Annotated in this window: 48 protein-coding genes (1 of these 48 cut by a window edge); 25 read left to right on the forward strand and 23 right to left on the reverse strand. The window is 45.1% G+C overall.

The annotated features are described in order from the left end of the window. Nucleotides 1-147 precede the first annotated feature (147 nt). From AC23P2_RS15800 to AC23P2_RS15815, 4 genes are all read left to right on the forward strand, one after another. Nucleotides 148-810 (forward strand): ABC transporter ATP-binding protein, encoded by a 663-nt coding sequence (locus AC23P2_RS15800; protein WP_028523520.1) that lies wholly within the window; start codon nucleotides 148-150, stop codon nucleotides 808-810. Nucleotides 811-840: 30 nt separating this feature from the next. Beyond that, nucleotides 841-2,157, forward strand: a complete 1,317-nt coding sequence (locus AC23P2_RS15805; protein WP_487774105.1) for a TolC family protein — start codon at nucleotides 841-843, stop codon at nucleotides 2,155-2,157. A 203-nt stretch (nucleotides 2,158-2,360) separates the two neighbouring features. Next, a complete protein-coding gene (gene lgt, locus AC23P2_RS15810; protein WP_183977203.1) occupies nucleotides 2,361-3,206 on the forward strand; it encodes a prolipoprotein diacylglyceryl transferase in 846 nt (281 codons plus the stop codon). Nucleotides 3,207-3,333: 127 nt separating this feature from the next. After that, nucleotides 3,334-3,942: a transposase gene (locus AC23P2_RS15815; RefSeq protein WP_487774106.1), complete on the forward strand. Its 609-nt coding sequence runs from the start codon at nucleotides 3,334-3,336 to the stop codon at nucleotides 3,940-3,942. Nucleotides 3,943-4,003: 61 nt separating this feature from the next. Here AC23P2_RS15815 and kynU read toward each other — a convergent pair whose 3' ends face one another. Continuing rightward, nucleotides 4,004-5,290, reverse strand: a complete 1,287-nt coding sequence (kynU, locus tag AC23P2_RS15820) for a kynureninase (protein ID WP_487774107.1) — start codon at nucleotides 5,288-5,290, stop codon at nucleotides 4,004-4,006. Nucleotides 5,291-5,446: 156 nt separating this feature from the next. Between kynU and AC23P2_RS15825 the strand changes: the two genes are divergently transcribed. Then, nucleotides 5,447-7,072: an ABC-F family ATP-binding cassette domain-containing protein gene (locus AC23P2_RS15825; RefSeq protein ID WP_183977208.1), complete on the forward strand. Its 1,626-nt coding sequence runs from the start codon at nucleotides 5,447-5,449 to the stop codon at nucleotides 7,070-7,072. A gap of 85 nt (nucleotides 7,073-7,157) precedes the next feature. On the opposite strand, the gene AC23P2_RS15830 is transcribed toward AC23P2_RS15825, so the two are convergent. The 5 genes from AC23P2_RS15830 to AC23P2_RS15850 form a co-directional block, all read right to left on the reverse strand. Then, nucleotides 7,158-7,532, reverse strand: coding sequence for a type II toxin-antitoxin system VapC family toxin (locus AC23P2_RS15830; protein ID WP_487774108.1), 375 nt, complete (start codon nucleotides 7,530-7,532; stop codon nucleotides 7,158-7,160). Continuing rightward, nucleotides 7,532-7,741, reverse strand: a complete 210-nt coding sequence (vapB, locus tag AC23P2_RS15835; RefSeq protein ID WP_487774109.1) for a type II toxin-antitoxin system VapB family antitoxin — start codon at nucleotides 7,739-7,741, stop codon at nucleotides 7,532-7,534. The genes AC23P2_RS15830 and vapB overlap by 1 nt, the downstream gene beginning before the upstream one ends. A 111-nt stretch (nucleotides 7,742-7,852) precedes the next feature. Then, the gene (locus AC23P2_RS15840; RefSeq protein ID WP_487774110.1) at nucleotides 7,853-8,536 is read right to left on the reverse strand and encodes a LytR/AlgR family response regulator transcription factor; all 684 of its coding nucleotides are present in this window, start codon (nucleotides 8,534-8,536) and stop codon (nucleotides 7,853-7,855) included. Between the two features lie 3 nt (nucleotides 8,537-8,539). Then, a complete protein-coding gene (locus AC23P2_RS15845) occupies nucleotides 8,540-9,211 on the reverse strand; it encodes a sensor histidine kinase (RefSeq protein ID WP_487774111.1) in 672 nt (223 codons plus the stop codon). A 218-nt stretch (nucleotides 9,212-9,429) separates the two neighbouring features. Next, nucleotides 9,430-9,693 carry a hypothetical protein gene (locus tag AC23P2_RS15850; RefSeq protein WP_487774112.1) on the reverse strand — a complete coding sequence of 88 codons (264 nt, stop codon included), beginning with the start codon at nucleotides 9,691-9,693 and terminating at the stop codon, nucleotides 9,430-9,432. 232 nt (nucleotides 9,694-9,925) lie between these two features. On the opposite strand from AC23P2_RS15850, the gene AC23P2_RS15855 reads away from it, so the two are divergent. Genes AC23P2_RS15855 through AC23P2_RS15870 form a run of 4 tightly spaced genes read left to right on the forward strand, consistent with a single transcriptional unit; the run spans nucleotide 9,926 to nucleotide 16,902 of the window. Further along, entirely contained in the window at nucleotides 9,926-15,409 is a 5,484-nt protein-coding gene (locus tag AC23P2_RS15855) for an alpha-2-macroglobulin family protein (protein WP_487774113.1), read from the forward strand. Nucleotides 15,410-15,457: 48 nt separating this feature from the next. Continuing rightward, complete coding sequence (locus tag AC23P2_RS15860) at nucleotides 15,458-15,907, forward strand: diacylglycerol kinase family protein (protein WP_487774114.1); 450 nt, start codon at nucleotides 15,458-15,460, stop codon at nucleotides 15,905-15,907. Nucleotides 15,908-15,925: 18 nt separating this feature from the next. After that, on the forward strand, nucleotides 15,926-16,561 hold the full coding sequence (locus tag AC23P2_RS15865; RefSeq protein ID WP_487774115.1) for a hypothetical protein: 636 nt from the start codon (nucleotides 15,926-15,928) through the stop codon (nucleotides 16,559-16,561). Nucleotides 16,562-16,599: 38 nt separating this feature from the next. Next, complete coding sequence (locus tag AC23P2_RS15870; protein WP_487774116.1) at nucleotides 16,600-16,902, forward strand: winged helix-turn-helix domain-containing protein; 303 nt, start codon at nucleotides 16,600-16,602, stop codon at nucleotides 16,900-16,902. Here the strand turns inward: AC23P2_RS15870 and AC23P2_RS15875 are convergent. The 4 genes from AC23P2_RS15875 to AC23P2_RS15890 form a co-directional block, all read right to left on the reverse strand. Next, entirely contained in the window at nucleotides 16,899-17,783 is an 885-nt protein-coding gene (locus AC23P2_RS15875) for a porin family protein (RefSeq protein WP_487774117.1), read from the reverse strand. The two genes, AC23P2_RS15870 and AC23P2_RS15875, sit on opposite strands and share 4 nt — an antisense overlap. Nucleotides 17,784-17,966: 183 nt before the next feature. Beyond that, on the reverse strand, nucleotides 17,967-19,181 hold the full coding sequence (mraY, locus tag AC23P2_RS15880) for a phospho-N-acetylmuramoyl-pentapeptide-transferase (protein WP_487774118.1): 1,215 nt from the start codon (nucleotides 19,179-19,181) through the stop codon (nucleotides 17,967-17,969). 91 nt (nucleotides 19,182-19,272) lie between these two features. Then, a complete protein-coding gene (locus AC23P2_RS15885) occupies nucleotides 19,273-19,788 on the reverse strand; it encodes a hypothetical protein (protein WP_487774119.1) in 516 nt (171 codons plus the stop codon). Nucleotides 19,789-19,883: 95 nt separating this feature from the next. Beyond that, nucleotides 19,884-21,941: a ComEA family DNA-binding protein gene (locus tag AC23P2_RS15890; RefSeq protein ID WP_487774120.1), complete on the reverse strand. Its 2,058-nt coding sequence runs from the start codon at nucleotides 21,939-21,941 to the stop codon at nucleotides 19,884-19,886. 215 nt (nucleotides 21,942-22,156) lie between these two features. Here AC23P2_RS15890 and AC23P2_RS15895 point away from each other — a divergent pair, with 215 nt between their 5' ends. Then, on the forward strand, nucleotides 22,157-24,730 hold the full coding sequence (locus AC23P2_RS15895) for a phosphoenolpyruvate carboxylase (RefSeq protein WP_487774121.1): 2,574 nt from the start codon (nucleotides 22,157-22,159) through the stop codon (nucleotides 24,728-24,730). A gap of 297 nt (nucleotides 24,731-25,027) precedes the next feature. Here AC23P2_RS15895 and AC23P2_RS15900 read toward each other — a convergent pair whose 3' ends face one another. From AC23P2_RS15900 to asnS, 8 genes are all read right to left on the reverse strand, one after another. Then, a complete protein-coding gene (locus AC23P2_RS15900; RefSeq protein WP_487774122.1) occupies nucleotides 25,028-25,648 on the reverse strand; it encodes a putative polyvalent protein kinase domain-containing protein in 621 nt (206 codons plus the stop codon). Nucleotides 25,649-25,705: 57 nt separating this feature from the next. Beyond that, nucleotides 25,706-27,493, reverse strand: a complete 1,788-nt coding sequence (locus AC23P2_RS15905; protein WP_487774123.1) for a family 43 glycosylhydrolase — start codon at nucleotides 27,491-27,493, stop codon at nucleotides 25,706-25,708. 24 nt (nucleotides 27,494-27,517) lie between these two features. Then, a complete protein-coding gene (locus AC23P2_RS15910) occupies nucleotides 27,518-28,438 on the reverse strand; it encodes an aspartate carbamoyltransferase catalytic subunit (protein ID WP_487774124.1) in 921 nt (306 codons plus the stop codon). Between the two features lie 87 nt (nucleotides 28,439-28,525). Then, nucleotides 28,526-29,389 carry a bestrophin family protein gene (locus AC23P2_RS15915; protein ID WP_487774125.1) on the reverse strand — a complete coding sequence of 288 codons (864 nt, stop codon included), beginning with the start codon at nucleotides 29,387-29,389 and terminating at the stop codon, nucleotides 28,526-28,528. Between the two features lie 121 nt (nucleotides 29,390-29,510). Beyond that, complete coding sequence (locus AC23P2_RS15920; RefSeq protein WP_028523542.1) at nucleotides 29,511-29,834, reverse strand: DUF3467 domain-containing protein; 324 nt, start codon at nucleotides 29,832-29,834, stop codon at nucleotides 29,511-29,513. 25 nt (nucleotides 29,835-29,859) lie between these two features. Beyond that, entirely contained in the window at nucleotides 29,860-30,372 is a 513-nt protein-coding gene (locus AC23P2_RS15925) for a hypothetical protein (RefSeq protein WP_487774126.1), read from the reverse strand. Continuing rightward, nucleotides 30,365-31,684 carry an AAA family ATPase gene (locus AC23P2_RS15930; RefSeq protein ID WP_487774127.1) on the reverse strand — a complete coding sequence of 440 codons (1,320 nt, stop codon included), beginning with the start codon at nucleotides 31,682-31,684 and terminating at the stop codon, nucleotides 30,365-30,367. The genes AC23P2_RS15925 and AC23P2_RS15930 overlap by 8 nt, the downstream gene beginning before the upstream one ends. A gap of 124 nt (nucleotides 31,685-31,808) precedes the next feature. Then, complete coding sequence (asnS, locus tag AC23P2_RS15935; protein ID WP_487774128.1) at nucleotides 31,809-33,260, reverse strand: asparagine--tRNA ligase; 1,452 nt, start codon at nucleotides 33,258-33,260, stop codon at nucleotides 31,809-31,811. Nucleotides 33,261-33,422: 162 nt separating this feature from the next. On the opposite strand from asnS, the gene AC23P2_RS15940 reads away from it, so the two are divergent. Next, nucleotides 33,423-34,070 (forward strand): response regulator, encoded by a 648-nt coding sequence (locus tag AC23P2_RS15940; protein ID WP_487774129.1) that lies wholly within the window; start codon nucleotides 33,423-33,425, stop codon nucleotides 34,068-34,070. Here AC23P2_RS15940 and AC23P2_RS15945 read toward each other — a convergent pair. Then, nucleotides 34,067-35,884, reverse strand: a complete 1,818-nt coding sequence (locus AC23P2_RS15945; RefSeq protein WP_487774130.1) for a tetratricopeptide repeat-containing sensor histidine kinase — start codon at nucleotides 35,882-35,884, stop codon at nucleotides 34,067-34,069. The two genes, AC23P2_RS15940 and AC23P2_RS15945, sit on opposite strands and share 4 nt — an antisense overlap. Nucleotides 35,885-35,896: 12 nt before the next feature. Continuing rightward, the gene (locus AC23P2_RS15950) at nucleotides 35,897-37,936 is read right to left on the reverse strand and encodes an ATP-binding protein (protein WP_487774131.1); all 2,040 of its coding nucleotides are present in this window, start codon (nucleotides 37,934-37,936) and stop codon (nucleotides 35,897-35,899) included. Between the two features lie 174 nt (nucleotides 37,937-38,110). On the opposite strand from AC23P2_RS15950, the gene AC23P2_RS15955 reads away from it, so the two are divergent. The 8 genes from AC23P2_RS15955 to AC23P2_RS15990 all read left to right on the forward strand — a co-directional run bounded on the left by AC23P2_RS15955 (nucleotide 38,111) and on the right by AC23P2_RS15990 (nucleotide 49,059). After that, a complete protein-coding gene (locus AC23P2_RS15955) occupies nucleotides 38,111-39,430 on the forward strand; it encodes a hypothetical protein (protein ID WP_487774132.1) in 1,320 nt (439 codons plus the stop codon). Between the two features lie 5 nt (nucleotides 39,431-39,435). Further along, the gene (locus AC23P2_RS15960; RefSeq protein ID WP_487774133.1) at nucleotides 39,436-41,220 is read left to right on the forward strand and encodes an ABC transporter ATP-binding protein; all 1,785 of its coding nucleotides are present in this window, start codon (nucleotides 39,436-39,438) and stop codon (nucleotides 41,218-41,220) included. Nucleotides 41,221-41,882: 662 nt separating this feature from the next. After that, the gene (locus AC23P2_RS15965; RefSeq protein ID WP_487774134.1) at nucleotides 41,883-43,559 is read left to right on the forward strand and encodes a trypsin-like peptidase domain-containing protein; all 1,677 of its coding nucleotides are present in this window, start codon (nucleotides 41,883-41,885) and stop codon (nucleotides 43,557-43,559) included. 6 nt (nucleotides 43,560-43,565) lie between these two features. Further along, nucleotides 43,566-44,456 (forward strand): serine/threonine protein kinase, encoded by an 891-nt coding sequence (locus AC23P2_RS15970; protein ID WP_487774135.1) that lies wholly within the window; start codon nucleotides 43,566-43,568, stop codon nucleotides 44,454-44,456. A gap of 14 nt (nucleotides 44,457-44,470) precedes the next feature. Next, nucleotides 44,471-45,319: a Stp1/IreP family PP2C-type Ser/Thr phosphatase gene (locus AC23P2_RS15975; protein WP_487774136.1), complete on the forward strand. Its 849-nt coding sequence runs from the start codon at nucleotides 44,471-44,473 to the stop codon at nucleotides 45,317-45,319. Nucleotides 45,320-45,343: 24 nt separating this feature from the next. Further along, entirely contained in the window at nucleotides 45,344-47,122 is a 1,779-nt protein-coding gene (locus AC23P2_RS15980; RefSeq protein ID WP_487774137.1) for a serine/threonine protein kinase, read from the forward strand. 19 nt (nucleotides 47,123-47,141) lie between these two features. Continuing rightward, complete coding sequence (locus tag AC23P2_RS15985; RefSeq protein WP_487774138.1) at nucleotides 47,142-47,756, forward strand: outer membrane beta-barrel protein; 615 nt, start codon at nucleotides 47,142-47,144, stop codon at nucleotides 47,754-47,756. Between the two features lie 193 nt (nucleotides 47,757-47,949). Next, nucleotides 47,950-49,059 carry a hypothetical protein gene (locus AC23P2_RS15990; RefSeq protein WP_487774139.1) on the forward strand — a complete coding sequence of 370 codons (1,110 nt, stop codon included), beginning with the start codon at nucleotides 47,950-47,952 and terminating at the stop codon, nucleotides 49,057-49,059. A 17-nt stretch (nucleotides 49,060-49,076) separates the two neighbouring features. On the opposite strand, the gene AC23P2_RS15995 is transcribed toward AC23P2_RS15990, so the two are convergent. Beyond that, entirely contained in the window at nucleotides 49,077-49,769 is a 693-nt protein-coding gene (locus AC23P2_RS15995; RefSeq protein WP_487774140.1) for an SGNH/GDSL hydrolase family protein, read from the reverse strand. A gap of 62 nt (nucleotides 49,770-49,831) precedes the next feature. On the opposite strand from AC23P2_RS15995, the gene aat reads away from it, so the two are divergent. The 3 genes from aat to AC23P2_RS16010 all read left to right on the forward strand — a co-directional run bounded on the left by aat (nucleotide 49,832) and on the right by AC23P2_RS16010 (nucleotide 53,266). Continuing rightward, nucleotides 49,832-50,452: a leucyl/phenylalanyl-tRNA--protein transferase gene (gene aat, locus AC23P2_RS16000; protein WP_028523552.1), complete on the forward strand. Its 621-nt coding sequence runs from the start codon at nucleotides 49,832-49,834 to the stop codon at nucleotides 50,450-50,452. A 142-nt stretch (nucleotides 50,453-50,594) separates the two neighbouring features. Then, the gene (locus tag AC23P2_RS16005) at nucleotides 50,595-51,086 is read left to right on the forward strand and encodes a (2Fe-2S)-binding protein (RefSeq protein ID WP_487774141.1); all 492 of its coding nucleotides are present in this window, start codon (nucleotides 50,595-50,597) and stop codon (nucleotides 51,084-51,086) included. Between the two features lie 26 nt (nucleotides 51,087-51,112). Then, the gene (locus AC23P2_RS16010; protein ID WP_487774142.1) at nucleotides 51,113-53,266 is read left to right on the forward strand and encodes a xanthine dehydrogenase family protein molybdopterin-binding subunit; all 2,154 of its coding nucleotides are present in this window, start codon (nucleotides 51,113-51,115) and stop codon (nucleotides 53,264-53,266) included. Between the two features lie 56 nt (nucleotides 53,267-53,322). Here AC23P2_RS16010 and AC23P2_RS16015 read toward each other — a convergent pair whose 3' ends face one another. Then, the gene (locus AC23P2_RS16015; RefSeq protein WP_487774143.1) at nucleotides 53,323-54,315 is read right to left on the reverse strand and encodes a glycoside hydrolase family 43 protein; all 993 of its coding nucleotides are present in this window, start codon (nucleotides 54,313-54,315) and stop codon (nucleotides 53,323-53,325) included. A 258-nt stretch (nucleotides 54,316-54,573) separates the two neighbouring features. Between AC23P2_RS16015 and AC23P2_RS16020 the strand changes: the two genes are divergently transcribed. The 3 genes from AC23P2_RS16020 (at nucleotide 54,574) to AC23P2_RS16030 (ending at nucleotide 57,487) form a co-directional block, all read left to right on the forward strand. Then, the gene (locus AC23P2_RS16020; protein WP_487774144.1) at nucleotides 54,574-56,367 is read left to right on the forward strand and encodes an acyl-CoA dehydrogenase; all 1,794 of its coding nucleotides are present in this window, start codon (nucleotides 54,574-54,576) and stop codon (nucleotides 56,365-56,367) included. 112 nt (nucleotides 56,368-56,479) lie between these two features. Further along, nucleotides 56,480-56,995, forward strand: a complete 516-nt coding sequence (locus tag AC23P2_RS16025) for a uridine kinase family protein (RefSeq protein WP_487774145.1) — start codon at nucleotides 56,480-56,482, stop codon at nucleotides 56,993-56,995. An 87-nt stretch (nucleotides 56,996-57,082) separates the two neighbouring features. Continuing rightward, nucleotides 57,083-57,487: an Hsp20/alpha crystallin family protein gene (locus AC23P2_RS16030; RefSeq protein WP_487774146.1), complete on the forward strand. Its 405-nt coding sequence runs from the start codon at nucleotides 57,083-57,085 to the stop codon at nucleotides 57,485-57,487. An 86-nt stretch (nucleotides 57,488-57,573) separates the two neighbouring features. Here the strand turns inward: AC23P2_RS16030 and AC23P2_RS16035 are convergent, their stop codons facing one another. Beyond that, nucleotides 57,574-57,671, reverse strand: the 3' end of a protein-coding gene (locus tag AC23P2_RS16035) for an OmpA family protein (RefSeq protein ID WP_487774147.1). It continues 1,462 nt past the right edge of the window; only the last 98 of its 1,560 coding nucleotides appear in the window; its start codon lies beyond the right edge, outside the window; it ends in the stop codon at nucleotides 57,574-57,576.

Below are 57,671 nucleotides of genomic sequence, written 5' to 3' on the forward strand. Positions count from 1 at the left end.
TCTTCGTCCGAAGACGTACAAATGTTGTCCGTTTTCGGACGTTTTTTATTTTTGTGGTATGGCTTTAGGTTTGATAATCAGCAGAATAGCATACTGGCACAACTCGTGTAATTACTACAAACTATACATTATACAACAGCACAATTCATGATTCAGCTCAAAGGTATTTCTAAGTATTATCCCGCAGGGTTTGGGAAAACGTACGTACTACGAAACATCAATTTAGACATAAATGAAGGGGAGTTTGTGTCCATCATGGGCCCGTCAGGCTCAGGGAAGTCCACCCTTTTACACATTTTAGGATTGTTGGAAGAACCATCCGAAGGCGAATATTTCTTCTTTGACGAACGCGTGGACAAACTCAGCGAGAAAAAACGCACCGAATTACACCGCCACCGCATTGGGTTTGTTTTTCAAGCTTACCATTTGATTGATGAGCTAACGGTTTATGAAAACATCGAGACGCCGTTGTTGTACAAAGGAACGTCGTCGGCAGAACGAAAAAGCAGGGTTGCCGAATTACTCGACCGTTTCAACATGGTGGCTAAAAAAGATTTATTCCCAAGTCAACTTTCGGGAGGGCAGCAGCAGTTGGTCGGTATTGCACGTGCGATTGTTCACGAACCAAGCATCATTTTTGCCGACGAACCGACGGGAAATTTACATTCCGAACAAGCCCAGCAAATCATGGAGCTGTTCAAAGAACTCAACGAAAAAGACAAGGTGTCTATCGTACAAGTAACTCACTCAGAAGTTAATGCCACCTATGGAAATCGGGTGATACGATTGAAAGACGGCTGGGTTTCGTAAGGAGAGATTCATATTATTTGTAGAAATTCGATGAAAACAATTCAATTGGTGATAGCCATAGGAGCGTTGGCGTTTTCAACCTCGGTAATGGCACAAAAAACGGTATCGCTCAAAGAGTGCGTAAGCATTCTTGAAAAAAATAACCTTACCTACCGCGAGAGCCAACTACAAGCGCGGGGAGCGTCGGCCCAATTGCAGCAAAACAAATCGCAGCAGCTGCCGCAAATTGGTTTTAATGCGGGTCAAAACCTGAACTTCGGGCGAAGTATCGACCGTTTTACCAACGGGTACATCGACCAAGTATATAACACCAACTACGTAGGGGTTGGTTTTCAGATGCCTCTTTTTCAAGGTTTCCAGATTCAGCACCAAATTCAGCAGGGGATAGCCCTGCGTGATGCCGCCCTTAAAAACCAAGAAGCGACCCTCAACCAGCAAATCATTCGACTGTTGCAAGCTTATGTACAAGTTTTGGCGACCGAAGCCTTGCACAAAGCTGCCCAAGAGCAAGTGGCGTCTTCGCAGCAGCAAGTAGAGCGGGTAGAGCGCCAAGTATCGGCAGGAACGGTAGGTCAAAATACTTTATACGAAATCAAAGCACAGTTGGCAAATGATAAATTTGACGAAGTAACCGCCCGTAACAATGAGCAGTTGGCTCGTTTAAGCGTTTTTCAATTACTCAATTTACCACCCGATGGTACAGTAACTTTTGCACCTGTTGAATCGAGAGATGTAGCGGCAACGACATTGAGCGCCGAGAGTATCTATGAAGATGCAGTAAAAATGTTGCCAGAAATCAAAAGCAGCGAATTGCGTTTGGGAAGCTTTGCGAGTCAAATCAAGGCCGTTAAAGCCAATAACTTGCCCTCGTTGAGTTTATCGGGGAATTTTGGTGCTTTTTATGCGTCATCAAACGCCGAACGTAGCTATTTCAAACAATTAGACGCTACCCGAAACGGCTCGTTGAGTTTGGGCTTAAACGTACCCATCATGGGCCGTTGGCAGATACGCCCCCGCGTCGAAACGGTAAAAGTGCAGCAACAGTTGGCGGAAAACCAAGTGAGTACGGTCAAACAACAACTTCGTCAAGCGATTGAACAAGGAACGCAATTGCTGGCCGCGACCATCGACCGCTACGCAGCAGCGCAAAGCCAAGTGGAGTCGTTAAGGGCTAATTTTGGCGCCGCCGAGAGCCGATTAACCGCTGGAACGGCCAGTGTGTTTGAATATACCCTCGCTAAAGCTAACTTGGCCCGCGCCGAAGCCAATGCCATTCGTTCCAACTACGAATTGACGCTTCAACGTCAAATCATGGACTTTTACCAAAAAGGGAAGTGGGAATTTTAATGAGTCGGAGGTTGTAAGCAACCTCCGATCTGAACTTGTTTTTTAACGGTATATATTTAACTCGCTTATAGTCAGTATTTTGTTGGTAAAATAGGTGCTAATTTCAACATTTCGAGCCAAAGCATTATGTACTTCTAATAATCTTTGTTGATTTTTGTAGAGGTTTTAGTATCATTGATACCTTTATTCAAAATCAGTCATTTATGTTTGGCTACATCATCTGGGACGTTAATCCCGAAATTTTTAGCATTGGTAGTTTTTCGATTCGCTGGTATGGGTTGCTATTTGCGTCAGGTTTTTTGGTCGGCCAGCGCATCATGTCCCACATTTTTCGCAAGGAAGGCTTAAAAGAAACGTTACTGGACTCGCTCTTATTGACAATGGTGATTACGACCGTTATAGGAGCACGATTTGGCCATTTCTTGTTTTACGAACCCGAGGTTCTGCTTAAAAATCCTCTTCAAGTTATCACACCTCCGTTTGCGGGTTTGGCAAGTCACGGAGCAGCCATAGGTATTTTGTTGGGCTTGTTTATTTATTCTCGTTCCAAAAAAATCAACTTTTTGTGGGTGGTTGACCGTATTGTGATTACCGTTGCCTTGGCAGGCTGTTTTATCCGTATGGGTAACCTAATGAACTCAGAGATTGTAGGGAAAGTAACGACCATGCCTTGGGGGTTTGTTTTTACGCACAACTTTGAATTTACGCAGTACCCGCGCCACCCAGCCCAATTATACGAAGCCATTGCATGCCTAGTATTGTGTCTTCTTTTGTTCTGGATTTGGAACAAACGCAAAGCACAAACTCCGCAGGGCTTATTGTTAGGTATCTTCCTAATTTGGGTTTTTGGGCTTCGTTTTGTTATTGAGTTTTTCAAAGAGAACCAAGTGGCTTTTGAAAACGAACTCACCTTTAATATGGGACAAATTTTGAGCGTTCCTGCGGTATTATTAGGCGTATTTTTCTTGGTATATGCCCTCAAGAACAAAGACAAAGAGCAAAAAATATTTACTGATGCCTCGGTAGAAGAAGCCAACCGCATTGGGTGAAATACCAGATAGCTGTAACCGAATACTAATTTTAAAAAGTGATATACAGTCTAGTGCTGAAAAAAAAGGTAATTTAGGGGGGACATAAAGTTCCCCTTTTTTTATTAACAAAAATCATCCTGAACTCATGAAAAAGATTTCGTTGTTAGCCCTACTGTTATCATTATCGGTTGTATTATGGAACTGTGCTGGGAAATCGGAAGAGGAAAAAGCCAAAGAAGAGCCTAAAAATGGTTTAGAAGCCTTGCAAAAAATAGCGGACGAAGCTGAGAAAATGTCGAAAGAAGGCCCTAAAGAGACCATTGACCCTAAATTGCTGAAAGCATTGCTACCTGCGGATGCCGATGGATTAAAACGCAAAGAAGCATCGAGTGAAAAAACGGCGGCGATGGGATTCGGCGTATCTACCGCCAAGGCCGATTATAGCGACGACAATGGACAAAGTATTGATGTCGAAATTGTGGACGTAGCAGGTACGGGCGTAGCGCTTATGGGAATGGCAGCGTGGTCGATGGCGTCGGTGGATAAGGAAACTGAACACGGTTACGAAAAAACAACCGAATACGACGGCCACAAAGCGTTTGAAAAATACAATTCTGACTCAAAAGACGGTGAAATTTCGGTGCTGGTAGCCAATCGTTACATTGTGAACGTGCGCGGGAACGGTGTGGGTATCGACAAAATAAAGTCGGTACTTGGCGATATTGATTTGGATAAATTGGCGGATTTGAAATAAATGATTGAGACTTTCCAAGACACACCTTCCCGAAAGTTCAAAACTTTCGGGAAGGTGTGTCTTAAATCACCGCCCGTAAAATTTCTCCTGTTCTCCACACTTCTTCAAAGGTATTATAAAGCGGGGCGGGAGTAAGGCGGATACAATTTGGTTCGCGCCAATCGCCAATCACACCGTTTTCGACCAAATAATCAAAAGCTACTTTCCCTTTTCCCTCAACCAACAGCGAAATCTGACTTCCCCGTTGCGAGGGTTCGGTGGGTGTCATCACTTCAATTTTAGCCCTTGATTCTTTCAATCGACGGATAATTTCCGCCAATAATCCTGTCAGCGCCTCACTTTTTTGTCGAATAAGAGACATGGTTGCTTCTTCAAAAATAGCCAACGAAGCGCGATGAACTGCCAAGGCCATGATGTTGGGGGTACTCAACTGCCATCCAGCGGCGCCTTCCATGGGTACAAAACCTTTGGTCATCTCAAAACGACGATTTTCTTCGTAACCCCACCAGCCTGCCAAGCGCACAAGGTTGGAAGAATGATGTTTCTGGTGAACAAACACGCCCGATACCCCGCCTGGGCCAGAATTTAGGTATTTGTACGAACACCAAACGGCAAAGTCCACGCCCCAATCGTGCAGTTGCATCGGAATGTTTCCAGTAGCATGGGCTAAGTCAAACCCGACGTTGATGCCGAATGAATGGGCTTTGTCGGTAATGGTTTTCATGTCGAATACCTGCCCCGTGTAGTAGTTGAGTCCACTCATGCAAACCAAGGCAAGCTCGTTGGCGTGGGTTTCGATGGCTTCGAGGAGGTCTTCTAGTCGAATGGTATATTCACCGCTGCGCGGAGCTACTTCAATGAGGGCATCGGCGGGGTCATATCCACGGAATTTTAGATGGGTTTCAAGGGCATATTGGTCCGACGGAAAGTCGCCTGCGATGGTCAAAATCTTGTATCGTTGGGGAGTAGGTTGGTAAAATGAAACCAGCATCAGGTGAAGGTTCACCGTAAGGTGGTTCATCGGACAAACTTCCTCGGTCAAAGCTCCCACGACCTGCCCAAGCGCTTGTTGGCAATACCGATGATAGCCTAGCCAAGGTTTTTCTCCTTCAAACCACCCTTCCACGCCGTGTTGCTGCCAAGTCGTAAGTTCTTGTTCAACCGCCGTTCGGGCTGTTTTAGGCTGTAAACCAAGCGAATTGCCGCAGAAATAAGTCAAAGGAGTGCCGTTTCGTTCAGGAATGAGAAACTGAGAACGAAACTTGCGAAGTGGGTCGGTGGCATCTTGTTGCAAAGCCCAAGCATGAAGTTCATCTGCCGAAAGCGAGCGTAGGTCTAGCGTCTTCAATGGAATGTCGTTTGTTGATCTACAAACCTACACAAAGCCTAAATTTGAAACAATCCCCTCCAAGAAACTCTTCAAACAGTGTAGGGATAAGTACCTACATTCACCCGAAAAATTCGTAATTTTGTACCATCTTTCACAGAAAATTTCAATACATTAATGGTAACGGTTTCAAATGTGTCGTTGCGCTACGGTAAACGAGTGCTTTTCGACGAAGTAAATATTAAATTTAACCCAGGAAACTGCTACGGGGTGATTGGAGCCAACGGAGCAGGTAAGTCAACGTTCTTAAAAATTCTTTCAGGTGAAATCGACCCACAAACAGGAAGCGTAGCGATTACGCCAGGTCAGCGGATGGCGGTTTTGAAACAAAACCAGTTTGAGTTTGACGAATACCAAGTCTTACAAACGGTGATGATGGGCTACAAGCGTTTGTACGAAATCATGCTCGAAAAAGACGCGATTTATGCCAAAGAAGACTTTACCGAAGCCGATGGTGAGAAAGCCGCTGACCTTGAAGCGGAATTTGCTGAAATGAACGGTTGGGAAGCCGAACCCGAAGCCGCGTCGTTGTTAAGTGGGTTAGGAATTAAGGAAGACCTTCACTATGCCCAAATGACCGACCTCGACCCTAGCCAAAAAGTGCGGGTATTGTTGGCGCAGACACTCTTCGGAAACCCTGATATTTTGCTACTCGATGAGCCTACCAACAACTTGGACGTAGAAACGGTCATGTGGTTGGAAAACTTCTTGAATAACTTCAAAAACATCGTCATCGTTGTATCTCACGACCGTCACTTCCTTGACCAAGTGTGTACGCACGTGGTTGATATTGACTTTAGCAAAGTGCAATTGTACGGTGGTAACTATACCTTCTGGTACGAGTCAAGCCAGTTGGCGTTGAAACAACGTGCTGACCAGAACAAGAAATCCGACGAAAAGCGCAAAGAATTGGAGGAGTTTATCCGCCGCTTTAGTGCCAACGTTGCAAAGTCAAAACAAGCAACGGCGCGTCAGAAAATGTTGGACAAACTCAACGTGGACGAAATTCAGCCTTCGTCGCGTAAGTATCCGTACATCAACTTCAAGCCTGAGCGCGAGATCGGAGATCAAATATTGGCCGTAGAAGGTTTATCCAAAACAGCCGAAGACGGTACGAAGTTGTTTGAAAATATCTCATTCCGTGTGAATCGCGAAGATAAAATTGCTTTTATCGGGCGTAATACCTTGGCGATTACGGCTTTGTTTGAAATTTTGCACGAGGAAATCAAACCCGATGCGGGAGACTTCAAATGGGGCGTAACGATTACCAACGCGTATTTCCCGAAAGACAGCGACCATTTCTTCAAAACTGAAGATAACTTGGTGGATTGGCTACGTCAGTTCTCGAAAGAAAAAGACGAAAGCTTTATCCGTGGGTTTTTGGGACGGATGCTTTTCTCGGGCGAAGAGTCGCTCAAAAAAGCAAGTGTGTTGTCGGGAGGAGAAAAAGTGCGTTGTATGTTGTCGAAAATGATGCTTTCGGCGGCCAACTTCCTCACGTTAGACGACCCTACCAACCACTTGGATTTGGAGTCGATTACGGCGTTGAACAACGGTTTGATTGATTTCAAAGGTGCGATGTTGTTCTACTCACACGACCACCAGTTTATCCAAACGGTTGCAAACCGTATCATCGAAATCACCCCGAACGGTATTTTGGATAAGATGATGACTTACGACGAATACATCACTGACGAACGCGTAAAAGCCCAGCGCGAAGCGTTGTATGGAGCGTTGGTGTAGGGAAGGAAGCCAAATCAAAAAGTCGCCAAATTGTTTGGCGACTTTTTGATTTTTGATAGCCGTAATGAGGGCTATTTCGTTTATTTTACCAAACTCTTTGAACAGCGTAGGCGTCTATTTGAATATCAATACTCAGTAAAATATAATCTTGAGTACTTGCCTCCGCTATTAGTAACCTATCGAATGGATCTCGATGAAAAAACGGTAAAGTTTTGACTTTTTCAATAGCTTTATTGGATATTGGCAAAATGGGTATTCGTTCTTTTTTCAGTTGGGCCATCATTTGGTCAATCGTGTAGGTTAGAGCAAGTTTGCCAATAGAAACCTTGATGGCTATTTCCCAAAAAGAAGCAATATGTACAAAGCAGGCTTGAGTCTCAATCAAATTCTTAACTTTAGCGGGCAACTGTGGGTTTTCTTCTAAGTACCATAATAAAGCGTGAGTATCGAGTAAGTACATTACATATAATCTTTGAAATCTTCTAACGGAGCATTAAAATCATCCGCCATATAAGAGACTAAACCTTTCATACTCCCTGCTTTACGTTTGGGAGCAGAGTGTTTTTTCTTATATTTAGAAGAAAGGTAGCCTACAAAATCCAAGACTTCTTGCTGTAAAGAAACAGGTAACTTATTAAACTCTTCTAATAATAATTGCTCGGTTGCCATCTCTTTTAATTTTTATACAAATTTATCATTTTTAATTTTCGTCCCCAAAGAATACTCGTCGAAGTGCAATGAGAAGCTGCCCGCTTATTTGACGGCTTTTTTGTATGCTGCTTACAATTTCAACAACAACCGCTCCACGCTTTCACGATAAGATTCACCTATGGGAATGGTGATTTTGGGTAACACTAACTGATGGCGTTCGATTTTGAGAATGGCGTCGATGGCAACAATGTACGACTTATGAACGCGCAGAAATCGTTCGGCAGGTAAAATGCGAAGCAGTTCGGTGACAGTCATGCGCGTAATAACGCGACGGCTGCGTTCGTAAATAAACAGCAGATTGGTGTCCGATTGAATGTACTGAATTTCGCTTAGGGGCACGCGTACCCAATCGTAGCCTTCTTTGACAAAAATGTAGCTTTGTCCCTCCACCCGTTGACTCAATGGCGTATATACGCGGTTGGCAGCTTGTAAAAAACGGTTAAATTCAATGGGCTTGAGCAAATAGTCTAACGCCTGTACGTCAAACCCTTGCACGGCAAATTCGGGGTAGGCGGTGGTAAAAATAACCTGCGTTTGCCCTTGCAGAATCCGTGCGAAATCGGTGCCAAGTAAATCGGGCATTTTGATGTCCAAAAACACGCAATCTACCCGTTCTTTTTTCAAAAAAGCCAAGGCTTCTTTGGCGCTTACAAACGTTTTTTTTAGGGTTAAAAACGGGATGAGTGCCGCGTACTCTTCGATGATGGTCAAGGCCGCAGGTTCGTCGTCGATGGCGATGCAGGAAACGTTCATGGTTTACAGTTGAAGCGTCAAATCTACTAGAAAAGTACTTTTTTCGGGGCCAAACCGCAAGGTATGTTGGTGAGGATACAGCAATTGCAGTCGTTTTTGCACGTTTGGTAATCCTGTTCCTGCCCCTTTTTGGTGGCTAGGTGCCGTCAAAAGGCTGTTTTCGACGCGCAGGTGGAGTTTTTTGTCCTCAATTTCTAAACGAATAGCCACAAAACTCGGTTGGTCCAAGCTAATGCCGTACTGGAAGGCATTTTCGAGGAAAGGAATCAACAGCAACGGCGCGATGTCGGCAGGTTCTTGATCCCAGTGCAGGGACGTAGTGAGCGATACGTGCGGGTGCAGAGGCAAGCGGGCGCGCTGGAGAGCTAGGTACTTTTCAATAAATGCCAATTCTTTTTCCAACGATGTTTTTTCGTGGCGAACCTCTTCGACGCTGTGCCGTAAAATTCCCGAGAGCTGTTGGACCAACTGTGCGGTTGGGGTATCTTTTTCAGAAAGAGCCGAACTATAGATGGTATTGAGCGAATTGAACAAAAAATGAGGATTTAACTGCGCTTTCAAGGACTGAATTTCTACTTCGCGTTGCTGCTTTTCCAGCGCCTCTTCCCGCTTACGATTTTGCCAAACGTACATGACGAGCGTGAAAAAGGCGGTGTAGAGGAGATTTGTACCCAAAAAATTGGTTGAATTATAGTCTTCTCTTATTAGAAAAAAAGTACGGCTTTCTTCTATAAAGATTGGAAAAAATGACCGAAATAACTTCCCATTTGCTTTAGCTTCATTTTCGAAAGCTTGTCCAAAATAAGAATAAAGATAGTTGCTTTGAAGCCAATGGTATATGGAACGCATGAATAAGTTACAGCCTATCAAAAACAGAATAAAGATAAGTAGCTTTAGAAAAAAAAAATGTACTTTCTGTTAATCCAATCTTGAAAAACAAATGAATAAAACGTCGTTCCAAAAAGCGACGGCCACAAAGCGTTGGGAAATGGAGCAGTAGGAGATAGAAATAAATCCCATCTGATTATATACCAACTAATGGGTTGGTCATCTTGTAAAAGTGCTACGGTGGAATAACTCATAAAGCCCCACAAGAACAACACGGTAAAAACAACCCCATAATGAATCCAGAACAATCGCCATTTATTGATGTGCATAGCTGTGTGGTTTAAGATGATGTCCCAAAGCAACTACAACCAGCGGGACTATAAAAATAAATGTGGCAACTCCCCAAAATCACGTGCTCAATCCCCCAAAAAATAGCGCAAAAGGCACTTGCGAAGCCGCCAAATAATTGCCCCTTTGTTTTTGTTGCGTACTGTTCACAATTTACCGAACTTTCATCGTTTATTGGCCAAATTCTAAACCGTCTTTTCAATGCGCTCCCTTATGAAGCATTTCAGAGTCCCTCTCCTAGCAGGAGAGGGATTTAGGGTGAGGTTACTCGCTCTACTCACGCTTTTTTCCACCACCTTCCTCTCACAATGTGGAAAACTCAACGAAATACGGGTCGTAGGTCGAAATTTTGAAGATGAAATCAACCTCGCCCAAAACCTAGTCTTTACCTTTAATAAGGATATTGTGCCAACCTCCGAACTCAACAGTTGGGAAGCAACTAAGTTTGTGGAGTTTGTGCCTGCCGTGGCGGGGAAATTTAAGTGGACAGCTCCCAACGAACTGGTGTTTTCGCCCGCGAGTGGCTTTGAACCTGCCACCGAATACCGCGCCGAGTTGAGCAAGGAACTCGCTAAGAAGACCATCGACAAACGGTACGATGTTTCGGGAGAAGACATTGCCTTTCATACACCGTATCTCCAACTGACCGAAGCCGAAACCTATTGGACAAAGTCGCGGGAGACGGGTAAGCCGTTGGCAAAGACCAAACTATACTTTAACTATGACGTAAGCAGCGGAGAAATTGGAGGAAAATTGAGCGTCAAAAGCGACGAAAAAAAGCTGAGTTCGGCGATTGTGCCTACGCAAAATGCCCCTACTGTCACTGTCGCGCTGGGAGACGCCTCGGCCGACAAAAATGAGCAGCCGCTTGAGGTCGCGGTGGAGAAAGGGGTGAAAGTGCCCAATACATCGTACACGAGTAATGCGGCCTTGGCATTGTCGAGCACGATTCCGTCGGCAACAACGCTCGAAGTAAAGGATGTCAAAACGGGCTTTGAAAACAACCGAGGCATAGTGCGTGTCATCACGACGCAAGAACTGAAAAACGAGGATTTGAGCGCCTATTATACCATTCAACCTGCCGTGCAGACCAAAGCTGAACTCACCGAAAATGGGTTTGTCATTCGAGGAGATTTTAATGAAACCGATACCTACGTACTTACCCTCACCGACCAAGTGCAGGGAGTACTGGGGGCGCGTTTGGACGAACCCGTCAGTAAAGATTTGTTTTTTGGGTTGATGCCTGCCAGCATTTCGTTTGTGAACAAAAAAGCCATTTACCTCTCGTCAAAAGGCGCGCGAAATGTGGGCATCCAGATTGTGAACGTTCCTAAAGTACAGGTAAAAATTGCGAAAATTTACGAAAATAACATTTTGCAGTACCTCCGTAGCAACCGTTACGAAGAGTACGGTTACTTAGGCGGGGGTGAGGATAATTGGGGGCCTACGGGAAATTACAACTACGATGAAGATTACAACCAAGTGTTCAGCGACGTGGTGGTGGACAAAACGGTGGAAACCGATAATCTGCCCAAAGTAAAGGGTGTTTCGGCGTTGAATTTGGGGATTCCCGACGCGACCAATGAGTTTCGAGGAATTTATGTAGTGACGGTGCAGTCGAAAGATGAACAGTACAACCGCGCCATCAAAATGGTGTCATTGTCGGACATTGGACTCATTGCCAAACAGGGTAAAGATGAATTGTGGGTGTTTGCCAATTCGATTAAGACCGCCGAGCCGCTGGGTAAGTTGGAAGTCAGCTTGATTTCGACCAACAATCAAACTGTCGTAAAAGGAAAAACCGACAGTGATGGGGTGGTGAAATTTGAGAAGCTGTCGGAAAAAGCTCCGAATTTTAAAATTGCGATGATTGTTGCTCAAACGCCGCGTTCGGAGGATAACACGGTTCAGGACTTTAACTATTTGTTGTTGGAAGACGCCCAAGTAGAAACTTCTCGTTTTGAGGTAGAAGGCAAACGCGATAATGCGTCGGGTTTTGAGGCGTTTGTGTATGGCGACCGCGATATTTATCGTCCAGGTGAAACGGTGCACTTTAATACGGTCGTTCGTCAACAAAATTGGAAAAGCGTGGGTGAAATTCCGTTGAAAATCAAAGTGATTTTGCCCAATGGAAAAGAATTGAAAACGTTTCGGGTAACTACCAACGGTCAAGGTGCTGTTGAAACCTCGGTGGCACTCGACAAAGCGGCCGTCACGGGTGGGTACAGTGTAGAAGTGTATAATGCCAACGATGTACTGTTGACTTCCAAAAAGTTGAGCATTGAAGAATTTATGCCCGACCGCATTAAGGTGGATGTCAAAGCGAACCAAGAATACTATCGAACGGGGCAAACCATCCAACTCAACGCAACTGCCCTCAATTTGTTTGGTCCACCTGCCTCGGGACGAAACTATGAAATGGAGTTCTCGTTGAAGAAAAAGGCCTTTTTTGTCGAAAAATACAAGGAATATATTTTTGATATTCCCAACAATAGTAAATACGAAAACACAGTACGCCAAGGAGTAACCGACGACAACGGACAGGCCAAAGAGGGCTTTGTGCTTCCTGCTACTTACCAAGACGTGGGTGTGTTGGAAGGAAAAATATACGTGACGGTTTTTGACGAAACAGGCCGCCCCGTCAATCGCCTCAAACGGTTTGATGTCTTTACGCAAGATGTCTTTTATGGTGTACGAATGCCCGATAGCTACGTTGGGCTCAACGCCCCCGTTCCGATTGGTTTGGTGGCGGTGGACAAAGACGGTCGCCCTAAAGCAGCTGCGACGGCACAAGTGGACATTGTGCGGATGGAGTATCAAACCGTCGTAGAAAAACAAAACGACCAGCTACGGTATGCCTCCAAAAAGCGCGAAAAAGTCGTGTATTCCAACCTGGTATCGTTTAAAAATGGCCTGTCCGAAGTACGATACGTACCCACAGTATCGGGCGAATACGAAGTTCGCATTCGGCGTGCAGGCGGAGTAGCGGGGTATTCGGTGACGCACTTTTACGCGTACGGTTGGGGAGGCACGTCGGCTTCGTCGTTTGAAGTAAGCAACGAAGGGGAAGTGTTGATGGAGTTCGATAAACCATCGTACCAAGTCGGAGATAAGGCAAAGGTACTGTTCAAAACGCCTTTTGCAGGAAAGCTATTGGTTACGGTGGAGCGCAATCAGGTATTGGAACATCATTACCTAGAAACCGACAATAAATCGGCCGAATTTACTTTCTCATTGGGCGATGAGCACTTGCCGAATGCTTACGTCACGGCAACTTTGATTCGTCCGTTGGATAATTCGAACCTACCGCTGACCGTAGCACACGGTTTTTCCTCGGTGAAAGTGGAGGAAGAAGATACCAAAATCCCCGTAGAGATTGTGGCCGTAGAGAAATCACGCTCAAAGACCAAACAGAAAATAAAAATCAAAACGGCGCGGAATGCCCAAGTAACGGTCGCGGTGGTGGACGAAGGGATTTTGCAAATCAAAAACTTCCAAACGCCCGATATTCACGGCTTTTTCTACCAAAAACGCGCCTTAGAAGTCAGTAGCCACGACTTATATCCATTTCTTTTCCCCGAATTATCGTTGGCCTCCACAAGCAGCGTCGGAGGGGATGGCTATGACTTGGAAAAACGCATTAACCCCCTTTCCAATGGGCGGGTAAATTTGGTGGCGTATTGGTCGGGACAGATTGAAACAGGACTGAGCGGAGAAGCCGAGTTTGAGGTGGACATCCCGCAGTTTTCGGGAGATTTGCGCATTATGGCCGTGGCTTACAAAGACAATGCGTTTGGGTCAAACAACAAAAACATGAAAGTGGCCGACCCCATCGTAATTAGTACGGCTCTGCCACGGTTCTTGAGCCCGACCGATGAGGTAATTGTACCCGTAAATATCAGCAATACCGAAAAAACAGCGGCCAATGTCACGGCAAGTATCGCCATTAGTGGAAAATTATCGGCAGTTAGTCAGGTATCTCAGCGCCTAAGCATTGCCCCCGAAAAAGAAGCCAGAACGTATTTTACTATCAAAGCGGCCGAGGCAATGGGCAATGGCTCGGTGGTTGTAACGGTGAACAATGGCAAAGAGAAATTTGTCGAAAAAACAGAGTTGACGGTACGTCCTGCGGCTTCATTGCTCAAAGCGAGCCAATCGGGAGTAATTGCGGGGGGAAGTACCGCCACGATAGATTTGCGAGGCAATGATTTTATACCGTCAACCGTAACGAGCCGAATCGTAGTGAGTCGTTCACCGATGGTACAGTACGCCAAAGCCCTCGACTACCTGCTCGGCTATCCACATGGCTGCATCGAACAAACCATTTCGAAAGCATTTCCCCAGCTTTATTTTGGAGATTTAGCTAAAACGATTGCTCCCAAAACGTACCTCTTCAAAGCAGGGGAAAGCGATTTTAACCCTACTTTCAACGTCCAAGCGGCGATTCAAAAGATAGAAAGTATGCAGCTCCCCAACGGAGCGGTAAGTTACTGGCCTGCTAGTACCGAAGAGTCGGCCTGGGGTACTGCCTACGCAACGCACTTTTTGTTGGAAGCGCAGCGGGCAGGTTTTGAGGTAAATACATCGGCACTTGGGCGGATGTTGGACTACCTGACGACCAAAGCAGGAACAGCCGCTACGGAATATGATTACGTTTACAACGAAACAGGCGGCTATACGCAGTTGACGATTGCGAGCCGCACGACGATGTATTCGTTGTACACCTTGGCATTGGGTGGAAAAGCCAATCGGGCGTCGATGAACTATTACAAACAAAATCAACAGTTATTGACGCTCGACACGCGCTATTTATTGGCGGCAGCGTACAAGCAAATCGGTGACGAACGTAGCTATAAGGCGTTATTACCCGCCGATTATGTGCCTCCAGTAGGAGCCAGAGGACTAGGTGGAAGTTTTGCTAGTCCGATTCGGAATTTGGCTCTGACGGTAAATACCCTCATTGAAACCGACCCGAATAACCTTCAAATACCTCGACTTGCCCGACGATTGTCAGAAGCGATGGCGTCGAGTTCGTACCTCAACACCCAAGAAGCAGCGTTCTCGTTTTTGGCGTTGGGTAAACTGGCCAAGAAAAACGCGGGTAGCACGGCTACGGCCAAGCTGACGATAAACGGAAAAGGGTATCAATTTGACGGAAAAGATTTGACAATTGCTACAAACAGCCCTCTGCGCGGGGTAGGAGTGGCTTCGGGCAAAGGTTCGGTCTATTGGTTTGCGCAAACGGAGGGGATCAGCGCAACAGGCGCGTACGCCGAAGAAGATGCTGGACTTCGCGTGCGTAAACAGTTCTTTAACCGTTTTGGTCAGCCTATTAGTACTTTCCGTCAAAACGACTTGGTGGTGGTGAAGATTAGCCTGAGTAGCACCGATGGTTCGCCCGTCGAAAACGTAGTGGTTACTGACCTACTTCCTGCCGCGTTTGAAATCGAAAACCCACGTTTGACTGAACCACGGGACATGGCTTGGATTCAGTCCCCTACCGTCCCTGACCATTTTGATATTCGAGACGACCGCATTAGTTACTATACAACGGCGACGTCCACCGAAAAGACGTTTTACTACATGGTTCGGGTGATTACCAAAGGAACGTTCACGCTTGGCCCCGTAAGTGCCGATGCCATGTACTCGGGTGATTTTAGAAGTTATTCGGGTGGAGGAAAGGTGAAAGTGGACTAAAAACCTAGCCGAAAAGTGTTTAGATAGGGAGTGGACGTTAGTTTTCTGATGTCTTCTCCCTATCTTTGCATCAAACGAAAAAAACGTTTTGTCAGTAGAAAGCGTTTTGAACGAATAAATTCGATGGTTGATATTCGCAAAATGATTCGTAGTTTTAGCTACGCCTTTGAAGGAGTCGTAGCACTATTTCGTTACGAAAACAATGCGCGTTTTCACCTTATTGCGGCTTTTGGAGTAGTTTTGTTAGGAATTGTGCTTGGGTTAGAGCGCTTCGAGTGGGCGCTGGTGGCGATAGTGGTAGGAGCAGTTTGGGCAGCAGAAGCGTTTAATACGGCCATTGAAAAGTTGTGCGATTTGGTTTCATCAGATTACCATCCACAAATCAAAGCGGCCAAAGATTTGGCGGCGGCAGGAGTAATGATAACATCGGTAGTGGCTGTAGTGGTGGGAGCGATTGTGTTTGGCGGTAAGCTATGGTGTTGGTTCTTGAATATGTAAATTCCATAAAATAAACAGATGGATTCTCACAATCAATCATTAGAAACCTTGACCGAGATTCGGGATTTGATGCAGCGTTCATCAAAATTCCTGTCTTTAAGCGGTTTGTCAGGGATATTCGCTGGTATTGTTGCACTGGGGGGCGCGTTAGTGGCTTATTTGCGTCTCAAAACCGATGCGCTGAGCTATGACGGAATGAGCGACGTTTCGGAGCTCACCCGTGGTGAAATGATGCGTTTTGTGCTCCTCGATGGAACCATCGTCTTGGTTTTAGCATTAATTTTTGGGGTATTCTTTACCATGCGTAAAGCAAAGAAGTCGGGTCAAAGTGTTTGGAATAGTACCTCAAAACGCTTGGTCATTAGCTTAATGATTCCGCTCGTAACGGGAGGGATTTTTTGCCTAGCGATGTTTTATCGTGGTATTTTGTGGGTGAGTTTTCCCGCAACCCTCATTTTTTACGGATTAGCCCTGCTCAATGCTAGTAAATACACCGTTCGTGATGTCGAATACCTGGGTATTTGTGAAGTAATTTTAGGGTTAATTTCGTTGTTTATGACGGGATATAACTTACTGGTTTGGGCGCTAGGATTTGGAGTCCTTCACATTGTTTATGGAACCTACATGTATTTTAAGTACGACATAAAACGCTAGCAGATTACCCTACTGCAACTAAAGAAAAGACACACTAAATGCTCGAACATTTCAATAAAGCTTTTGAGAGTAAGGCAAGGTTAGGAATCATGTCGGTGTTGATTGTCAATGAGTCGTTGAGTTTCAACGCCCTCAAAGACCTCCTTCAACTGACCGACGGAAACCTCGCTACACACCTGCGCGCGCTCGAAGAGCAAGGGTATATAAGTGTTCAAAAACAATTTATTGGACGAAAACCTAACACTACCTACGCCGCTACCGACGATGGCCGTACGGCTTTTACCCAGCACCTCAATACCCTAGAAGCTTTCATTCGCTCTGGTCATTTTGTTTCTGATTAATTACCCCCAAGCGGAATCAATAGCCCTACCGACCCTTGGATGTTTCGCGTAAACATTTTACTCCCAGCGGGGACATCACCGTCGCTGCCAAGACCATAATAGTAGCGTCCTTCAATGAGCAGTTGTGCCCTTCCAAGTCCTAACGATACCCCTGCACCTCCTACAGCACCGTATTCGAGACGTTGATCACCCGAGTCAAATTTCAAGTCAGTGGTGGTCGTAATGCCACTAAAGGTGGTTTTTGCCTTACCACTGAGGGCATAGCTTCCGTAACCTCCTGCGTTGATAAAAAACTTCGTAGGGCCATTGCCAAGCGATACTTTGAACAAAAGCGGGACGGTCACACTGTTGACACGACTTTCACCCACGAGTAAATTTCCTGCTTGAGGGGTACCCATTTTATAGGCTGTTTGAGAGTACAAAATTTCAGGTTGAACTGAAAACGTTTTTCCACCGAGTTCCACCACCAACCCACCGTGGTAGCCCAACAGAGGATCAACGGCGATTCCGCTGGCTTTGATGGCATCCGAGGTAATAGAGCTGTAATTGGCACCGCCTCTAAGACCCACTTTTATCCCAAATCCACCTTCGCTTGCCGTGGCGGGGGCTGGTGCAGGAATAGGCTTAGTTGGTTTGGGCTTGGCTGGCTCGACCGTTTTGGCCTGCTTGGGAGGTTTAGAGGGAGCGGTTGTTTTCTCAGGTTTTTGGGTAGTAGTTTTCGGTTTTTCTTTTGATTTATCAGTCGTTGGCGTTTTAGGCTTGATTCCGTGGAGTTTATCATATTGCTCTTGCATGGTTGGCGTAGGCTGGGTTTGAGCAAGGGTAGTTAATCCAGTAATAAAAAGAGCGGCACACAGCAGCAGTGTCAAGAGCTTATTCATGATTTGTTGGAGTTAGGAAAACACTGATTTAAAAGTTTACAAAAGTGCAGATTTTTACCCGTATCCTTCTGAGGGATTGTACGGTTTTTATCTACGTGTTTTTACTTGTTTTGGATGCGTAAAACAAAAACGGCGAGTAACTTTCAGAAGTTGCTCGCCGTTCTAAAAAAAAGATGTGTTTGGTTAGCGAAGTTTCAACGTAACCAAGGTGGCAATGGCCAAAATAATGCCTACAATCCAGAAACGCGCCACGATTTTGGCTTCGTGGTATCCCTTTTTCTGAAAATGGTGGTGAAGCGGCGACATCAAGAAAATGCGCCGCCCTTCGCCGAATTTTTTCTTGGTATATTTAAAATAACTCACTTGCATAATGACGGAGAGACTTTCGGCGAAGAAAATTCCACACATAATCGGAATCAATAATTCTTTCCGAATCGCCAACGAAATAACAGCAATGACGCCCCCGAGCATCAAGCTGCCCGTGTCGCCCATAAATACTTGGGCAGGGTAGGAGTTGTACCACAAAAATCCAATGCACGCCCCGATAAAAGCCGCCACGAAAATTACCATCTCTCCCGAATTAGGAATGTACATCACATTGAGGTACTGCGAAAATTTGGCATTCCCCGATACGTAGGCCAAAACGCCCAACGTAAGTCCAATAATGATAGAAGTACCCGCCGCTAGGCCGTCGATACCGTCTGTAATGTTGGAGCCATTAGAAACAGCTGTAATGATGAAAATGGCTACAATGGTATAAATAATCCAAGAATAGCTGTCGGGAAGAAGTCCAAAAAGAAGGTTTGAATAGTCAAACTCATTGTTTTTGATGAAAGGGAGCGTTGTCACGGTAGGATTGATGAGGTCATTATAACGCTGAACCTCGCCAATGGCCGAGCTAATCAACGGTTTGTCATAAATCCGAATTTTAACGTGTTGGTTAAACGACAACGTAATACCAACAATCAGCCCAAGTCCTACTTGACCTACTACCTTAAACTTTCCGTGAAGGCCTTCTTTGTTGTTTTTGAATTTTTTAAGGTAATCGTCAATAAACCCAATCAAGCCTGTCCAAACCGCCGTGATGAGCAGTAAAACGATATAGACGTTGGACAGTTTGGCAAAAAGAAGCACGGGGACTAACAAAGAAGCCAAGATGATAAACCCACCCATAGTTGGCGTTCCTTTTTTTTCCATCTGCCCTTGAAGACCCAAGTCACGAATGGTTTCGCCAATTTGTTGGCTACGTAAAAAATCAATGATACGGCGCCCAAAAATGGCCGCGATGAGGAGCGAGGTGACGGTAGCTCCTAACGCCCGAAACGAAATATATTGAAATACCCCTGCCCCAGGGAAGTTGAAGGTCTTGTCTAAATACGAAAATAGGTAATAAAGCATAGTAAATTGGAGGTTAGGCAAACGCAAAAATGCCTATACTTGGCACGATGTCGGCAAGTATAGGCATTTTTAAGAAAATCAGAAAAAGAAATTAGTCTTCTAAATGAAAAGCCGTTTTGACCATCTCATAATCGCCCATGTTAATTGGTGATTTTTTGACCATCGAATTTGGAATTAACACGTAGCGATACTGCTGTTCGCCCATGGGTTTTAGGTTGCCTTTCAAGCCAATCATCACAATTTTTAGGGTAGATGGCGTGGGCATGGTATAGTCAAAACGTAATTCGGCGCTGTTTTGGCGAATGTTAAAAGGCATAGGATGTACTTGCTCGTCAATTTTAGAATAGACGTACAATTGATTTTCTTCTAACAACGACGGGCTCAATTGTTTGGACGTTAGCTCGCAAGTACGAGCGGGTAAGCCAAACACCGTCGTTGTCACCCATTGATTGGCATCAATCCAATCCGACGTAATTACATCGGAAGTATTGAGGTTAATAAACGATGGGGAATACGATGCGGTTTTGGTGCCAGTACAATTAATCATCCAGCCTAAAAATACAATCATCAAAATCCCTAAAATTCCAAAGCGGTAAAAACGATTCATAAAAAACAATTGAAAAGCAGAGGGTTATATACCTTTTAGGTATGTTATCCATCACTAATCAAAAGTTATGCCAAAGTTAAATTTGTTGAAAATCACTAAAAGCGATAGCGTACTTGGCATTTAATATCTGTTCGGTTTGTGCCTTGGATTTCGTCCACGTACGAGCTGAGTGCTTCGCGTTCGGGCATGGTTGTGCGCGAAATCCGCAACCAAATATCAGTGTGCGCATTTGCCGAATACCGCAGCAACACAAAATGCCGAAAACCACGTTCGTAATAAGCAGGCATTGAAATCGCGTATAAAACATCCTGCTCTACGGCGTATTGGCGAGCGTCGTAGCTATCGGTATTATAGGCCGAAACGCGGACTGTAGCCGCCAACTTGTTCCACTTAGCTGTTACTTCTTGCAGCACTAACCATCCTTTATCTGCTTGAAATCCCTGGTAGCCAAATGTGCCGCCCTGAATCCGACTGCGAAACGACCAATTGCGGTGGGGAGCATATTCGGCATTTAGTACAAGGGTGCGGCGTAGGGTTTGGGTTACAAATTTTTGCTTCGACAAATCAGACGCGATGTTCTTTTCTTTTTGCTCTTGGCGGTAAACGGCGTACAGCGTCCATATTTTGGAAGGAGTCCACGTACCTTGTATCAGATAATCCCATCCTTGAGTGGGTTGTTTATCGACTAAATATTTATACCAAGGGAAGCGATAGAGGTCAACGTAAGTTGCCAATTTTAGCCGTTTATGAACGCTGTATTTTGCCCCCAAATACAACCCAGTTTCGTTGATATTACGGCTATTTTCACCAAACGCATTGGCATAAAAACTATGGAAGTTTTTGTCAAAGTTTCGGAAAAGGAGCGACGCATCCCAGCGTTTGGTGAGGCTGGCGAGTACGCCCACAACGGTACCCGTACCACCGCTTTTGGAGCGTGCCGTTTCTCCAAAAAAATGAAAATTTCGCCAAACATAATTGCCATGCAGCCCCAAAAGGTGATTATGTTTTCCCCGAAATTCAAATTCATTACGTAGTGCTTCTGCTTTCTGCAAAGGATAGTCAAAAGAAGTATGAAGATAGGTAGCACCTAGTTGCCCACGTTCAAGATGATACACCAAATGCGCTCCTGCGTTTTGTTCAATGAGGTTGGCACGATATTGGAGTTCGTTGGGAATGCGAAAAAGACCATCGGTTTGGAATGAGCTGACGGTTTGCTGGGCGGTGATTGTTCCACTCTGCCGAACGCGAGAAAGTAGCGTGGTGAGTTCGAGACGCTTGCCCAAAGAATACGTGGCGGCAATGCCCCGAAAAAAGCCCGTTTCGGTGACAGAAGTGTAGGGGCGGATGCCTGTCGTGGGGCGACGAATGGTATAGACGGTTTCCATGCCTTTGCCCAGCGAAAAACCTGCCGAATAAATCAACCCTTGTCCTACTTGGAGCTGGTAATCGCCCAAAATAAGGTTTTTGAGGCGTCCACGGTGCTGTACTTGGGCGTGGAATGATAAAAAATCAGGGCCGTACTTGTGCGCCGAAGGCTTCCATGAAAAAGCTTCGCCCTCGTCTTTTTCGGCCGTAATGCCAAAACTAAAGTCACGGCTTCGGCTGTAGCGATAGCGAGCGTACCATTGCAACGGACTGCCCGCAAATTTCTGCAATGTCCCATCGCGCGACTGGGGTGCATCTGCCGTAGCTCCGCGTTTTTCTTCCAAAAGCTGCTCCGTTCTTACCAAAAAATAATGGTCACTAGGATTGGTCAATCCATTCCATAGTTTTCGATTTTGAGGGGTAACAGTGACGAAGGGAAGCAATCGGTAAATGAGTGCTAACTCAAACTCTGGAATGGCTTGTAACTCATAGATAGAGAGGAAATTGCCAAACTGTGCGCGGTACTCAAAGAAGTGATTGAGCTGACGTTCATTGAGGAGATACGTAGCGGCTAGTTCTTCGCGCGTACAGGTGTTGAGGTCGAGCGGGGCAGTGTAGAGCTGAATCAGATTCTCATAGACTGTACCATAATTGAGGTCTTCTGCCGTGATGGGCAGGAGGTTCTGAACAAATGAAGTGGGGTCAATTTCGCGGCGGCGAAATTCTTGCGCATAGGAAACGGTTCCAACTAAGCCAACCCCAAACGAGAGAAAAAGTAGTGATTTCAAACGAGTAAAAATGGATACGTTTAAACATACAATGGTTTCTTCTTTGTGTTTGAGAATTGAACATAACGTATGATTGTTAGGGTTAAATTAAGAAATTTTCAATAAAACCCCTACTTTAATTATTAAAATTGATAAGAATTGGCCTTTTTTCTTGAAAATGTACAATTTTATGCTTTTATTCGCTGTCTAATACCCACCTAACATTAACAACCCACATGCCTAACGTTTATCAAGACGCTGTTGTAACGAAATATAACATTTTCAACAGCCTGTTTCTGAGCTTACCGTTTCAGGACATCTACCGTACGGGTACGCTTCTTCCGTTGCTTGTTCAGGCGAGTGAGGAAGGGTTTAATGCGGGCAAAAGCCCTTTGCAAATCATCGAGTCGTTTTTTGAGGAATATACCGAAAATGCGACCGAAGATGAACGTCGCGACTTGCTATTTAACTTAATCAAGTTCATCGAACGGCAGGTTGTATTGTTTGATTCCGTAGAAGATGCGGGTTTTGACCACACACATGACAGCAATGGGCAAGGGTCTATTACGCAGCTGCTCAATCGGGTCGATAGCGATGATTTGCGCCAAAAACTCCTTCGTAAGTTGGAAGATTTTTGCGTACGTATTGTGTTGACAGCGCACCCTACGCAATTTTACCCAGGCAAAGTACTCGGTATCATTACCGATTTGGAGGAATCCATCAAAGACAATGACTTTGTGGAGGTAAACCATCTTCTGTTGCAGTTGGGAAAAACTGGCTTTATCAACAAAAACAAGCCGACGCCGCTGGACGAAGCCATGACGTTGTGCTGGTTTTTGGAGAATGTGTTCTACAAAGCCATTCCGATGCTTGTTCAGCGCCTGCTCAATGGCCTTGAAGTACCGATGAACGAATGGACGCACACGGGCTTGTTCCGCTTGGGCTTTTGGCCAGGAGGCGACCGCGACGGAAACCCGTTTGTTACTTCCGACGTGACATTGGAGGTGGCCGACCGCTTGCGTCAAATTTTGCTCAAGTGTTATTGGCGTGATATTAAGTACCTCAAACGTCGATTGACGTTCAATGGCGTAGAGGAGTTTATCTCAACGGCAGAGCGTAAGACCAATAACGCGATTTATTATCCTGATCAAGAGCACTACACCAAAGCCGAAGAACTATTGGCTGACTTGAGCCAAGCGCGAGAAGTATTGGTACGTGATCATGATTCTCTCTTTGTGGAGCTGTTGGATGAAACAGTGTTGAAAATCAAGCTGTTTGGCTTCTTTTTTGCTAGTTTGGATATTCGCCAAGTAAGCCCTAAACACTCGTTGGCGTGGCAAGAAATTCTTACGAAGATAGAAAAACAAGTACCTGTTTTCTCTTTTGCTGACTACGAGAGTTGGGACGAAAAACGTAAAATCGACTTTTTGTTATCGTTGCAGGTAGAATTGGTAGAAAGCGATTTCAAAGACCCGATTACGCAAGATATTTACGGCTCGATGTTGGCCATTCGTGAAATTCAGAAACGAAATGGAATAGAGGGAGCTCATCGCTACGTCATCAGTAACTGTGCGAGTGCGCTTAACGTGGTGGAAGTATTGGCATTGTTTAAAAATGTGTGGAAAACCGACGATTTACACGTTGATATTGTGCCTCTTTTCGAAACGGTAGATGATCTCGCAAATGCATCGGAGGTAATGAAAATGTTGTACGAAAACCCCTATTATCGCGCGCATTTGGCCAAAAGAGGTAACCAACAAACCATTATGGTGGGTTTCTCGGATGGAACGAAAGACGGAGGATATTTGCGGGCAAACTGGTCGATTTTCTCGGCCAAGGAACAACTCACAAAGATTTCGCGCGAATACGACGTCAAAGTGACCTTCTTCGACGGTCGGGGAGGGCCTCCAGGTCGTGGGGGTGGCAATAACCACGCGTTTTATGCGTCGTTGGGGAAAGATATTGAAGACAAAGAAATTCAGTTGACGGTGCAGGGACAAACCATTAGTTCAAACTACGGGACTGTACCAACGGCCATTTATAACCTAGAAAGATTGTTCACGGCAGGATTGGAAAACAACCTGTTTATGTCCAAAAACACCAAAGACCAACTTTCTGAAGCTGATAAGGCATTGATGGAAGAGCTGGCCGATGCGGCGTATCATGCGTATTTGGGACTCAAAAATCACCCGACGTTTGTGCCGTATTTGGAGAAAATTACGCCTTTGCGTTTCTATGGTCAAACCAAAATCGGTAGCCGCCCCGACAAACGCGGAAGCGGGGGTGGTCTTAAATTTGAAGACCTACGTGCCATACCGTTTGTAGGTTCTTGGGCCCAAATGAAACAAAATGTACCTGGTTTTTACGGGTTTGGGTCAGGTTTAGAAACGTTGAAAAACGAAGGGAAAATGGACGCCTTGAAGAAACTTTACAAGCGTTCGTTGTTTGTGCGTACGTTGGTCGAAAACTCGATGCAGTCGTTGATGAAGGCGTACTATCCAGCGACCAAATACCTCCAAGACAACCCAGAGTTTGCCACGATTTGGAACATGATGTTTGAAGAATACGAGCGTAGTATAGCATTGATGTTGGAGTTTTCGGGTGAAAAAGATTTGTTAAACCAAAACCCCGTTACCAAAGAATCCATCAAGATTCGGGAGCGAATTGTCTTACCGTTGATGACGATTCAGCAATACGCGCTTCAAAAACTACAAAGCGGCGAACTTTCCGCTGCCGACGTGGACGTCTATAACAAACTTGTCATTCGTGCGATGTTTGGTATCATCAACGCCGCGCGTAACTCTGCGTAGCTTCTTTTCTTTTACCATCCCGAAAGTTTTAAACTTTCGGGATGGTTTTTTAAGTATCCAATTCTATATTCCACAGCGCTATCAAGGGACGATACCACAAAGTCACTCTCATTCCCTTTTAAGGCTATAAAGAAAGGATAGCCAAGTTTTGTCATACTTAGTATGTCGCTTTTTATGGAATTAAACCCTATCGTTTCCAAATAAATAGTTTTTTACTCCTATCCCACCGCCATAAACCATCGTTGAAGTGCTTTGGCGACCTCATTTGAAATCAACTGCTGCATGGCGTTCACAGTTCTAATGAGCCATCAAATAAATAACACTGTCAATGAAAAAGAAAACTGCTTGATTAGTCAAGACATTTTCGTCGTGAAGGTCTTCAAGAATGATGCCTAATTTTGAATGGAAATAATCATTATTTTTCTTGTGTTTAAACCCGTTATTCTCTAAAAATGACTTGAGTGCAGAAAGGTCTGTTGGTTCTGTAGATTCAATAAATGGTTGTTTAACAACAGAATACAGGGTATTTTCCTCTTGATAAAAACCTAGTAGCTGATAAGCTGTATTTGGAAACAAGAAATTGTGGATAAGAAGGCTGATAAAATAATCTACCCAACTTAAATAAAAGATGGTATCATTGATTTTGATGACACTTTTTCCATCTTCATGCAGGTAAACTTTTTGCTCCGCTCCTTCTCCAATATACGCCTCTTTGGGGATGGCAGAGTACCAAAGATGATATTGAGACGCAAAGGTAATTAGACTTTTTACCTCGTCTTCTTTACGGACGAATTCTGATTTTTCAATCTTTCCACTTGCTGTTTGGCCTTCTCTAAGGTAAAAGAGGGCTGTTTGGATAAGATTTGTTTCTGTAACTCCGCCAGTTCCTTCAAGGATATATCTAAGTTCATCGGTCATTTTTTTTCAAAGATAAATACGAGTCAGATTTTTACCAAAAACCCAATATTAGTTCCTCTACTCCACCTTCATCACCGCCGTCCGCGGCCCGACGCCATTTTCGTTGAAAGGCTCAATCGAAAGGTAATAGGTCGTATTTTTATCGAGGGCTTTTAGGTAGTACTCGTTTTTGTTATAAACCATAATGCTGCTATACAGCTTGTCGGGGGCGATTCCGTAATGGATGTTATAGCCCTGCGCGCCGCTTTCGGGGTACCATTTGAGCCAAGCGTTTCGTTTGTCGTCTTCTTGGCGAAGTACCACAAAGCCTTTAACTGCATTAGGCACTTTCCCCTTCCCTTTTCCAAATACCCGAAGTCCACTAATGGCAAATTTGCCCGTAGCCATGTGAAGGTTTTCCAATTTGATAAAACGAGTTTCGACGGGTTTGCTCAACTCAATGTAATCGTGGGGAACATCGGTCTTGTTCTTGCTTTTATCGACCAGCAAGTGCCATTTTTTACCGTCTAGCGAATGCCAGAGGCGGTACTGATGATAAATATTGGTGAATTTGCCCAAATACACCGAGTCCACGTCTTGGTCGGCGTAGTTGATTTGAATGGCATTGACGGTCGATACCTCGCCTAAGTCACTTTGTAGCCATTCGCCTGCTTTGGCCGAAGCTGCACTCCAGTAGGTTTTGATGTCCTCGTCCACGGCGAAGTTGGGCGTAAAACCACTCAACGACGACGAAACCTGCACGGGTTTGTTGTAGTTCAATAACATCCAACCCGTAAAACGACTTTTGAGGTGGTCGGCTTTGCCCGTGGGTAATGTATGGGGATAATCGCCAAATGTAGTGTTGGAATACATAATGCCGTCGTTGTCAAAACCCGTAGGAAACAAGACCAAACGACGCTCAAAGTTGTTTTTAACGGCGACGACGCCCGTGGTGATGTGCCACCAATTGTTAAAATTATCTTTAAAACTGCCTCCGTGCCCCGCCCCGCGCACAAAGCCTCCTGGTTTATAACAAAACGGGTTATGTTTTTGGTAGGTAAATGGCCCCAATGGTTTGTCCGAAACGTAAACCCCATCGGCGTATCCATTAAACTCCGTTCCAGGGGCGCCGTATTGGAAATAGTATTTTCCGTTGTGTTTGTCCACCCAAGCACCTTCGATAAACGGTTTCAGGAAAATATTATCGTTGTAATCTCCGAACCGTTCCCAGCCGTGTTGGTCGTCGTGGAGCCGAACGAGCTCTTTACGCTCACCAATGGGTTTAAAGGTTTTTGGGTCGATTTCCCAACCGTATAAAGGGTAGAAATTACTTGAGCCGTAGTATAAGTATAGCCGTTTATCATCGTCGTACAAGAAGGCAGGATCCCAAGCGGCACCTTCAAAAGCAGGAACGGCTATTTTCCAGTCATCAACCGTGGGATTGGTACTTTTCCAAATCGCAAATTCTTTGGTATGCGTAGAGCCGATGACGTAGAGGGTATCGTCCATAGCCCAGACGGCAGGGGCGCATAATTCGTCATAGACTTTGTTGTGCGGAAGGAGAAACTTACGACTTACAAAATTCCACTTTGATAAATCTTTACTCCACCAATAGCCCCATTGGTTGGTAGAAAAGAGAAAATAGGTGCCTTTAAAATTGACGATGACGGGGTCGGCCGTCGCACGATGCCGTCCTGCTTCCGAAAAATTAGGGATAGGCGTAAAGCCATAGTCAAGATTAATTGGATTGCAGTACGTCTGCATTTGGGCAAAAGTTGGACCCAATGCTACAATAAGCAAGAGGCAAAAGGCCAGAGCCTTAGCCGTATGCGTAGTAAACGCACGACTTTTTGGTAGTATTTTCATGATAGGTTATCTATTAGCTCCCAACTACTGTTGAGCCAATAGATAAAGCACTGCCATGCGCACAGCTACTCCGTTTTCTACTTGGTTTAGGATGATACTTTGGCGCGAGTCGGCTGCATCCGACGTAAGTTCAACGCCACGGTTGATAGGCCCAGGGTGCATCAAGACAATGTCGCGGTCGAGTTCATCCAACATTTGGCGGTTAATCCCAAAATACAACGAATACTCGCGGAGGCTGGGGAAATATTTTACTTGGAGGCGTTCCAACTGAATACGAAGTACGTTGGCGACATCGCACCATTGAAGCGTTTCTTTTACGTTGTGACTTACTTGTACGCCCAAGGAAGAAATATATTTAGGAATAAGTGTAGTGGGGCCACATACACGAACTTCCGCTCCCAATTTTTTGAGGCAAAAAATATTAGAAAGTGCGACCCGAGAGTGAAGAATATCACCAATGATGGCAATTTTTTTTCCTGCTAAATCACCGATTTGTTCGCGAATCGAAAACGCATCTAACAACGCTTGCGTAGGGTGCTCGTGCGTACCGTCGCCCGCGTTGACGACATTAGCAGGAATGCGCTCAGACAAGAAATGCGGAGCGCCTGGGCTACTGTGACGCATCACAATCATATCGACCTTCATGGCCAAAATGTTGTTGACAGTATCGAGCAAGGTTTCTCCTTTTTTGACCGAACTTCCCGAAGCAGAAAAATTAACTACGTCGGCAGAAAGTCGTTTTTCGGCCAATTCAAACGATAAACGAGTGCGGGTAGAGTTTTCAAAAAAAACGTTGGCAATCGTCACATCGCGCAAAGAAGGGACTTTTTTGATGGGCCGATTGATGACGTCTTTGAACTGATTAGCCGTATCTAAAATCGTGTAAATATCTGATTCGGTGAGGTTTTTGATGCCGAGTAGGTGCCTTACGGAAAGTTGTGACATGGTCAGGAGCACAAAAAAAGTTTTGCAAAGGTACAAATCCCTGCACGTTTGCGAAATATTCTGCCTCAAAAACCTTGAAAAGTATGCTTATAGAATCTCTTCGAGGTTGGCTTTGATGGTCTCATAAATGGTATCCGTAGGGAGGTCGTTGGCGTCGGTTCCGAAGGGATCCTCAATTTCTTCGGCCAATACTTCGATGCTGGCGAAGATGTAGAAAACGATGGCAACGATAGGAGCAGCCCAGTATTTAAACTCCACCACGAACCCAATGGGCATTGTAAAGACGTACAAGAAAATAACCTTTTTCAGAAACAAACTGTAGGCAAACGGAATGGGAGTGCGTTTGATACGCTCGCAGCCTCCGATGTTGTCGGTGAAAGAGCGGAGTTCTTCATTGATGAGGAAGAGCTGGTCGCCTGTAAGTAGTTTGTGTTGATAAAGTGTATTGACTTCGTCATAAATCGCCCCCATGATTTGGTTGGGAACGTGCTTTTTTTTGCTGTAAAACTGGCTGTCGTATTCGCCTATCTCTTCTAAGTGTTTGACATGCACCCCCGAACGTAAGTGTTCTTTTGCAGCAAGTACATAGTTGGTAATGAGTACTTTAAACGTCTTTCTAATTTCTGGGTGGTTAGGTAGAAAAGCGTTGAGTTTGAGGGCTAGATTGCGCGAGTTATTCACAAAACTCCCCCAAAAACGGCGTCCTTCCCACCAGCGGTCGTAGGCAGTATTGGTACGAAAAACCAGCAACATCGAAAGCACAAAGCCCACCAACGAGTGAACGACCGTAGTGTTTTTGAAAGAGGCGTGAAAAATATCGTTTTCGATGTACGCCACCACCACTGTGTAAGCCGCAACGCCCAGAATTCCAGGCAATAAAGAGCGAAAAGTATCACTTTTGTGGAAAGCAAAAATAAGTTTCCACCAATCTTTGGGGTTGTAACTAATCATAGGAAATGTTGAGGAGAGAGAGAGCAGAATGTCGAGGGTAGAGTGCAGAGTGTCGAATGGAAGGCATTTTATTCGACATCGCACGGGCGCTCCCGTCTGCACTCTACCCTCGACATTCCATTTAGGCTTCGCCCATCGGGCCGCCAAAATTCATAAAGGGAAATTCTTCATCAGCAGATTGGCGAATGTCGCCGTGTGCATCTTCAAATTTACGGATGTTGTCTTTTAAAGCGGCCAACAAACGCTTGGCGTGCTCGGGAGTAAGAATAACTCTTGCTTTCACTTTCGCTTTGGGAACGTTAGGCATGAGACGAATGAAATCCAAGATAAATTCGCTGTTAGAATGGGCAATCATTGCCAAATTAGAATAAACGCCTTCGGCCATTTCTTCTGAGATTTCGACGTTGATTTGTTGTTCGATTTCGATGTGTTTATCTTCTTGCATGGTATTTGTTGGTATTTTTTATCTTTTAGCAAGGTCTGACGGCAGGTGTTGGAAACCTGAGCTCTATTTTACAAGGACGATTCCGAAAAGTAAATAAAGTATTCATCAAAATTTTCGTTTTCAAAGTATCGTCGTAAGCAGGAGCTCTATGTAATTCAATTCTATTTACGAAAAATAAAGTGATTTTTTTAAACTCTCGGTCAAAATATTTGGCAAACTGTTTGCGCATAAAGTCATTTAGGCAGGTATCAAATTTTTCCTTCATATTTTCAACTGTGAATCCCGCAGAATAATCAATGTTTTTCATTTCAGCAATTGTCGCTGAAAATGTCGTGTCGCTACACTGAACAATAATCAGGCAGTCGGGAGATGCAGGCCGTTTCTCGATATCGAAACTGTTATAATAATCATCAACTTTGATAATTACTACTCTCTCTGTTGGAATTCGTGGATCGATTTCAACACAGAGTCCTTCGTCTTCACACTGCTCTCTGACAAAATTCTTGAGAATAAAATCGTTTTTTATATCATTAATCATGGCTGCCTGCGTAGCGTTTCTCTAATAATTTCATGCGTTCTTCGTACAAAGCTACCGATACACTGGTAAAATTATGATCTTCAATGCCTTCAGTACTAGCTTTCATATCACCTGCATCGTAACTGCCATTTTCACCCATTACAAAGTGATAACTTGCTACTTTTTCGGGGGCGATGTCTCCTGAAAGTAATAAATTGCTCAAGGCATCTTTCATGTAATCGCTGTGGGTAGTCATCACCACCTTTACTCCTGCCTTTACTAACTCCACAAATACCTTCATCATCTCGACTTGGATTTTGGGGTGTAAGTGGGCTTCGGGTTCTTCTATAAAGAGGATGGGTGGACTTTTATGGAGTGTAGTTGGTTCATTATTTTCAATATTTTGTTCAGTGACTCCTATAATGTATTTGAAAAAAATAACAAATGGCGCCAATTCAGATATCATAGAAGAGGCCATTGATACATCAAGAGCACTTTTACTTTTCTTAGGTTTATATTCTAGTTTCCCTTCTTCATTATTATAAGTAATTGAACCCTTTAATATTTCTTTTTCAATTTTTTCAGCTATTAGGTTGAGTTTTTTGTTTAAATTATTATTTTTTACACTATTCAACTGTAAAAAATAGTCAGCTATATATTCTTGTAAGGCGGGAATTTCTATCTTTTCCTGTAATTGGTATCTCCATTGAGATAATTTGGCAAAAATTTTACCCAAGTTGTTATAGGCTTGATATAAGCCCGAGCGGGAAGCTGGTAAAAAATATAAGTCATAAATATCATTTTGAGCAATCAAACCTGAAATTATTGCAGTATCTGTAATATGAGAAGGGGTTTCATTATTCGATAAATGGTTTTTAAATTCTTCAAATTTAGTAAATATGTGCTCATCAAGAGTTGCATTAACATCTTCTATCTGATTATCTTCTGTTTTGGCTGTAAAGGAGTAAGAAGAGCCTTTGAAATAAATACTTATATGAGGTAAAAAAGAAGAATAAGAACTTTCTAAATCTGGGTAAGAAAGTTTTAAAGAATTTATGAAAGGTTGGGAAAAATTAATTTTATTAAAATTTATATATTCTTTGACTAAAACTTGTTTTAAATCATATTGATTTAATTGGGAAAGTTTATTGCTGATTTCTGTATAATTTGGTTGTCTATAAGATAAGTTATTCAAGTTCTTCAAAATCAAATAAATAGCACTCATTGCATAAGATTTACCAAGGTTGTTTTCCCCGTAAATTACATGCAGGTCTTTGTCCATATCAAACTCGAAATGGTCAATAGGGCCGAAATTTTTGAGTTCTATTTTCATGTGTTAGAAAGGTCTATAAATAGCTTTGACAACCCTGTTAGAGTTGCCAAAGCTACAAAAAAAGGATTTAAACACCGCCGATAAATATCTGTAAAATAGATTCCTACAGAATGATAAATTGGCCTTAAAATTCAGCCGATTTTGGTGCGCGTGGGAATGGAATTACGTCACGGATGTTGCCCATGCCCGTTACGAACAAAATTAAACGTTCAAAGCCGAGTCCAAAACCTGCGTGTGGCGCCGTTCCAAACTTACGGGTTTCGAGGTACCACCAAATGGCTTCAGGTTCGATACCTACTTCGTGCATCCGCGCCACCAATTTGTCGTGGTCTTCTTCCCGCTGCGAGCCACCGATGATTTCGCCAATGCCTGGGAACAAAACGTCCATCGCGCGTACAGTTGGCCCTGGTTCGGCAGGATTTGGCTCGTTTTGTTTCATGTAAAACGCCTTGATCGCCCGTGGGTAGTTAATCAAAATCACGGGTTTTTTGAAATGCTTTTCTACCAAGAAGCGCTCATGTTCAGATTGAAGGTCAATTCCCCAAGCCACATCATACTGGAATTTTTTCTCTTTGTGAGGTTTTGATTTCAACAAAATGTCGATGGCCTCGGTATAAGTGACGCGTTCAAACGAATTATCGACTACAAAACGTAGTTTCTCCAACAACGGCATCGAACGCTCGTTTTGAGGCTTTTGTTTTTCTTCTTCTTCGAGGCGTTTTTGGAGGAAATTGAGGTCGTCGGCGCAGTTTTCCAACGCATAACGAATCACGTACTTCACAAAATCCTCGGCGAGGTTCATGTTGTCTTCCAACTCATAAAAGGCCATTTCAGGCTCAATCATCCAAAACTCGGCCAAGTGGCGAGTCGTGTTTGAGTTTTCGGCACGAAACGTTGGTCCGAATGTATAAATCTTCGACAAGGCCATTGCGCCAAGCTCACCCTCCAACTGTCCCGATACAGTCAGGTTGGTTTCACGTCCGAAGAAATCTTCTTTAAAGTCGATTTTGCCTTCGTCTGTTCGGGGGAGTTTGTCTAGGTTTAACGTAGTTACGCGGAACATTTCTCCCGCTCCTTCGGCATCTGATGCCGTGATGATAGGCGTATGGAGGTAAAAGAAACCGTTGTCGTTATAATATTTGTGAACGGCAAACGCCAACGCATGGCGAAGACGCAAAATGGCACTGAAGGTATTGGTACGTGGGCGCAAGTGAGCGATTTCACGTAAAAACTCCAACGAGTGCTTTTTGGGCTGAAGCGGATACAACTCAGGGTCGGCAGTGCCATACACGTGTACATCCGTGAGCTTTACCTCAACGGCTTGTCCCGAACCTTGCGACGCAACGAGCTCACCCGTCACTTTGAGGCAAGAGCCTGTGGTGATAAGCTTGAGGGTATCTTCGGCGATTTGACCAGGTTCTGCTACTGCCTGTATATTATGGATGGTCGAGCCATCATTGATAGCGATAAAAATGGCGTTTTTACTTTCCCGCTTGGTGCGTACCCAACCTTTGACTACCACTTCGCTGCCTACACTGGCCTCGGAAAGAATCTGTTTAATCTGTATCGGACCCACTTTTGTAATTGGTAAATTGTGAATGTTATAAACTATAACCACGAAAGGGCTACAAAATTAGGGTTTTAAAGCGTCAGGACAAAGAATGAAAGGATTTGAAATCAGGTTTTGATTTTTCAAAAATCTTCTTTTACTTTTGAATAGCCCTAATCTCCCGTAAAAATGCCGATTCGTGTTGTTATTACCGACGATCATCAAATCGTACTTGATAGCCTTTCGCTGCTTATTTCTATCATTCCAAACATGGAAGTGGTAGGTACTTTAAACGATAGCCGAAAAGTACTCGCTTTTTTGGAAACCCACGAAGCCGATGTGTTGGTGACGGATTTAAGTATGCCCTACCTAACAGGCGTTGATTTGACATTGCAGGTTCGGAGTAAATTTCCCCAGCTTAAAATCTTGATGCTAACTGTTTCGGAAGATGCTGATACGATTCGGAAAGCATTTCAGGCGGGAATTGCGGGGTATGTCATGAAAAAAGCCAATCGGGCCGAATTAGAACGTGCCCTTACGACGGTGGCAAGTGGTGAAAAATACTTTAGCGAAGCGGTGATGAAAGAGCTTCTAAGCCCGTCGGCGCTGACAGCAACCCCTACCGACGAACTGCCAGGGCAACCCATTGCTGTTACATCGCGTGAATTAGAAATTATTCGACTGATAGCCCAAGAACTTTCGACTTCCGAAATCGCCGAACGGCTTTTTATCAGTGTCGGAACGGTCGAAACGCACCGTCATAACATTCTTCGTAAATTAGGCGTAAAAAACTCCATTGGAATTATCAAGTATGCCGTGAAGCATAAATTGGTTTAGACAGGGATTTCAATCGTCACTTTTGTGCCTCCGTGGGGCTTGGTTTCCACTTCCCAATGCCCTTCCAATGCCTCAACGCGCGCACTAATATTGCGTAATCCTACGCCGTCAGATTGGTTTTTGGCCTGAAATCCAACCCCGTCATCGCTGACCGTCAAGGTGACAAATTGCTCATTTTTAGAGATACTCATCCATACTTTTTGAGCGTGAGCGTGTTTGAGTACGTTGTTTACCAACTCCAAGGAAATGCTGTATAACTGGTACTCTATTTTGGGGTCAAGGCGTTGAGAAACATCAGGAGAAATCAGATAAAACTGCGTTTTGGTATTTTGATTTAGTTTCTCGGTGAGTGTATGTAATGCGACAACAAGCCCTTGGGTTTCCAACTCGGGTGGAAGTAAATTATGAGAAATCAAACGAATATCTGCGTAAACATCTTCCAGCATTTGCACCAAACTTTCGTGAATTTTTCGATCACTTTCTGGATACTGAGTCGTATCAAGCGCTTCGAGACGCCACCGAAGGGCGGCAATTTTGGTGTTTAAGTTGTCGTGCAATTCTGACGCTACTCGCTTTCTTTCAATGGTTTGTCCTTTAAAAAGGGCTTCTTCGATTTCCTTGTTTTTGCGGTTCAGCTCATCGTTTTTGGAACGTAGTTTTTGATTACTCCAAATAATATACAGAACCAGCCCTATGCCCAGCAACAGTGAACCTATTAGGATATTGCGGGTACGGGTAAGGTGGGCGTTTTCGAGTTCGGTGATGCGAAGTTGTTGTTGCTCTACTTTGTACTTTGCTTGCAGCTCGTCGTAGGCTTTCTGAACCGAAAACCGCCCCAAACTATCTTCATGGGCTTTATGGGCTTCAAAATACTTCAAGGCATTTTGATAGTCGCCAGCGAGTTTGTAGGTAGTATAAATGTAGTTTTCTGCTCTCGATTCCATTTCTTTCCAGCCCGATTGCCGTGCGTAATCGAGGCTTTTGAGGCGATATTCAATGGCTTTTTTGTACTCTTTTCGTTGTTGATAGATGTCAGCTAAATCAGCGTAGGTAGCAAAAATGACGACGCGGTTGTTGTAATGTTTGGCAATAGTTAGTGCTTTGTCGCGGTACTTGTTCGCGAGTTGCTCGTTCCCCAGTTTCATGTGAGCGTTGGCCAAGCAATGTGGATTGTCGGCTTTTAACGTTGGACTTGTCGTAAAAGGAATGTTTTTTTCGACTTCTCGGTAGTAAAACAGGGCTTTTTTGTAATTCCTTACCCCAAAGGAATCATAGTAGTTGTAGTCGCCTAAAAAATCATAAATCCAGCATAGGTTATTCTTGTTTTTGGTAGCTTTGGCGTACGGAAGTGCTTCGTTAAGGTATTCTAAACACTTGCTGGTCAGTCCATTGTTGTTCAATACAAAGCCTGCTAAAACGTACGCATAACCAAGCTCATAGGGGTCGCCTCCTGCTTTTTTGAGCAACTGAATAGCTTTTTCGTAGTGGCTAAACGCAACGGTATAATTGCCTTGCACATCGTTTTTTTTGCCAAGAGCCCGTTGGTACAATCCTGTGCCTTTGAGCCAGTTGATTCTTTCGGTAAAACGACGCAGCGAATCCAAAAAAAAATCTTTGCGTGTATCACCAAGATTGATAGAGCGCTCGGTAAGCAAGCTAAGGCTCAAAATGATGTTGGTATCTCGCTCCGTTGATGGCGGCTTTTTTTGCCAATCTCCGATGTTTTGAAGTAAACTATCGAGCAATGGATGTTGGGCTAACAATGGGCTAACTAGCGTAAAAAACAAGCAAAAACTGAGCGCGATTTTCTTCATAGTGGTTACTTTCTACAGTGGAATACCAACGGTAATCTTGGTGCCTTGATTGGGAGCACTTTCAATGGCAAATTGGCCAGAAAGGGCTTCGAGTCGATTGCGTAAGTTGTTCATCCCCATTCCATCCGACTTACTTTCGTCGGGAAAGCCAATACCATTATCACTGACTGTAAGCAAAATTTGGCCCGCTGATTGTGTCAAACTTACCCACACTTCGGTAGCATTAGCGTGTTTGAGGACGTTGTTGATAAGTTCGAGTGCAATGTTATATAGTTGATGTTCTATTGGTGAGGGTTGACGCGCCTGTGAGCCACTGGTTACAAAATGAAACACCGTTTTGGAGTTCACATTGAGTTGTTCAATCAGTTTTTGTAGGGCAGCGTGTACTCCTTGGGTTTCGAGCTCGGCGGGGAGCATATTGTGGGAAATAAGCCTGACGTCAGCATAAACGTCGTTGGCCATTTCGAGGAGCTTATCGTGGATTTTTAGGTTAAAACCGTTTAGTTCGTCGGTTTGCATGGCTTCCAAATGCCAGCGCAGGGCGGCTAGTTTGGTGTTGAGGTTGTCGTGTAGTTCAGAGGCGACGCGTTTACGTTCTATTTTTTGACCTTTGAACAAAGCTTCCTCAATTTCGCGGTTTTTACGGCTGAGTTCTTGGTTTTTTAGCTTCAGACGGCGGTTATACCACAGGACAAACCCCAGTCCCAACAGCCCAATGGCGGATAAGCCAATGAGAATGTTTCTAGTTTGGGTGAGTTTCTCGTTTTCAAGGGTTTGGATGCGTAATTTGTCGCCTTGCTGTTTTTTCTCAAACTCATACGTCATCGACGAAACCATGGTTTTTTGTAATACCTCGTTGTTGATGATGCTATCAGACTCGGCTTTAAACTGCTTAAAATGAGCCAATGCCGACGCAGGTTTTCCCAGATGGGTATATGCCTCAGCCAACTGACGGTGGTATTCGGCCAATTCTCTCCGAAGTGGAGGCTGAGACGACGAAGCCCATTCGATGCCTGCAGTAGCGTACTTGACCACTTTATCATACTGCTTTTGGGCTAAAAAAATGTTACCAAAATTGATTTGACACACGTGTTCCAACGATTCTTTGGAGTCAATTTCGCTTTTGTAAACACTGTCGGCGATGGTGGTATAATAAAGCGCCTTTTTGTAGTCTTTTAGCTGAAAATAAACCCCGCCCATGCGTCCGTACGTACGCGGTAGCCATTGGGTAGAGCGGGTCATTTCGTGGATTTTGGCGGCTTCTTGGAAAGCCTTCAGCGCTTCGGGATATTGTTTTTGTTTTTCGTAAATATCGGCGCGCTGCCCGATGACATACGCTCGAAGGCGTAAATCGTTGAGCTTGTCGGCGATTTTTTCGGCGTCTTTGTAGCATTCGAGCGCGTCTTTGTACCGACCCAATGACGCGTAGAATGTTCCCAAATTAGGTATCGTAGAACGCAGTGCGTTGATGTCATTGGCTTTTTCTTGGAGGCGTCGGGCTTTTAGCATCAAATCAACCGCTTCGGCGTATTTGCCTTCGTTGGTAAGTAATGTGGCCATTTCGGCATAAACGGCTCCTTGCCAAACTAAGTCGTTGGCTTCGATAAATAGTCGTAATGCTTTGTCTAATAAAGGATTAACTTGCGATTGTTTCTCGAAAAATGACTCGTACAGTTGCGCCCGCCGAAGATAAACCTGTCCTTCCAATGATTTGTCGGGGATGGATTGGGCGTTTTTCAGCGCGATGTCCAGATGCGCATAAGCGGTTTTTAGGTCGGTGAGGTATTCAAACTCAATTCTCACCAGTTGCAAACGAGCTTTGGCTTCTCCTCGGGGATAGTGGAGCTGCTGGGCCAAGGCGATGGACTGGTCGCAGTACAACCGCGCCAAAGAGTCATTTCCTTCTCGCCAATAGGCCCTGCCCAGCTCAAAAAGGGTGTTCACTTTGTTGGTGTCACGGGGGGCTTTTTTCAAAACTCCTACCAACGAATCTGCTTTCTGGGCTTGTGCTGCCAGTGAAAACCACCAAATACAAAACAACCATTTCTTCATGAGCGTGTAACGAGTTGGAGAACTTGGTGAAAATTAACGATAAAAGAGTATCTGGCACAAGCGCAAATACCAAAAATACAGGTTTTCCTATACCCGAAATGTAGGTGTTTCTGGATTTACGAGGGGAAGATTTTGAAAGACCTTTGTTGTGTTCAATCGTCAACCTTTTTACTCATGAATCCTAATACACCGCATTTGTCCGAACCAAACCCCAAACACACGGACGTAGAAGTGCAAGACGAAGGCTTTTTTAGCGTATTGTTTGACATCACCAAAAAGCACCCCGTGTTGTTTACGGTGTTTTTTCTGATTCCTTTTGTGATTTTATTGATTTCGCTAGGGTACAAATGGTATTATATTTTTACGGATACCACTCATTACCTGACCGACTACCAAATTCAGGGTGGAAGGTGGTCGGATGGAAGGGCGTATTTTGGCCCAGGTATTGATAAGTACATTCGCGAGTTAGACATTGCGGGTTTGGTTGGGGGGATAGTCGGGATTTTTATTGGTTTGTACCTGACCGTCACGACCGAAAAGCTAAATCGCCAAAAAGAGCGAACCAACCAACAAGAAATGGATCACCTCAAGACCCAGACGAGTTTGCTTGTTCAGGCGACAAAATCGCTTAACTCCATTATGGTAGAAGTAAGTGGGAAGGTCAACGAAAAGGTGCAGCTGATGGAAGGTACCAAAGATGTACTCGAAGGTATTGACAAAGTCGTGGAGTTGTCCAAAGCCCAAGGGAATAACCTGCTTGTGTTATCAAATACAGCCCGCATCGAAGCAATTTCACCGTTTAGAATGGACTTGGTCGCCAAACATGCCGATTTGAAGCCCCACGAACTTCGCCACGCTACGCAGTTTGATTATGCGCGCAAAGCCGAAAGCTTGCTGCGGGATTGTTCGGATGTAGAAAATAAACTCAAAGAAACGGCCATTTATCTTCAGAAAATAGGCAGCGATGCTCGCGTGGAATTTGTGACACTCAACGACCAGAACGAAGGCGCAAGCCATGCGTTTTTGAAGTATTTGGGTAAAATATTCAACGAACACGTATCGGTAGAAACCTACCGAAGCGGGAGTAATTCACCTCTGGCAGTAAACGAAGCCGTGCCGCACCACAATCGGTTTATGATTGCCACCAATGGGCAGGAGAATGGCGATGCCCAATCAATCCTGATTCGGCAATTGTACAACGACCACGCCCAAGCCATGCGCGAAATGCAAGACTTGGGCGTTCGGGTGACAAAAGTGAACAAAACCTTACCCATACAGCTATTTATTAGTACACCCAACGACAACAAACCTGGTATTCAGAAAACGTTGTGCGTGTGTATTTTGGGCAGTGGCTCCAACTCCAGCGGCCGCCCGTCGAAACTTACGGCTTTCCTGACCGACGACCCGCACATTGTGTCGTCGATGGTTGAATTATTCTACGATTATGAATCCGACGCAGCCCTCAATACCCGCGAGTTTATGCGCAAAATCTAAGCTCTATGTCCACAGGTACGTTGATAAAAAAACTTTGGCCGTTTGTCCAAAAATACCGCCAAAGCCTCATTGGGGCGTTGGTGTTGACTTCCATTGGGGCGCTGTTGGCGCAAGTGACGCCCCTCGTGATGGAATACACCGTCAATCGAGTGCAACAAATGCTGCGTGATAAAACGCAGGGATTGAATGCGTGGACAGTGGTGGGGTGGTTGGTGTTGATTTTGTTGAGCAAAGAAATCCTGAGTTTGTTGATTCAGCTAGGGCAAAAATTCTTGAGCGACCGCCTGCGGTTTCGTTTGGCGGCTGATTTACACAACTATACCATTCGACGCATTGTGGCGTACCATTTGTCTTTTTTTGCCTTGTCCCAAAACGCCATTGGAAAACTCGAAAAACGCATCGACAAAGGCATTGAAAGCCTGACCAAAACCGTCAAAAATATTTTTGTGGACATTGTGCCGATGTTTGCCAATGCCGCATTGGCGTTGGCATTGATGTACAAAAAAAACGTTTGGGTGGGCGTGTGCGCTACCCTTGTCATGCCTTTGTATGCCCTTATTAGCCGTGAGCAATCGCGGCGGCAAAAGTCCATTCGACACAGCATTCAGCACTTTCGGGAAGAGAAAGCCAATACCCTTTTTAGCCTGATTGAATCCATTTTTGTGGTAAAATCATTTGTACGCGAAAGCTACGAAGCCAGTCGCCAGCAGACGCTTACGCAGTTTTTATCGGACAGTGAAGTAAAGCACCACCGTACCAATTACCTTTTTGATGGCCTTAAAAGTATCGCGGAGCAATTGGGGATTATTATGGTATTTGTGGTGACGATTTATTTTGTGTTGAACCAACAAATGACCGTCGGGGCGATTTTGTTGCACATCATGTTGTTCAACAACGTATCTGCCCCTGTGCGGCATCTACACCGTATCTATGACGAGTATAGCGAAGCACTTACCTACGCCGAAGGCTTTTTTGATATGATAGAAAACGATACCTACCTCGTCGCGGAGGGAGGCGTAAAAGGACAAAAAATGCAAGGCACGTTTGAGATGAAAGCGGTTGATTTTGTGTATCCCAATGGCAAACAAGCCCTCAAGAACATTACCCTAAAAATCGAATCAGGGAAAACGACGGCCTTGGTGGGATTGTCGGGGGCGGGGAAAAGTTCGGCCATGAACGTCCTGACGGGGTTTTATGGCCCGACGGCTGGGCAAGTGCTGCTCGATGGCAAACGACTGGCCGACTACGACCAGCATTGGATACGGCAAAATGTAGGATTGGTGATGCAGAAAAACCACATTTTTTCGGGAACAGTGGAGGAAAATATCCGCTACGGAAAACTGGAAGCGACAGGCGAAGAAATTATAGAGGCTGCTAAAAAAGCATCGCTGCACGAGCAGATTTTACAACTTCCCAAGGGTTATCAATCGGAAGCCAAAGCACTGTCGGGAGGGCAGCAGCAACGGATTGCCATTGCGCGTTTATTTCTCAAAAACCCGCCTGTTATTTTTCTCGATGAACCTACGGCCAGTTTGGATGCGATTACTGCCGAGCAAATCAAGGACAGCATTGATGCCATTAAAAAAGACCGAACAGTGCTGATTATTTCGCACAATATCAGCCAAATTATGGATGCCGACCAGATTTATGTGATGCAAGATGGCGAAATCATCGGCAGCGGAAACCACGAAAGCTTGTACGCCGAAGGCGGGCTCTACCGCGACATTATTGACTCCAACGCCCGCACGCTCAACATTGGTCGCTTGGCCGCTACGGTCTTGCCCCAATAGGTCAGACGACAGTCAGACCAGACTTGTTGTGGGCAAATAATATAACAGTTTTGGAAAGAGGTGAGTCTGACTATCGTCTGACTCAGGCTTTGGTCAGACGACAGTCAGACCAGACTTGTTGTGGGCAAATAATATAACAGTTTTGGAAAGAGGTGAGTCTGACTATCGTCTGACTCAGGCTTCGGTCAGACGACAGTCAGACCAGATTTGTTGTGGGTAAAGAATATAACAGTTTTGGAAAGAGGTGAGTCTGACTATCGTCTGACTCAGGCTTCGGTCAGACGATAGTCAGACCGAACTTGTTGTGGGCAAATAATATAACAGTTTTGGAAAGAGATGAGTCTGACTATCGTCTGACTCAGGCTTCGGTCAGACGACAGTCAGACCAGACTTGTTGTGGGCAAATAATATAACAGTTTTGGAAAGAGGTGAGTCTGACTATCGTCTGACTCAGGCTTCGGTCAGACCAAAAATGAAAGCATATAGGTTTTCCTATACCCCAAAATACAGGTTTTCCTAAAAAAGAATGTAGGAGTTTCCGGATTTACTGGCGTCGGCTTTTGGGGGAACTTTGTATCACTCAAAAGCAAGGAAGAAATAAGCAAAAAGCTTTCGCGCCCAAAAACAGAAACTAACATTCAAACAGTTAAAAAAATACCGCAATGAACCCTTCTATTAAAAATTTTGTCATTCGTCACCTTGTTGGTGCAAAAGCTAACCAAATCGAAGAATTTGACTTTAGCCGACACAACGAACTTACGTTAGGCCGCTCGGGCGATAGCGACGTGCAGTTTGACCCCGAAATTGACACCGTAGTGAGCCGTGAACATGGAAAAATTGTGAAAGACGGCCCGTTGGCCTTTACCTTGATTGACAACAATAGTCGCAATGGTATTTTTGTCAATAAAATACGAGTGAAAGGCAGCACGCCGATTCAACCTGGTGACGAAGTGCAATTGGGAAGCAACGGCCCCGTGTTTTTGTTTGACGTAGATCCTCGCCCTGCCGAACTAATGCCCGCCACACGTTTTGTAGAAGTGGTAAAACCCACGAGCGAATTTGTTCCCGCCGAAGTAGCAGCGGCTACTCCCGAAAAATCAGGCATCGGTAAGCAAACGTTTGAACGCGTCATCACGCATGAGCGCCAAAAATCGCAACGCACGTTGGTCGCTTCGGTGGCGGGGTTGGTGATTGTAGCGGGTGCGGCCTTTTTTGCTTTTAAAGATAAAATTGCCCCGCAAGTGACCAACGTGGTTAAAAGCGACACAACGCTTGTTACCAACGTCACCAATGTAGTCAAAGAAGCCTTTGACCCCGAGGCGATTGCCAAAGCCAATACCGATAAAGTCGTCTTCATCGAGTTTAGTTCGAAATTGGTACACGCACCTACGGGCGACGATATTTACCACCGTTACGAAACCTACAAGGGCATCGACCGCCCCATTCCTGTCTATGTAGAAGTCGATGGTCAAATCGAACCATTGCTCGATTTAAAGAAAAATACGCCTAACGGACAGCCCATTGCTTTGCAAGGAAGTGGTTCGGGGTTTGTGGTGTCAAAAGAAGGCTATATCCTCACCAATCGCCATGTAGCTGCTAGTTGGCATTCGTATTATAGCTTCCCCGAAGATGCTTTTCCTGGCGTATTATACCGTTTCCAAGGCGGGAAAATGGAGATAGCAGGCATTATTACTCCTGAAATGGGTCAAAATATCCGCTGGATACCTGCTGAGACGAAATTGTTTGGTCAGAAGCCTGTTTCAGGAAAAATCATCGACGGAACGAATACGTATATTGATGTAACGTTTGCCAAAAACGACCAGCGTACACCTGCTAAAGTGGTGCGTGTTTCCAACAAGCATGATGTGGCAATGATTAAGATTGATTTGCCTTCTGAAATGCAAGCCGTAGCTATGAAAGATGCGGATGCGACGATTGCCCCAGGCCAAAAAGTAGTGACGATGGGTTACCCAGGCATTTCTCCGAGCGTGGTGGTCGCTACCGCTGGCAATGATTTTGCCAACCGAAATACGCAAGTGGTGACAGTTCCCGATCCAACGGTAACGGATGGAAGTGTTGGGAAAGTCATTCGTGGAACGACCAATACATCTAAAGAAAGCGGTGTGGTAGGCTATTACAGCACCTTTGGGGACTATTATCAGCTGACTGTGAATGCGACGGGGGCAGGAAATAGCGGAGGGCCTGTGTTTGATAAAGACGGAAATGTAATCGGGATTTTTACGGCCAGTACTAGTCGAGCCGATGCTACTCGTATCACGTTTGCCGTACCGATTCGCTACGGACTGGAATTGATGGGAAACACCAAAGTAATCAACTAACACGCGATGCAAGAGCCATTGATACATCGAACAATTCGAGGCTACCAACTGACGCAATGGTTGGGAGCGGGAGGGATGGGGGAGGTTTATATGGCCCAGCATCAAATGACGCACCGAACGGCTGCCGTCAAAGTACTGTACCGCGCTGACCAAGCGGCTCGTTTTCGGAACGAAGCCTACATCCAAGCCTCCGTCCAACACCCACACATTGCCGCGCTGTATGAGTATGTGATCGAAGACAGTACGCCGTGCATTATCATGGAATATGTGGAGGGAATCACGCTCGAAAAGCTCATCAAGCGGCAAGGACGGCTCCCTGAGTCGTTTGTGTGGAAAGTAATAGCACAGGTAGCTTCAGCGGTGGCTCATTTGCACGAAAAAGGCATTATTCACCGCGATTTAAAACCAGGAAACGTGAAGGTCAACAAAGATAGTTTTGCCAAACTTCTTGATTTCGGCATCGCCAAATCGGCCTATACGCCCAAATTGACGCAAGAAGGCTATATCGTCGGAACGGCGCATTACATGGCTCCCGAGCAGTTTCAGGGGCGAGTGAGTATCCATTCCGACTGCTGGGCGCTGGGCGTGTTATTCTACGAAATGTTGACGGGCTATTTGCCTTTCAATGGCCGTACCGAAACCGAAATTCGGGTGAAAATCGAAAAAGGCCAATATACCGAACCCGATTTGCTGGCTCCCCAGATTTCGAAACGAAGCAAGCGATTGATCAGTAAGCTACTGCGGGTGAGCCCTACCAGTCGCATGAATGCCGAAGCCCTGATTCATGAATTGCAAAATACTCATAATGAAAGTGGGTTTGGTTTGGGGGAATGGGTGGATAACTTAGCCGAATTTGTGGATAAACTTCCCGTAAAGCGCTGGTTTAAAAATGGATAACTCCCTATAAAGTTATGTTTTGGAAAAAATGGTTATCGGGCAAAACAGCGGAAGCAATTTCCTCCAACTCGGTGGACTTGCGCGCAGTAGTGGTGTCGGATGTGGGCTGTGTTCGGACTAACAATGAAGATGCCGCGCGTTTTGTCCGTCCTGCCACGGCACTCATTCGGACGACCAAAGGCTTTTTGGCCATCGTTGCCGACGGCATGGGTGGGCACGCTGCGGGTGAAATAGCCTCCCAATTGGCAGTAGAAACCGTCGCAAAAACTTACTATCAACGCGAAGAATCGCCCGAAGAGAGTTTGTTTTTTGCGTTGACCAAAGCGAATCGGGCGATTTGGCAGACGGCAAGCAAAAATACGCGCTACCGAGGCATGGGTACAACTTGTACGACGATTGCAGTATGTGAAGGCCAATTGTTTTTGGCCCACGTGGGCGATAGTCGGGCGTATATCCTAAAAAATGGACAATTATTGCCGCTTTCCAGCGACCATACCTACGTTCAGTCGCTGGTCGAACAAGGAATCATAACAAGGGCCGAAGCCGAAAAACATCCCGAACGTAATGTACTTACGAGAGCAATGGGGACGCACAATAAGGTGGAGATTGACGTACAAGCGTTGCCCCAATTATTTGAAAATGATGACCGTTTGCTACTTTGTACGGATGGACTGTATGACTACCTCAACAACGACGAAATTGCGCAATTACTCATGATTCCCCTGCTCAATGAGGCGGCGCACCAGCTGGTCGAATTGGCCAAACAACGAGGCGGCCACGATAATATCACCGTATTGCTGGTTGAGCGTATGAATGCAGAGTCGTTTCAGTCGGTGCGACCTACGGAAGAAATCAATGGATAGACGTTTACGTAAAGAATTACAACTATGATTGGGCGCACGATTCAGAACTACCACGTCGAAGAACTCCTCGGAGAGGGGGGGATGGGGACGGTGTATCGAGGAACGGATACGCTCCTTCGTCGCCCAGTGGCCATCAAAATGCTCCATCCACACTTGCTCAAGGATTCGACGTTTATGGAGCGTTTTCGGAACGAGGCGGTGTTGTCGGCGCAGTTGAATCACCCGAATGTAGCTACGCTTTATAACCTGCTGCACGACCGCACCGATAACCTCATGGTGATGGAGTTAGTGGATGGTTTTACGATTGAGCGACTGCTGACTAAACACGGGAAATTGTCGTTAGAAACCACCTTCCGAATCATTGTGCAAGCGTTAGATGGCTTGCAACACGCGCACAACAAAGGCATTTTACACCGCGACATTAAGCCCGCCAATTTGATGTTAACGCACGAAGGCGGGGTGAAGTTGATGGATTTTGGCATTGCGCGATTGGTGGGCAGCCAGCGATTAACTCGGGCAGACCGAGTGGTAGGAACGCTTGAGTACATGGCCCCCGAACTGCTCAACGGAGCCGAGCCTTCGGTGCAGTCCGATTTGTACGCCATGGGAGTATTGATGTACGAAATGCTTTCGGGGAAAATGCCCTTTGAGCCTACGACTGAGTCCACACTCATTACCCCAATTTTGACCAAAAAGCCAATTCCCATCCGAAATCGGATTGTGGATTTGCCAAGGTCAGTCGAAGAGATTTTGGATAAATTACTCCAAAAAAAGCCCGAAAAACGCTTCGACAAAGCCTCTGACTTGAAATATGCGTTGTTGTCGGTGGTGTCGGCGGGGCCGATTGTATTGCAAACGGTGGAGGAAAAATCGGGAAAAACCCTACCTGCAACGAAATTGGCCAATGCCCAACCTCATAAACCACAGGTAGGGCCGACGCGGTTGGCGTCATCTACCTCCGACACCATTCCCAAAACAACCTCAAAACTACGGTCTCAACTCCTGAGTTTGGAAGGTTTGATTTTGCTAGGGGCGATTGTGATAGCGCTCGGTATCATTGGCTTTTGGTTTGTCAATACCGACCCAACACCAACAGCACAAGTAGCCCAAGATACGACCACACATTCTAAATTACCTTCAGGCATTTCGCCTACGGTCAAAGAAATAGTGCCTGATTCGACAAACGTGGCTGCTGACAACCGACAAATTATAAGAACCCCTTCCACAACTTCGCCCGTAGTTTCATTGCCGCCCGCACCAAAGCAAATTGAACCGGAACCTACCGAGCCCAAAACGCAGAAACCTGTTCGTAAAAAAGAGCCGCCCAAGACGCCTGTCCAAGAGAAGCCTCGCGAAGAAGCCCCCGTTGCCGTTGCGCCCAAAGATGAGCCTAAGCCCGTACAAAAAGAAGAACCCATTGTGAAAAAAGAACCTTCCAAACGAAACGTAACGGTGGAGGTAAGAAATGAGTCATTTTCGGTAGCGTTTGCGCAAACGGTGACTTCAGAAGCGTCGGAAGGACAAACGGTTTGGCTGCAAACGGTTTCGGAGATTTCGGTTGATGGCGTAACGGTGGTGCAAGCGGGGGCACGGGTGCGGGCTATTGTGCAGGATGCGCGCTCGTCGAGCAATTCCCAAAAGGCCCTCTTATCGCTTCGTTTTGAAGCCGTAGAGGCCGTCAATGGGCAGTGGTTACCTGTCAAATTTCCTGAATATAGCGATAAATCAAGCGATCAAGTTGTATTTCAACGAGGTCGTCGAGTCAATAATCTTCGCGTGGCTCGCAGCACGCTGACACTCTAACTTTAAACAACATTTACTCATGATACGGAAAAAATTACTTGTAGTGGTGATGGGCTTTTTAGGGTATGCCATAAGCGTAAAAGCACAAGATATTCAATCTAACACCGAAGGGTTTAACATTGGGGTTCAGGCAGGAGTTGGAAATTGGTCGTCGAGCTATTTCCTTAATTTAGACGAATTAGAACCAATAGGAGTGGGAGGTGGAGTTCGCTTGGGCTATGGACTGAATCAGCGCTTTGAGGTATTTGCGCAGTACAATGCCAAAACATTTGCCATTAAAAACGATTGGGATACCTACCGCATTTCTTCATTAGGGGCAGGAATTAGGGTGCATTTTGGCGGTACACTTCAGCGGTTACGTCCCTACGTCGAAGGAGGAGTGGCAGGGGTGAATTTGCTCATCAACCCTGTTTTGTTCAATGGCGATTTAGTTGAATATCGGCTCAAAGGATCTTCGTTGGCATTGGGGACAGGGATAAATTATTTTTTGTCCTCTAACTTGGCTTTGCACGCTAACGCTACAGGCACATTTGGGAAATTTAACTCTTTTCAAATAGATAGCCGTGGTATTCAAGACCGACCCGATGTCCGAACGCTCCAATTTTCGCTAGGTATCAACTTTTTTTTCAATTAGGATTTTGTGACCTCGCCTTTCAGCGCTCGTCTAAAAATACGTGAGAAGTTCAAATTGCCCTACTTTATTTTATAATTTAAGGGGTTCTGTAGGAAATGAAGGGATATTCCCGACAAATCGTACAGAACCTTTTTTTATGGTTTTACATTGCCATTTTTAATAAATTGCGTCTCTAACACTATCTAGACTACTTATGAAACATATCTTATTTGGGGCCTGTGTCGTATTTTTAAGTATAAGCTCTTTTGCTCAAAAGGTGGATTTAGACCGCTTTTCTTTTGACTACAGTTATCTAAAACTCCCGAAAGAATACATCGATCCTGCCAAGCGCACTTTTGGGGTGCGAGTGGAGACTTCCAAAAGCCTTGGGATTGTAACGGATGTTAATCAAATCTATGACCGGATTCGCGTGGGTGGGTTTGATAAAGTAGGGCAAAATCCAACGGTAGGCGTGGAAGTACAGTTTAATAGCTTCAAGATTTTGGGGTACGAAATCAAAGAACGGGTAGAGGAGAAAAAAGACAAAGATGGCCGAGTAACCGAACGCAAGATTTTTTATTGGGCGGAAGTAAAATATAGCTCAGACGGTAATTATGCCATTATGGGGCCGCGCACACCTACGCAAAAGCAAGCTGAGGCACAAGCGAAGGAGATGGAAAAAAATCGCTTTTTACAACAAGCCAACGTCTCTAATGAGTCGTTTAAGGTAATGTCTGGTTCAACGGGTTCATATAGTCAAACGTATAAAACGAGTGAATTTAAGAACTCAATGGATGTTCGTGATTATTACCGCGACAACCAAGTGTTGATTCGGGAGGAAATTACTAGAGAATGGGTCAATCGTACTATCTCGACCATCAATCAGCAATTATCTGATTTGTACGGGTTTGACGAATCGAAAGGCCGCGACCACTTGTGGATTTTGGATTCAAAAAGCCACCCAGAATACCCTATCCAGCAAGAAGCCATCAAAGCCGTAAAACAACTGATGACCGAGATGTCGGCATTTCGCAATATTAAGGTGTTGGAAAAAAACTTGGGGCCAGTGATGTCTTATTTTGAAGAGCTGAAGTTAAAGTACAAGGGCAGCGACAAGCGCGAACAAAAAATGCGCTATTCGGCTTATTATAACTTGGCAAAATTATACTATCTACTCGACCGCCCAGACGATAGCGAAAAAGAAGCCATTGGCTTGATTCAGAATGGGTTTGATACCAGCGATGGCGACATGTTTGTTCGTCAAGCCAAGGTGCTTCGTGAAGACCTCAACCGACAAAAAATGACAATGCGCCATTTTGAGTAAGAATAGCTGGCGTTTGATTATTTGAGTAACCTACGTACCGTTGGTAGTGCTTTTTCGGCCCACTGACGGTACATTTTTCCCGAAAAATGCAACTGGTCATAGGTAATTAAAGACGCATCATTTTGGGCAGTTCTTGAGAGGGTTGTAATGTCAATAAAGGCAATTCCTAGTTTTTCACATTCTTGCTGGGCCACTTCATTAAACGCGTCAATTTCTGACGCGATTTTTTTGGTGTCTGAGCCACGGGCAAAGGGCGTCACGCCCCAGTCGGGTGTCGAAAGCATAAAAACACGCTGGATATTTCCCCCCGCAAACCCAATCGCCTGTTGAAGCAAATCTTGTAACTCAGTTCGGTAACGTTCCAAACTTTGGCCACGGTATTGGTTATTTACCCCAATCAGCAACGACACCAAATTATACGGTCCTTTGGGGTTCTTATTTTTAATGCCTTCCGCCAATTCGGCCGTCGTCCAGCCCGTACGGGCAATGATTTCGGGTGTACCAATTTTTACCCCCTCTTGGCGGAGCATTTCGCTCAATTGAACACTCCATCGTTCATTTTCGGCAACGCGCTCTCCAATCGTATATGAATCTCCAAGGGAAAGGTAGCGGTATTCGCCCTGATTAATAGGGGTTTCGGGTGTCATAGAGGACGTATTTTGAGCAGAACAAGCTGAAATGAGCAACAATATACTATAAATCCACTTCATGGTTTTTTTGTTTTTCAACGCGTTGGATACTATTTTTGTTTGTAACCACCTTCAATAATTATATGTCTTTACTTTCTGCCGACGATCTTATTTACGGATATATGAATGGTATATTTCCGATGGCAGATTCCGATGGTACATTGTATTGGTATTCTCCCGACCCTCGGGCTATTATTCCGTTGGATACGTACAAACCTGCCAAGTCATTGCGGCCCGTTCTCAACAAAGGCACGTTTGAAATACGCATCAATGCCGATTTTGAGGGTGTCATGCGGGGATGCGCCGCGCCGCGCCCAGACGAAGAAAACACCTGGATCTCGGAAGAAATCATTGATGCCTATACCGAACTGCACCGACTTGGGTTTGCCCATAGTGTTGAAACCTACGTTGACAACGAACTCGTAGGAGGGTTGTATGGGGTGGCTATTGGGGCGGTTTTCTTTGGAGAATCCATGTTTCATACGGTTAGTAATGCTTCTAAAGTCGCGTTTCATTACTTGATTGAAACCCTTCGTCGTCAAAACTATGAATTGCTCGATACCCAATTCATCAATGACAATGTACGTAGGTTTGGGGCGATTGAGATTCCGAAGTCAGAATATGTTCGACTTTTAAAACGTGGTATTGCCCAAAAAGCGCGTTTTACCGATGATTCAGTAGCTCATTTGTTTACTTCATTGTAAGAAAATTCGCTTTTCCAATTTTGTCGATTCATCCTTCGTTTGTGTAGGATGAGGTCGCAAAAATGTATCTTCGGTCGGGGCGCTTGGTTTTGATTGTTTTTATCCTAAACTTTACTTAAAAAACAAAGCTATTTTATCTTCTATGGCAGCTATCACTTTAGATATCAATGGAAAAAAACACGACCTTGATATCGACCCTAAAATGCCACTTTTGTGGGCCATTCGCGATGTTGTTGGATTGAAAGGAACAAAATTTGGGTGCGGAATGGCACAGTGTGGCGCCTGCACTGTTCACATGAACGGCCACCCAACTCGCTCCTGTGTGTTGCCAGTGCAGTCAGTGGTAGGAAGCAAAATCACGACCATCGAAGGCATTAGTACCGAAGAAAAACTTCACCCTGTTCAGCAGGCATGGATTGACGAGCAAGTGCCGCAATGTGGCTATTGCCAATCGGGGCAAATTATGGCCGCTGCGGCGTTATTGAAAGACAAACCGACGCCAACTGATGCCGACATTACCAGTGCCATGCAAGGCCACATTTGTCGGTGCGGCACCTACGACCGCATTCGTAAAGCGATTCACACAGCGGCAAAGTCCAAATCACCCAAAGGCGAAATGTCGGGAGGTAAGTAATCCATTCTCAAAACGCAAAAAAAGACATGAGTAATAGAAGAACATTCCTAAAAACCCTCGGACTTTCGTCGGCGAGTTTTGTGCTGGGGGTATCGAGTTTTGCGAAAGGCAATGCTGTCGTGAACATGAGTCCCGACCCGCTTTCCCTCGCTCTTGAGATAAATCCCTTTATTGTAATACAACCTACGGGCCAAATCACCCTCATCAACCCGCGTCCCGACATGGGGCAAGGCTCTACGCAGGCGGTTCCGTCGCTGTTGGCCGAAGAACTAGAAGTAAGCCTCGACCAAGTAACCATTGCGCAGTCGGACGGAAAAGGGAAATACGGCGACCAAACGTCGGGTGGAAGTAGTAGCGTACGCGCTTTATGGACGCCGATTCGTCAAGCAGGAGCGGCAGCCAAAGAAATGCTTATCAAAGCCGCTGCCCAGCGCTGGAGCGTTCCTGAAAGTGAATGTTATGCCGAAAAAGCAAAGGTAATTCACCGTCCAAGCGGAAAATCATTGACCTACGGCGAAGTAGCCGACGATGCGTCAAAACTTGAAATCCCGAAAAATCCCAAATTGAAAGACCCCAAAGATTTTAAAATCATTGGGAAATATGCTCCCCGTCTGGACGTGCCTGATCGGGTAACGGGAAAAGCCGTGTATGGTATCGACGTAGAAGTGCCAGGGATGGTGTACGCCGTTATGCTTCACAGTCCGATGATTCACGGAAAAGTGGTATCTATCGACGACTCGGAAGCGTTGAAAATCAAAGGGGTACAAAAAGTGCTCAAATGTGAGCGCCCGATGCCGCACCGCACTTCGGAAGCCGTGGCGATTATTGCCGATAATTATTGGGCGGCGCTTTCGGCCAAAAAAGTAGTAAAAGTACAGTGGGATAACGGTACGTTAGGACAAACATTGACGACGGCGGCTTACTTTAAAAAATGTGCCGAAGCTGCGACCAAAGAAGGGTTAAAAGCCGAGGAAGAAGGCGATTTTGCCGCGACGTTTGGAGCGGCTGCCAAAAAACTAGAGGCTGTCTATGAAACGCCCTTTTTGGCCCACGCACCTATGGAGCCCGAAAATGCCATTGCGCACATCAAAGACGACGGTACGGCTGAAGTTTGGGCACCGATTCAAGGCCCTGACTGGGCATTGCGCGATTTGGCAGGGTACTTGAAAATAAAACCCGAACAAATCAAAATCAACGTAGCGCTGTTGGGCGGAGCATTTGGACGTAAAGCCTACCACGACTTTTTATTGGAGGCTTGTTTTCTTTCAAAAGACGTGAAAAAGCCTGTAAAATTGGTTTGGACGCGGGAAGACGACATTACGCAAGGCCCTTACCGCCCAGGCATGATGGCGCGGATGCAAGGCGGGGTCGATGCCAAAGGAAACATCGTGGCTTACCACCACCACCCGATTGGTGAGTCGATTCAGTTTCAGGTATTTAAAGCGCCTAGCAACAAGCCTGATGATTGGGTGTGTGGCGAGTTGAGTCAAAAAGAACAGAAATATAACATTCCTGCGTTTAAAATTTCTTATACCCACGTTCCTACCGAAATCCCTATTGTGTGGTGGCGTTCGGTGTATGCGTCAAACTTTGGTTTTAGCCAAGAAGGGTTTTTCGATGAGTTGGCACATGCGGCTAACAAAGACCCCCTAAAAGCTCGTTTGGAACTGATGAGTGATGCCCGTTTCAAAAAAGTACTAGAAACCTTGGCCGAAAAAGCCAATTGGGGCGAAAAACTTCCTGCGGGACAAGGAAAAGGTATTGCGATTTTTAAATCGTTTGGAAGTATCAGTGCGTGCTGCGTGACAGTAGCAAAACAAGGTACAGGCGTAAAAGTCGAAAAAGTAGTCTCGGTAATCGACTGCGGTCATTACGTAAACCCTGACAACGTAAAAGCCCAAACGGAAGGGAACATCGTGATGGGAATTACGGCGGCGGTGAAAAAGGGAATTACCTTTACCAATGGTCAATCAGACCATACGAATTTCCATCAGTACCAAGTGATGCGGATGAACGAAATGCCCAAAGTAGAAATTCATATTGTGGAAAGTGGTGCCGAGCCAGGAGGCGTGGGCGAACCAGGGCTGCCACCAGTTGCGCCTGCATTGGCCAATGCCGTTTTTGCCGCCACTGGAAAACGCATTCGTCGATTGCCTTTTGATTTGAATACGTTGGTATAATATTATCTCCTATTTATCAAAAAGCCCAATGAACTCATTGGGCTTTTTGATGCGTTTTAGTTTCTGAAACTCGTAGTAATCGTGGGTACAATTACCTCCTTACCTTTTACACCAAACGTGTAAATATTGGCTTTTTCATCCCATTGTTTTACGATGGGGACAATCCTTGTCCTGCGTGGGCCTACTTTTTCTGGTGAGTTGTGAATGTGGTAAACATAATACAGTTGTTTGTCAAGTCCTTCAAACAGGTCACCATGTCCAGAGCCGTTTTCGCCAACAATAGAACGATGAATGATAGGGTTATTCTTATATTTTATCCAAGGGCCGTAGGGCGAATCAGCCACGGCATAGCCAATTGCATAATCGATATTCTGGAAATGGTTGGCTGAATAAAACAGGTAATATTTATTTTTCAATTTTATAACCGTAGGGCCTTCCATAATGGGACCCGATTTAAAATTAGGCGTTGCCTCCCAAGGCTCGGTTTGGTCAAAACATCTTTTCAGGGTTTCGGGTTTTATCTTTCTGGTTTTCAGGTCAAACTCGGCTGCGTATAAGTAATTTCCTTTATCAAAACGTACACAATAGAGATAATATTTGCCGTCGGAATCATTGAAAATATAGGAATCGATATTTTTCTCAGCGCCATCAATAGGCTCGACTTCTTTTTGTCTGTAGGGACCCAATAACGATTTTGATTCTGCCAATACGGTTTGCTCATCGGCCGTATAGGTCATATAATAAGTGCCCTTATCTTTGAATATTTGGGGTGCCCAGAAGCCTTTAGTGCCGAAGGTGTGGTCACCTTTGGTCAGGATCATCCCCAGAGAATCTTTTGACTTTGCTGGTACTGTCCATGTTTTCAGGTCTTTTGATTCTAAAATGGAAAATCCTTGGGAGCCATCGTTTCCACTTTTTGACCCAGTAAGGTAATACTTGCCTCCCTCTACATAGACGGTCACATCTGCAAAAAAAATCTCTCGCGTTGTCTGTGCTGATGCCTTTAGTGTGGAGAATAAAAGGAGAAAATAAATAAGAATTGATTTCATTTTTTCGGGTTACAGTTAGTGATTTTATCTGTTAAACCAAACGCCACATACTTATCTACTCAACGGCATTTCATATTTATCCTGCCAGCCTGATAGAAAACTAGATGCCGCTGGTGGCTGTACTTCTACGATATGTATTGAAGACATAAATAGCGTGAGTCTTAGGGCGTTCATAATCTCCCTTTTTTGTTTCAATGAAATTCCTCCTATATTTGCAAAACCGTATGCTTGCATAATACCCAAAACACTTAACTTCCAATGGCACAATACTATAGCCGTCGTAATCTCAACTTTTTACTTCACGAAGTATTCGACGCCGCCTCGCTCAACAAATACCCGTATTTCAACGCTCACGACCGCGAAACGATTGATATGACGATTGATGCGGTGACCCAAATCGGGGATAATTTGATGTACCCTTATTTGCGTGACCTTGACCGTAATCCCCCCGAACTGCATAATGGAAAAATGACGGTTCATCCAAAAGTGGGTGATTACCTCAAAGCGATGGGCGAAGCGGGTTTGATTGGAACAAGTTTTTCGTTTGAAGATGGCGGTCAACAACTGCCCGAGCTGGTGAGTTCGTGCCTAGGCTTTATTGTCATGGCTGCCAACAACGGAATGATGTACACGGGCTTGACCTCAGGAGCAGCGGGGTTGATTAACTCGTTTGGTACTGATGAATTAAAACAAACCTACGTAGCCAAGATGCTTTCGGGCAAATGGCAAGGAACGATGGCGTTGACCGAGCCGCAAGCGGGTAGCTCGCTTTCTGATATAACCTCCACTGCTGCGCCGCAAAAGGATGGAAGTTACTTGATTAAAGGCCAAAAAGTCTTTATCTCGGCGGGCGATCACGACCAGTGTGAAAACATCATTCACTTGATGTTGGCGCGTATTGAAGGCGCACCCAAGGGAACGAAAGGAATTTCGCTTTTTGTAGTGCCAAAATTCCGCCTTGATGGCGCTGATAACGACGTGACTTCGACGGGAGTATATCATAAATTAGGACAACGAGGCGTGCCTGCCATGCACCTTACCATGGGCGACCGCGACGACTGTCATGGTTGGCTGGTGGGTGAGCCACACAAAGGGCTCTCGTACATGTTTCAGATGATGAACGAAGCGCGTATTGGGGTCGGGATGACAGGCGCGGCGATTGCGTCGGCGGCTTATTGTGCCTCGGTGCAGTACGCCAAAGAACGCCCACAAAGCCGCCGTTTGAACGAAAAAGGGGTATTGGATAGTCCGCAAATTCCGATTATTCAGCACCCTGATGTAAAACGGATGTTGCTTTTGCAAAAAGCCGTGGTAGAAGGTTCGTTGTCGTTGTTGCTAGAAACGGCGCGTTGTGTTGACATTGCCCACGCTAGCGAAGACCCCGAAGAGAAAGAAAAATACCACCTCATCCTCGAATTATTGACGCCAATTGCGAAAACCTACCCTACCGAAATGGGCTTGGTGGCAGTAAGTAATGGATTGCAAGTGCTTGGCGGATACGGCTTTACGGAAGATTTTCCGTTGGAGCAATACTATCGTGATATTCGTATTACGCCTATTTACGAAGGGACAACGGGCATTCAATCACAAGATTTGTTGGGGCGTAAAATGACCATGAAAGGTGGAAAACCTGCGCAACTGCTGTTTGCCGAAGTCGCCAAAACCATTGCTGAAGCCGAAACCCACGAGGAATTGAAGCCTTATGCGCAAAAACTCAAGGCCGAATTGGGGCGTTTGCAAGAAGTAACAATGGCCTTGATGCCGTATGCCATGCAGGGCGACATTGAGCGCTACTTGATGGATGCAACGTTGTTTATGGAAATGTTTGGGATTATTGCCGTAGCTTGGCAGTGGCTAAAACAAGGAGTCGTGGCCAAAAATGCGCTGCTCACCCAACAACCTGAAGGCGATGAATTGGCATTTTACGAAAGCAAAATTCACACAATGAAGTTTTACTTCCACTACGAAGTGCCAAAAACGCTTGGATTGGCGGTTCGATTAAAAGATACTGAAGTGTTGACCATTGAAACTGAAAAAGAGTTAGCACTTTAAAAGAAAAAAATCAACAATTGAAAACCGAAGCAACAGTCCCGACAATTGTCGGGATTTGTTGTTTTTGAGGGACTTTGCTTTTAAGTTTGTGCTTTAACCTACCACAGACACAATGATTATTGGTATCGGCGGCCGAAGCCGTTCTGGAAAAACTACCCTTGCCGAAACACTGGTTTGGCACGAACGTTCGCAAAACAAAAAGGCCATTACGCTGCACCAAGACGATTTTGTGAATCGAATAGAAGACATTCCACTTGTTCGCGATCACATTGATTGGGAAATCCCTGCCTCGATTGACTTTGAATTGCTACGTAAAACGGTCGCTTTTTTGCAGACCCAATTTGACGTTGTGGTGGTTGAAGGTTTTTTAGCTTTTGCTGATACTGATCTAAATTTGATGTACGACCGCTGTTTTTTTACGGTTATTTCGGAAGAGACCTTTCGGATTCGGAAAGCGGCTGATACGCGTTGGGGGCAAGAGCCTGAGTGGTACGTGACGTACATTTGGGAAAGTTTCTTAGCGTATGGTCAACCTCCTGCTTCGCTGGCCAATTTGATGGAGATTGATGGGGCAAAACCGTACCCAATGGAAGAAATTGTGGATTTTTTGCGCCATTCTGGCAGTTAGCGTATTTGTGAAGAAGTCATTTTGTCGTAAAAATGGGATTGGTATGTGGTTTTTACTTGGATCATCACACAGCAACCACTTACGACAATGAAAGCAAAAATTGAAATTCCGCAAGATATAATTACCGCCATCGACTATGCCAATACCACCAACGGAGGGATGAGCGAGCCTAGTTTGGCAGTACATCAAAACGAAGAAGGGTATGAAGTCAAAGTAAAGATGGCAGGAGTAAGTGCCGACAACTTTGGCCTAGATGTCGTCAATGACCGCCTTTGGGTGTATCACTTCGTAGATCTTTTTGCCGAACGTCCCGAGGGATTAGAAAACCTAAAAACAGCCCATACGATTGGCAATTTGTTTTTACCCAATGACGTAAATGCAGAAGAAATTGTGGCACGCTTTGATGCTCAAGCCAACGTGCTAAAAATCTCGATTCCTTTTAATCACGCCAAGCGAAACTTCCGCCGCCATATCGACATTGAGAAATGGTAGGGCTGGAAGGACGTGTAGAGGGGTGCTCACATCCCGACTTATGCGGACAACTGTGAGCACCCCTTTATTTGAGTAAAATCCAACCTTTACTTCTTCAAAATTTTGAACTCTACCCGACGGTTTGTCTGGCGTCCTTCCTCGGTGTCGTTGGTGGCTTTGGGTTTGGCTTCCCCGTAGCCTTTAC

This window comes from Runella sp. R0.1_18 (assembly GCF_057652155.1).

Bases quoted from the DNA above. Each gene is read 5' to 3' on its own strand.
- AC23P2_RS15870 (WP_487774116.1), top strand. From the start codon at position 16,600: ATGCTCGAACATTTCAATAAAGCTTTTGAGAGTAAGGCAAGGTTAGGA.
- AC23P2_RS15960 (WP_487774133.1), top strand. From the start codon at position 39,436: ATGTCCACAGGTACGTTGATAAAAAAACTTTGGCCGTTTGTCCAAAAA.
- AC23P2_RS16030 (WP_487774146.1), top strand. From the start codon at position 57,083: ATGAAAGCAAAAATTGAAATTCCGCAAGATATAATTACCGCCATCGAC.
- AC23P2_RS15990 (WP_487774139.1), top strand. From the start codon at position 47,950: ATGAAACATATCTTATTTGGGGCCTGTGTCGTATTTTTAAGTATAAGC.
- AC23P2_RS15980 (WP_487774137.1), top strand. From the start codon at position 45,344: ATGATTGGGCGCACGATTCAGAACTACCACGTCGAAGAACTCCTCGGA.
- AC23P2_RS16015 (WP_487774143.1), bottom strand. From the start codon at position 54,315: ATGAAATCAATTCTTATTTATTTTCTCCTTTTATTCTCCACACTAAAG.
- AC23P2_RS15985 (WP_487774138.1), top strand. From the start codon at position 47,142: ATGATACGGAAAAAATTACTTGTAGTGGTGATGGGCTTTTTAGGGTAT.
- AC23P2_RS15805 (WP_487774105.1), top strand. From the start codon at position 841: ATGAAAACAATTCAATTGGTGATAGCCATAGGAGCGTTGGCGTTTTCA.
- AC23P2_RS16010 (WP_487774142.1), top strand. From the start codon at position 51,113: ATGAGTAATAGAAGAACATTCCTAAAAACCCTCGGACTTTCGTCGGCG.
- AC23P2_RS15915 (WP_487774125.1), bottom strand. From the start codon at position 29,389: ATGATTAGTTACAACCCCAAAGATTGGTGGAAACTTATTTTTGCTTTC.
- AC23P2_RS15815 (WP_487774106.1), top strand. From the start codon at position 3,334: ATGAAAAAGATTTCGTTGTTAGCCCTACTGTTATCATTATCGGTTGTA.
- AC23P2_RS15930 (WP_487774127.1), bottom strand. From the start codon at position 31,684: ATGAAAATAGAACTCAAAAATTTCGGCCCTATTGACCATTTCGAGTTT.
- AC23P2_RS15905 (WP_487774123.1), bottom strand. From the start codon at position 27,493: ATGAAAATACTACCAAAAAGTCGTGCGTTTACTACGCATACGGCTAAG.
- AC23P2_RS15800 (WP_028523520.1), top strand. From the start codon at position 148: ATGATTCAGCTCAAAGGTATTTCTAAGTATTATCCCGCAGGGTTTGGG.
- AC23P2_RS15865 (WP_487774115.1), top strand. From the start codon at position 15,926: ATGGATTCTCACAATCAATCATTAGAAACCTTGACCGAGATTCGGGAT.
- AC23P2_RS16005 (WP_487774141.1), top strand. From the start codon at position 50,595: ATGGCAGCTATCACTTTAGATATCAATGGAAAAAAACACGACCTTGAT.
- AC23P2_RS15910 (WP_487774124.1), bottom strand. From the start codon at position 28,438: ATGTCACAACTTTCCGTAAGGCACCTACTCGGCATCAAAAACCTCACC.
- AC23P2_RS15950 (WP_487774131.1), bottom strand. From the start codon at position 37,936: ATGAAGAAATGGTTGTTTTGTATTTGGTGGTTTTCACTGGCAGCACAA.
- AC23P2_RS15995 (WP_487774140.1), bottom strand. From the start codon at position 49,769: ATGAAGTGGATTTATAGTATATTGTTGCTCATTTCAGCTTGTTCTGCT.
- lgt (WP_183977203.1), top strand. From the start codon at position 2,361: ATGTTTGGCTACATCATCTGGGACGTTAATCCCGAAATTTTTAGCATT.
- AC23P2_RS15925 (WP_487774126.1), bottom strand. From the start codon at position 30,372: ATGATTAATGATATAAAAAACGATTTTATTCTCAAGAATTTTGTCAGA.
- AC23P2_RS15830 (WP_487774108.1), bottom strand. From the start codon at position 7,532: ATGTACTTACTCGATACTCACGCTTTATTATGGTACTTAGAAGAAAAC.
- AC23P2_RS15885 (WP_487774119.1), bottom strand. From the start codon at position 19,788: ATGAATCGTTTTTACCGCTTTGGAATTTTAGGGATTTTGATGATTGTA.
- vapB (WP_487774109.1), bottom strand. From the start codon at position 7,741: ATGGCAACCGAGCAATTATTATTAGAAGAGTTTAATAAGTTACCTGTT.
- AC23P2_RS16020 (WP_487774144.1), top strand. From the start codon at position 54,574: ATGGCACAATACTATAGCCGTCGTAATCTCAACTTTTTACTTCACGAA.
- AC23P2_RS15860 (WP_487774114.1), top strand. From the start codon at position 15,458: ATGTCTTCTCCCTATCTTTGCATCAAACGAAAAAAACGTTTTGTCAGT.
- AC23P2_RS16025 (WP_487774145.1), top strand. From the start codon at position 56,480: ATGATTATTGGTATCGGCGGCCGAAGCCGTTCTGGAAAAACTACCCTT.
- AC23P2_RS15895 (WP_487774121.1), top strand. From the start codon at position 22,157: ATGCCTAACGTTTATCAAGACGCTGTTGTAACGAAATATAACATTTTC.
- AC23P2_RS15970 (WP_487774135.1), top strand. From the start codon at position 43,566: ATGCAAGAGCCATTGATACATCGAACAATTCGAGGCTACCAACTGACG.
- AC23P2_RS15965 (WP_487774134.1), top strand. From the start codon at position 41,883: ATGAACCCTTCTATTAAAAATTTTGTCATTCGTCACCTTGTTGGTGCA.
- AC23P2_RS15825 (WP_183977208.1), top strand. From the start codon at position 5,447: ATGGTAACGGTTTCAAATGTGTCGTTGCGCTACGGTAAACGAGTGCTT.
- mraY (WP_487774118.1), bottom strand. From the start codon at position 19,181: ATGCTTTATTACCTATTTTCGTATTTAGACAAGACCTTCAACTTCCCT.
- AC23P2_RS15900 (WP_487774122.1), bottom strand. From the start codon at position 25,648: ATGACCGATGAACTTAGATATATCCTTGAAGGAACTGGCGGAGTTACA.
- AC23P2_RS15945 (WP_487774130.1), bottom strand. From the start codon at position 35,884: ATGAAGAAAATCGCGCTCAGTTTTTGCTTGTTTTTTACGCTAGTTAGC.
- AC23P2_RS15875 (WP_487774117.1), bottom strand. From the start codon at position 17,783: ATGAATAAGCTCTTGACACTGCTGCTGTGTGCCGCTCTTTTTATTACT.
- AC23P2_RS15840 (WP_487774110.1), bottom strand. From the start codon at position 8,536: ATGAACGTTTCCTGCATCGCCATCGACGACGAACCTGCGGCCTTGACC.
- aat (WP_028523552.1), top strand. From the start codon at position 49,832: ATGTCTTTACTTTCTGCCGACGATCTTATTTACGGATATATGAATGGT.
- AC23P2_RS15955 (WP_487774132.1), top strand. From the start codon at position 38,111: ATGAATCCTAATACACCGCATTTGTCCGAACCAAACCCCAAACACACG.
- AC23P2_RS15850 (WP_487774112.1), bottom strand. From the start codon at position 9,693: ATGCACATCAATAAATGGCGATTGTTCTGGATTCATTATGGGGTTGTT.
- AC23P2_RS15855 (WP_487774113.1), top strand. From the start codon at position 9,926: ATGAAGCATTTCAGAGTCCCTCTCCTAGCAGGAGAGGGATTTAGGGTG.
- AC23P2_RS15940 (WP_487774129.1), top strand. From the start codon at position 33,423: ATGCCGATTCGTGTTGTTATTACCGACGATCATCAAATCGTACTTGAT.
- AC23P2_RS15975 (WP_487774136.1), top strand. From the start codon at position 44,471: ATGTTTTGGAAAAAATGGTTATCGGGCAAAACAGCGGAAGCAATTTCC.
- AC23P2_RS15920 (WP_028523542.1), bottom strand. From the start codon at position 29,834: ATGCAAGAAGATAAACACATCGAAATCGAACAACAAATCAACGTCGAA.